Source organism: Pseudomonas sp. GL_093, assembly GCF_057837605.1.
This window is the reverse complement of record NZ_CM174448.1, coordinates 2,127,121-2,184,791: the sequence shown is the minus strand read 5'-3', so window position 1 is coordinate 2,184,791 and position 57,671 is coordinate 2,127,121. Positions and strand designations below refer to the sequence as shown.

Genomic DNA, 57,671 nt, shown 5'->3' with positions numbered 1-57,671 from the left:
GTGATACCTGTTTCACAGTTCAGGCATTTGGCGATGATCCGCGCGATGGTGGTCTTGCCGACCCCGCGGGTACCGGTAAACAGATAGGCGTGGTGCAGCCGCTGGCTGTCCAAGGCATTGATCAGAGCCTTGAGCACATGGGTCTGGCCGACCATTTCGCGGAACGAGCGCGGACGCCATTTACGTGCAAGAACCTGATAACTCATCGAAAACCGTCGCAACGAAGGAACAGAAGCGGCTAATGCTATCGGAGCAAGGCCAAAATTGCATCCGGTGCGCTCGTCTAATCTGGCTAAGATGATCTTTGGGGGGCTTTTATCGGCTCGGGTTTTATCAGCACCGGAGCGTTTATGCGGCTGGCCTTGGGGGCACTGCTGTTGATCAGCCTGAATGTCGCTGGCGCCGAGCCGCCATTGCGCTTCGTGGTGCCCGACAGTTGGGCGATGCCGATGGTGCAACTGGACCGCGGCCACCCCACCCAAGGCATCCTGCACGACGTGATGGTCAGCCTCGCGACTCAGGTCGGCGTGCCGGCCGAATTTCACGTGCTGCCTCGCACGCGAGTGCAAAACGCCATGGAGCACGGCGAAGTCGATATCCGCTGCTATGCGGCGCAGTCCTGGCAGCCGAATCAGTCCGGGGATTACATCTGGAGCATTCCACTCTGGTTTCAGCGCGACCTGCTGATCAGCCGGTCAGATCCGCTGACCTCAGTGACGCCTGCGGACTTGTCGCGACAATCCATCGGCACGGTACTCGGCTACACCTACCCCACGTTGCAACCCCTGTTCGATGCCGACCGCCTGCACCGCGAAGACGCGCGCAACCAGGAACAGGTGCTGGAAAAACTCCTGGCCGGGCGCTATCACTACGCCGTGAGCAATCAATGGACGCTGGACTGGTTCAATCAGCGCCTGCTGCCTGGCCAGCAACTGCAAGGCGTGGCGGTTTTGCAGGAACAGAGTGTCGGCTGCTATATCCGCAATGATCCCAAGGTGCCTGTGCAGCGCATTTTGCGCACCTTGGTACGTATGAAAATGTCTGGGGAAATCGACGACATCATTCGGCTCTATATAGGTTCCGAGCCAAGCACACCCTAAGCGATTCCTCTGATCGACACGAGATCATTGTGGGAGCGAGCCTGCTCGCGATAGCGGTATGTCAGTCCCCATCAATGTTGAATGTCAGACCGCTATCGCGAGCAGGCTCGCTCCCACATGGGTTCGGTGTTGATCACAAAACTTCAGCCTGCTTGATCCAGCACCTGCCATTGAGGCGGCGCGACAAAACCCTCGACCCAGCCCACCACCTCTGCGGGCGGCATCGGCCGGGCAATGAAATGGCCTTGAGCAACTTCACAGCCCAGGCGCAGCAGCAATTCTCCGTGCTCGATACTTTCCAGCCCTTCGGCGATCACCTGCCGACCAAACGCCCGAGCCAGGCCAATGACCGCCATGGTCAGGGCCAGATCATCACGGTCATTAAGGATGTCGCGCACGAACGACTTGTCGATCTTGATGGTTTGGGTTTGCAAACGCTTGAGGTAGCTCAGGGACGAATAACCGGTGCCGAAGTCCCCCAGCGAAAACTGCACCCCCAGCGCCTGACAGGCCTGTAAACAAGCGCTGACATGCTGAATGTTCTCGATCGCCACCGACTCGACGATTTCCAGATCGAGCATCTGCGGGGCTACCTGGGCATGCCGGGTGAGCACGTGTTTGAGCCGGTCGACAAAATCCGCGCGCTGGAAATGTCGTGCCGCAATATTAATGCTGACTGGCCAGCCCTGCCCCGCTTGCTGCCAATCGTGCAACTGCGACAGGACCTGATCCATCACCCACTCACCAATGTCGATGATCAGGTCCGTTTCTTCCACCAGCGGCAAAAACTCCCGGGCCGGCACCATGCCGTGTTGCGGATGCTCCCAACGTAACAACGCCTCGAAGCCGACAACCTCGCCACGACGCATGTTCACCTTGGGCTGGAAATGCACGCGCAACTCACCGGCAGCCAGCGCCTGGCGCACTCGCTCGACCGTCTGGTGAGTGGCCTTGACCTCCTGATCCCGGGACACGTCGAACAAATGAAAGCGATTGCGACCGCGTTGTTTCGCCACGTACATCGCCTGATCGGCATGACGCAACAAGGTTTCGGCATCTTGATTGTCGTGGGGGAACAGGGTGACGCCGATACTGGCAAACACATTGACGCCCTTGCCATGCAGCGAGTACGGCGCCGAAATGGCGCCGAGCACCCGGTTCAACGCCGCACGCAGTTCCGGCAGATCTCGCACGTATCGCAACACCAGCACAAATTCGTCACCGGCCAGCCGCGCCACCACATCTTCGCCGCGCACAATGGTGCGCAAACGCTTGGCCACCTCGACCAACAGCAGATCGCCACTGGCATGCCCGTAGCCATCGTTGACCGCCTTGAAGCCGTCGAGGTCGAGCATGCATACCGCCAGCGGGATGTTTTCGTGACGGGAGAACTCCAGCGCCTGATCCAGCAAATCCGAGAGGAACGCGCGATTCGGCAGCCCGGTCAGCACGTCATGCCCCACCCGCCATTGCAGTGAATGCAGCAATTGGTGTTTTTCGCTGATGTCGAAACGAATCGAAAGATAACGGTTAACCCGCCCGGTAGCGTCATCGAGCACCGGCACCATGGTGCTGTCGACCCAATACAGGCTGCCGTCCTTGGCGCGATTACAAATCTCGCCCTTCCAGACCTTGCCCAAGGCGATGGTGCGCCACATGGCCGCGAAGAAATCGGCGGAGTGCAGACCCGAGTTGAGGAGACGATGATTCTGTCCGAGCAGTTCTTCGCGGCTATAGCCGGACACGGCACAGAACTGATCGTTGACGTGGGTGATCCGGCCGCGCAGATCGGTCTCGGAAAAAATCGCGGCGGCATCCACGGCCCTGCGGTATTTCTCATCCATGAGTCAGGCTCGCTGTGGCTAGCGGTGGTACCGCTCGACCAGTGCGGGATGCCCGGTAGAGATGTTTTTACAGGTAATGCGCGGCAACACGATATCACTCCATGAACAGTGTTTGATGGCCTCCTGATAGCAGAGATCAACTAACCTTAAAGGCCCAAAATACCCATTTTGTGCGGCAATTCTACGAAACGCATCACATTTTGCAAAGCAAGGTGATGGATCATGCAGTTGTCTAATGCAAAAATCTATCGTTAAGTTCTTGATTCTAAATGGGAATTAAGCGATGCAAATTTCAAGTTTGGGTGCGGCCATTCGGCGCTACCGCAAGGTCGCTGGGCTTACTCAGGCTGAACTCGGTGAAAAAACCGGTTTTGACCCCAAAACCATCAGCCGCTTCGAAACCGGCACCTACACCCCCAGCGTGGAAGCCTTGTTCCTGTTTGCCGATGTGTTGGGTGTGAAGCTGAAAGCCTTTTTCGCAGATTTAGGCGATGAAGATGAACAGCGGGCGTATCTGTTCGGTGTCATACATAAAGCCACCCCGAAGGATCTGGGAAAGCTGATTGCAGCGGTTGACCAGGCCTTGTCCAAGCCTTAGTGCCGGAAATGAAAAAGGCAGATTTGTCGAATCGACACATCTGCCTTTTGCTCATTCAGGCGCCTGAAAAACGCCCCTCCTGGTATTGAAGATCGTGCATAGATAGTGGCCATTCGATATTCTTCGCATGAAATTAATTCAAAATGTAAGGGAATACGATGAAACACCTCCGCCCGATCCTCATGGCAGCGCTGCTGTGCGCACTTCACGCGCCTGCGCAAGCGGCCAGCAACCCTCCACCGAAGTCCGCCGAAGTTGCCCAGGCGCAGCAAACGCCCGAACAATTTCTCGCCACACTGAAGCAGCAGCACGGCACCATCACCCTGCCCTCCGGCATTGCAACGCTGAAGCTCAACGAAGAGTTTTATTACCTGGACCCGAATGACACTGAACGCTTGCTGACCGAGGGCTGGGGCAACCCGCCCGGCCACAAGACCCTGGGCATGATCATCCCAAAAGCCGTGAACCCACTAACCGCCAGCGGCTGGGGCGTGATTGTCAGCTACAAGGATGACGGGCATATCTCCGACGAAGACGCGGCAAAAATCGACTATGCCGACCTGCTCAAACAAATGCAGGAAGAGGATGAGGAAGACAATAAGGAGCGGCAGAAGCAGGGCTATGCCGGCCTGCACCTGCTGGGCTGGGCCGAGCAACCGCACTACGACGAAACCAGCCACAAAATGTACTGGGCCCGGGAACTGAAAGCCGACGACGCCGAGGGCAGCACGCTGAACTACAGCATTCGGGTGCTGGGCCGCAAAGGTGTCCTGGAATTGAACGCTGTCGCCTCAATGGCAGACATGCCGATCATCAAGCAAGAATTACCCAAAGTCATCGCCTTCACCAACTTCACTGAGGGCAACCTGTACACCGACTACAACTCCGGCACCGACAAACTGGCGTCTTATGGCTTGGCGGCACTGGTGGGTGGCGGTCTGGCTGCCAAGGCCGGGTTATTTGCCAAGATCGGCGTTTTCCTGCTGGCAGCGAAGAAGTTCTTGATAGTGGGGCTGGTGGTGATCGCAGGCTTTGTCCGCAAGCTGTTCAGCCGCAAGGCTTAAGGTTCTGGTCCTTCCGTGCTGCCGGGTGACGCTGGCAGCACAGGATCCGCAGACGGCAGGCATGACAAATCCGCAACACAATGGCGCCGCAGACGAACAAAAATTGAGATTTTTAAAACGAGATGTATCGAAGGGTGTTGCGCGCTCAAGCCCTCGACTCTGAGGACATGGCGTTATGGAGGCAACCCCACCAGCCACACCCCGGCACACAATGTTCCCGCTGTGGCTGCTTCCTTCCGGATCTGACCAGGTTCACGGGTAATCGTTGCGGGGGGACCGATGGGATCACCATAACGACGTTCACCTGACGGCGAACGGCGCCATTGTACCTATCTGAGACGAAGTTACAACCGTTCGAGCGGATTAAAAAATATGTGCTGCTTCAAGGACATGCATATCTCTTGAAAAGATCGCGACCTGTAGCAGCTGGCGTAGCCTGCGTTCGGCTGCGCAGCAGTCGTCAGTACGGTGATCGTGTTTTGCCTGAAAAACCGCATTGTCTGATTTTACGGCTGCTGCGCAGCCGGACGCGGCCTCGCAGGCTCGACCGCTGCTACATTAGTGAGCGCCGTGGCGGGGGGGGGGGGTTAAAGATCTTGCAACACCTCATCCGCCCGGCCGCCCTCTTGCTGGATCACCAGGTGGATGAAGTGCAGCTTGGCGATCACTGCCGGCGGCAGGACGAACGGATAGAAATCCGGCTGCCCCATGCTGCGTGACAGTTCATTCAGCATCCCGGCCAGTTCGATCCACGCATTGACGAACGACAGGAACGCCGCACCGCCGGGATGCTGTGGATCGTAGAGGGTGCTTGGGGGGAACGGCTGATAGTCGAAGTCCATCTCCCTGGCACTCATCCCGAACCCCAACGCCGTATCCACCGCGTCCATCATGTGCAGGTAGTGAGCCCAGGTTTCGGCCCAATCCTCCCACGGATGCATGGTCGCGTAGGCGCTGACGTAATGTTGCTGCCAGTCGAGCGGCGCACCTTGCCGGTAATGCCGCTCGAGGGCGTCGGCATAGCTGGCGCGCTCGTCACCGAACAGGCCGCGGAACGGTTCCAGCCAATGGCTGTTAGCGATCAGCCGATCCCAGTAATAATGCCCGACTTCATGACGAAAATGCCCGAGCAGCGTGCGATAAGGTTCGTGCATCTGCACCCGAATCTGCTCGCGATGAGCGTCGTCGGCTTCTTTGATATCCAGGGTGATCAGACCGTTGGCGTGACCAGTGGTCGGCGGCTTGCCTTCGAGGTCGACACCGATGAAATCGAAGGCCAGGCCAGTCTCTTCGTCCACGGTTTTGGGAATCACCTGTAAACCCAGACTGACCAACTGCGCGACCAGACGCCGCTTGGCCGTTTCGACCTTGCGCCAGCGTTCGTGGTTTTCGGCAATCGACAGGTCGGGGATGGTGTGGTTCAGGCTACAGGCGATGCATAACGCATCGTGGTCATTGGCGGGCAACAGCCAATTGCACGCGGCCGGGGAATCGAGGTTGGCGCAGCGGCGCCAGACACCGGCTTCGAGATCGACGTCGAGCAACCAGGTATCAGCCTGCAAGCCTGGCTGCAGCGACGATAGGCGACTCTCCTCCGGTTGATACCCCAACGCCGCCGAACATGCCAGGCACTGGCTGTTGCGAAAAAACAGCGACTGCCCGCAGCGGCACTGCCAGACCTTGCTGTTACGCGAGCTTTCGCCGATGAAGGGCGCGGCGATGCGTGTACTGAGCTGTTCGAAGAAGCGGTACATGGCGATCTCTCCCTGGGGCTTGCCAAGACTAGATCATTCCCGCGCGAAGATCGTTCCCACGCTCTGCGTGGGAATGCCGCCCCGGACGCTCCGCGTCCGCTGTGACGCGGAGCGTCACGGGATGCGTTACCACGCGGAGCGTGGGAACGATCGACTAAACAGAAATACCGTGCTTACTCAGGAATTCGACAAACGCCTCTTCATCCAGAACCTTCAACCCCAGCTCATTGGCCTTCGCCAACTTGGAACCTGCACCCGGCCCAGCGACCACACAATGGGTCTTCGCCGATACCGAGCCCGCTACCTTGGCACCGAGGCTTTCAAGTTTGTCCTTGGCGATGTCGCGGCTCATCAACTCCAGCGAACCGGTCAGCACCCAGGTCTGCCCAGCCAGCGGCAAGCCTTCAACGACTTTCTTCTCGCTCTGCCAATGCATGCCGAAATCGCGCAGCTGTTTCTCGGCGGCTTCAGCAATTTGACGATGTTGCGCAACCGCAAAGAACTCCCGAACCGAAGTGGCCTGTTTCTCCGGCAGCGCCTGACGCATATCCAACCAGTCGGCGCTGAAAACCCCTTCAAGCGAACCAAACTTGTCCGCCAATTTCTGCGCCCCACCCGGCCCCACCGAGGGAATGTGCAGCTTGTCGAGGAAGCCACCCAACGTAGTGCTGGCAGCAAACTCGGCGCCAAGCTCACCCTGATCCTGAATTTGCATGCCGTGCTTGAGCAGGTCCTTGATCACCTGCTGGTTATGCGCATCTTCAAAGAAGCTGTGAATCTCGTGAGCCACTTCCAGGCCGACATCCGGCAAGTACGTGAGCACTTGCGGCAACGCCTGCTGAACCCGCTCCAGCGAGCCGAGAGAACGCGCCAGCACCTTGGCTGTCTCTTCGCCGACATCGGGAATTCCGAGGGCGTAGATGAAGCGTGCTAGGCTCGGCTTCTTGCTGTCTTCGATGGCGCTGAGCAAGTTCTTGCTCGACAGCTCGGCAAAGCCTTCGAGGTCAACGATCTGCTCGAACGTCAGGGCGTATAGATCGGCCGGCGAATTCACCAGGCCTTCATCCACTAACTGCTCGACGCTCTTCTCACCCAGGCCTTCGATGTCCATGGCGCGACGGGAGACGAAGTGAATGATTGCCTGCTTGAGTTGCGCACCGCAGGCCAGACGACCGACGCAGCGGTACACCGCGCCTTCGCTGACGGTCTCGCGACCTTTGCTGCGTTTGACCAGTTGCGTGCGCTCGACATGCGAGCCGCAGACCGGGCATTTCTCGGGAATCTGTACGGGGCGTGCGTTGTCCGGACGGCGCTCGATGACCACTTGCACCACCTGCGGAATCACATCGCCTGCGCGGCGGATGATCACCGTGTCGCCGATCATCAGGCCCAGACGCGCCACTTCGTCCATGTTGTGCAGCGTCGCGTTGGCCACGGTCACACCGGCGACCTTGACCGGCTTCAGGCGCGCTACGGGCGTCACCGCGCCGGTGCGGCCGACCTGGAATTCCACGTCGAGCAATTCAGTGAGTTCTTCCATCGCCGGGAATTTGTGCGCGATCGCCCAGCGCGGTTCGCGAGCACGGAAGCCCAGCTCACGCTGAGAGGCAATGCTGTTGACCTTGAACACCACGCCGTCGATTTCGTAGGGCAGCGAATTTCGGCGCTCACCGATGTCGCGGTAATAATCCAGGCATTCAACGATGCCATGAGCCAGTTTCAACTCATGACTGATCGGCATGCCCCAAGCCTTGAGCTGCTGCAGATTGCCAATGTGCGTATCAGCAATATCGGCCGAAATCTGGCCGATGCCGTAGCAGCAAAATTCCAACGGACGGTTGGCGGTGATCTTCGAATCCAGCTGCCGCAAACTACCCGCCGCCGCGTTGCGCGGGTTAGCGAAGGTCTTGCCGCCGACTTCAAGCTGCGTGGCGTTGAGGCGTTCGAAACCGGCCTTGGACATGAACACTTCGCCGCGCACTTCCAGGGTCGCTGGCCAGCCAGTGCCGTGCAACTTGAGCGGAATGTTGCGCACGGTACGCACGTTGACGCTGATGTCTTCGCCGGTGGTGCCGTCGCCGCGAGTCGCGCCGCGCACCAGCACGCCGTCCTGATACAGCAAGCTGACCGCCAGGCCATCGAGTTTGGGTTCGCAGCTGTATTCCACCGCCGCACCGCCGCCGAACAAGTCGCCAACCGGCAGGTCGAGACCTTCAGTTACCCGGCGATCGAACTCGCGCATGTCGGTTTCTTCGAAGGCGTTGCCGAGGCTGAGCATCGGCACTTCGTGACGCACCTGTGTGAACGCCGACAGCGCCGCGCTGCCGACGCGCTGGGTTGGCGAGTCGCTGGTGATCAGTTCGGGATGGGCTGCTTCGAGGGCCTTGAGCTCGTTGAACAACCGATCGTATTCGGCGTCCGGAATGCTCGGTTCGTCCAGCACGTGGTAACGATAGTTATGCTGATCCAGCTCAGCGCGCAGCTCTAGAATGCGGTTTTTGGCGGCGGTCATGGGTGTTCTCTCATAAAGCAAAAGAGCAGCCGAGGCTGCTCAATCTATTTTGCTGATCGTCCCGCGCGCGGCGCGGGAACAACCTTTTGAATCAACGCTTTTGGGTCAAGGCGCGACGTTCGAACTCAACGATGCGCTGACGGTAGTGCTCAATCGTCTGGGCAGTCAGCACGCTGCGCTGGTCGTCTTTCAGTTCGCCGTTCAGCTCCTGGGACAGTTTGCGCGCCGCGGCCACCATCACGTCGAAGGCTTGCTTCGGATGACGTGGGCCTGGCAGACCGAGGAAGAAGCTCACTGCCGGTGTGCTGAAGTGGTCGATGTCGTCCAGATCGAAAACGCCGGGCTTGACCGCATTGGCCATCGAGAACAGGACTTCGCCGTTGCCGGCCATGCTTTCGTGGCGGTGGAAGATGTCCATCTCACCAAAACGCAGACCGCTTTCCAGAATATTCTGCAACAACGCCGGGCCTTTGAAGCCGGCGGCGTCGCGGCAGATCACGCTGATCACCAGCACTTCTTCGGCTTGCGGTTGTTCCTTGTCGCTGGTCGAACTCGAAGCCTTGGTGTCATCCGGGAAATCGTCGTCACGGCTGCTGAAGCTCGGGCCGCCGTCCAGATCCAGACTGAGGTTCATGTCGCCCTGCGAAGGCTCACCATGGCCACGCTTGCCGCGCTTGGAGCCCGACTCACGCGGCTCACGAGCAGGCATGCTCACCGACGGCAGATCGTGCTCGTCCAGTTGCGGCTCTTTATGCGTATCCAGCACGCGTGGCGGGCCCAACAGCTCGGCGCTGGTGTCCTCGTCCGGCAAGTTGGACAAACTTCGGTCGAGACGGAATTTCAGTTTCCCCTTGCCGCCGCGCATGCGACGCCAGCCATCGAAAAGAATACCGGCAATGACAATAATGCCGATGACGATCAGCCACTCGCGCAGACCGATTTCCATGTAATCCCGTGCCTCTATAAAAAATGCTGAAAAATAAGGGGTTTACAACTCGCAAACCGCTTTAAAACGTGGCGCCAACTCTATGTTCTGACAGGCGTTTTGCCCACGTATACGAAAAATTGACATTAAACTAGCACGACCAAAGGCAACTTTACACCGTCTGTCACAACGGCTTGCGCGAATATGTCGATTGGCCAGCAAGTCAGGGCAGGTAAATAAGTCCTACAACTCAAAAATACCTCTCCGACAAGCGCCGACTCAGGCATCCACCATCGCCATCGCCTCCTCGACATCCACGGCCACCAGACGCGAACAACCCGGCTCGTGCATCGTCACCCCCATCAGTTGCTCGGCCATTTCCATGGCGATCTTGTTGTGGGTGATATAGATGAACTGCACCGTCTGCGACATCTCTTTGACCAGCCGTGCGTAGCGTCCAACGTTAGCGTCATCCAATGGCGCGTCAACTTCATCGAGCATGCAGAACGGCGCCGGATTCAACTTGAAGATGGCAAAAACCAGAGCCAATGCGGTCAGGGCTTTTTCGCCACCGGAGAGCAAATGGATGGTGCTGTTCTTCTTTCCTGGCGGCTGCGCCATGATCGTTACCCCTGTATCGAGTAGATCTTCGCCCGTCAGTTCCAAATAGGCGCGTCCTCCACCGAAAACTTTTGGGAAAAGGGCCTGTAAACCGCCATTGATCTGATCAAAGGTATCTTTGAAACGGTTTCGGGTTTCCTTGTCGATCTTGCGAATCACGTTTTCGAGCGTATCCAGCGCCTCGACCAGATCGTCGTTCTGCGCATCCAGATAACGTTTACGCTCGGATTGTTGCTGGTATTCGTCGATGGCCGCCAGGTTGATCGCACCGAGACGCTGAATCCGCGCAGCAATGCGCTCCAGCTCTTCTTCGGCGTCCTTTTCATTGGCTTCAGCCGTCAGCGTGGCGAGCACGCCATGCAGATCGTAGCCGTCTTCGAGCAACTGATCTTCGAGCGCTTTGCGGCGCACGGTCAGGGCTTGCCATTCCATGCGTTGGGTTTCCATCTGGCCGCGAATCAACTGGGATTGCTGCTCCGCCTGACTGCGACGTTTTTCCGCGTCACGCAGTTCACGGTCGGCGTCTTCCATAGCGATCTGCGCAGTCTTGAGTTCTTCGTCGACGGTCATGCGCTTGTCGAGCAACTCTTCAAGTTTGAGGCGCAACTCCTCCAGCGGCGCTTCGCCCTCCTCCAGATTGAGGCTGAGCTGTTCGCGCTTCTCGGTCAGACGCTCGGACTGCATTTCCAGACGTTCCAGCGCCTGACGCGTCGAGTCATGTTGCGCCTTGAGCGACCCCAGACGTACCGCCAGTTGATGCGCGTGGTCCTTGTGCTGCCGGGCTTCCTGCCGCACCCGATCGAGTCGCTCGCGCAAGCTGTCGCGCTGAGCCAGCAGCAACTCGCGCTGCTCGGTGTCCAGCGCCATGCTGTCGAGGGCTTCCTGCAATTGCAGACGCGCCTCGCCGATATTTTCGTGTTCCAGAGCGCGTTGCTCAGCCAGCTCGGTGAGCTCTTCGTCCAGTCGTGTACGGCGCAAGGTCAGTTGTTCGGCCTTGGCTTTGCCGGCGGACAACTGGGCTTTCAACTCACCTTGCTGACGGGCTTCGTCTTGCAGCAGACGGCGCAGATGTTCACGACCGTTTTCCTGCTGACGCTGTTGCGCCCTGAGATTCTGAAGTTGGGTTTCCAGGGTTTCGACCGTGGCTTCGCGCTCTTCGCGCTCAAGGCCCAAACGCTGGATTTCCTGACCACGAGCCAGCACACCGCTTTCCGCTTCGCTGGCCCGGCGCACGCGCAAAAAGTGTCGACCGACCCAGTAACCATCGCGACTGATCAGACTCTCACCAGCAGCCAATTGACCACGCAAAGCCAACGCCTGTTCGAGGCTGTCGACCGGTTTAACCTGCCCCAACCATGGCGCCAGATCGATCTGCGCTTCGACTTTATCGAGCAAGCTGCCGGGCACGCGCACGCCATCAGTGGCGGGGCTGAGTAAACGCAAATCGCCCTGGGCAAAACCGGCCAGATCGAAGTCACCAAAGTCATCCACCAGCACCGCTTGCAGGTCGGCGCCGAGCACGGTTTCCACCGCCAGCTCCCAACCGGCTTCGACTTTCAGGCCTTCGGCCAGACGCGGACGGTCCGCCAAATGTTGTTCGCGCAGCCATTCAGCGGTGCCGGTGCCCGGATCGAGTGCGGCTTGCTGCAAGGCTTCAAGGGAGGCCAGGCGACCGTTCAGACGCTGCAAATCGCCCTGAGCCTGTTGCTGATTTTGCAGCGCTAATTGCAACTCCTGACGCAGTTGCTCGAGGCGTTCGACCTGGGCTTCTTCACTGGCCTGCAAATCTTCCAGCGTCGCTTCACTCGCGGCCAATTGCTCGCTGAGTTCCATGATCGCCGCGTCTTCCGGGTCCGCCGAGAGCAAGGCGCGCTCTTCGCCGAGACGCTTCTGACGATCGGCCAGTCGCTCCATGCTGGTTTCCAGCTGCTGGATCCGCGACTGCTGAACTTCGGATTGGCGACGCGGCTCGGCGGCCGTCAGGTTGAAGGTGTCCCACTGTTCCTGCCAGGCATGCATGGTGGTTTCGGAGTCTTCCAGCGCAGCGGCAGCCTCTTCGGCGGCGGCGCTGGTGACTTCCTGTTCAGGGGTGAGCATGTCCAGCTCTTCGCCCAGTGTCAGCAGCAAGGTGCGGTCGTGGCCCAGGTGAGACTCGGTTTCCAGACGCGCGCGTTCGGCTTCTTTCAGGTCGTCCTGCAATTGGCGCAAACGCTGCTGACCGTGCTGGATGCTCTGCTCGACCCGGGCGATGTCGCCGCCGACCGAATAGAAGCGCCCCTGCACCAGATTGAAGCGTTCGGACAGGTCGTGATGCCCGTCCCGCAAGCGTTCGATAGCTGCATCGGCATTGCGCTGCTCGGCCACCAACGCTTCGAAGGTGACTTCCTGAGTGCCGATGATTGCTTCGCGCTGACCGACCTGTTCATTCAGCGCCTGCCAGCGCAGGGCCGACAGTTGGGCCTTGAGCTGACGCTCCTCGCCCTTGTATTCCTGATACTTCTTGGCGGCCTCGGCCTGGCGGTACAAGCGTTCAAGCTGACGCTCGAGTTCTTCGCGCAGGTCGGTCAGGCGAGCCAGGTTTTCGTGGGTGCGGCGGATGCGGTTTTCAGTCTCGCGCCGACGCTCCTTGTACTTGGAGATGCCCGCCGCTTCTTCAATGAAGTTGCGCAAGTCTTCCGGCTTGGACTCGATCAGCTTGGAGATCATCCCCTGCTCGATAATCGAGTAGCTGCGCGGGCCGAGGCCGGTGCCGAGGAAGATATCGGTGATATCGCGACGGCGGCACTTGGTGCCGTTGAGGTAGTAAGTGGTCTGGCTGTCGCGGGTCACTTTGCGGCGAATGGAAATTTCCGCGTAGGCCGCGTATTCGCCGAGCAGGGTGCCGTCGGAGTTATCGAACACCAGCTCGATGCTGGCCTGGCTCACCGGTTTACGGCTGGTCGAGCCGTTGAAGATGACGTCGGTCATCGACTCGCCGCGCAGGTTCTTGGCCGAACTCTCGCCCATCACCCAACGCACGGCGTCGATGATGTTCGACTTGCCGCAACCATTGGGCCCGACCACCGCCGCCATGTTACTGGGGAAGTTCACCGTGGTCGGGTCGACGAAGGATTTGAACCCCGCCAGTTTGATGCACTTTAGCCGCACGCTTAAGCGTCCGTCAGGGCGGAGACCACCAGATCACTGCTGCGCTGGGCATACGCCGTCAGCACAATGCGGATCTGCGGAAAATCACGGGCCAGCACGGCGGCGAGCAAGCGTTCGAACAACTCCAGGAACTCGCTCATCGACGCCTTGCGCTGTTCCAGGGCGAGGAAATACGCGCGGCTCATGGCCGGCTGCAGATTCTCGACGGTTTCCTGCAAGTACGGATTGTTGGCGAACGGATACGCGGCGCGCATCACACTGAAGCTGTCGTCGACAAAGGTGCGAATGTCCTGGCGCTCGTAGCTGGCGGTCAGGCGCTGCTGGATTTGCACGAACGGCGCCATGTCGGCCTGGACTTTCCAACCGCTGGCCACTGCATTGCCCAGCAGGATGTAAAGCTCGCTCATCAGCGTGCACAGGCTCTGGACCTTGTGAACCGTGAGCTCGGTCACGTGGGCGCCACGTCGCGGCAGGATCGCGATCAGGTGGCGGCGCTCGAGGATCAGCAAGGCTTCACGGACCGAACCGCGGCTGACATTGAGGGCCAGCGTGACCTTCTGTTCCTGGATGCGCTCCCCGGGCTTCATTTCGCCACGAATGATGCGTTCGGCGAGGTGGTGAGCAATTTGCTCGGCGAGGCTGTCCGGCGCCTTGAACGTCATGGTTGTCCTTCAAACTCTTCGATCTGCACAAGCGGCGCAGTGTAGCGCACATGAAGGGTCATGGCGGAGTGCCCACTCAGCGGTTTTTGGCACGAATCCAGCAAAAAGCAGGCTATCCCGTGAGGGTCAATAATAAAGGAACGAGTCGTTGATCGACAAAATGCTATTTCCTGACCTTTAAGTCAGAAAATCATTGACCACAAAGTCAGACCTGATAAATTCGGTTCAAGTCGGTTAACAACAATAATGAGTCTGCGAGGCCTTCCGTGATCCAGTTTTTACTTAACCAGGAACTCCGTAGCGAGCACGCCCTGGACCCAAACCTGACCGTGCTCAATTATCTGCGCGACCATGTGGGCAAACCCGGCACCAAAGAAGGCTGCGCCAGCGGTGACTGCGGCGCGTGCACCGTGGTGGTTGGCGAGCTGCAAACGGATGACGATGGCCGCGAACACATTCGCTATCGCAGCCTCAACTCGTGCCTGACGTTCGTTTCGTCTCTGCACGGCAAACAATTGATCAGCGTTGAAGACCTCAAGCACCAAGGCGAGCTGCACAGCGTGCAAAAAGCCATGGTCGAGTGCCACGGTTCGCAATGCGGCTTCTGCACCCCGGGCTTCGTGATGTCGCTGTTCGCGCTGCAAAAGAACAGCGATCAACCGGATGCTCATAAAGCTCACGAAGCGCTGGCCGGCAACCTTTGCCGCTGCACCGGCTATCGACCGATTCTGGCTGCCGCCGAACAATCCTGCTGCGACAAGCAAACGGACCAGTTCGACGCCCGTGAAGCCGACACCATCGCTCGCCTGAAAGCCATCGCACCTACCGACATCGGCGAACTCAACAGTGGCGACAAGCGCTGCCTGGTGCCGCTGACCGTCGCCGATCTGGCTGACCTCTATGACGCTTATCCACAGGCTCGCCTGCTGGCCGGCGGTACGGATCTGGCGCTGGAAGTCACGCAGTTCCACCGCACCCTGCCGGTGATGATCTACGTCGGCAACGTCGCCGAGATGAAGCGCATCGAACGTTTTGATGATCGCCTGGAAATCGGCGCCGCCACCGCCCTCTCCGATTGCTACGAGGCCTTGAAAGCCGAGTACCCGGACTTCGGCGAATTGCTGCAGCGGTTCGCTTCGTTGCAGATCCGCAACCAGGGCACCCTCGGCGGCAACATCGGCAATGCTTCGCCGATCGGTGACTCCCCGCCCCTGCTGATTGCACTCGGCGCGCAGATTGTCCTGTGCAAAGGCGACATCCGCCGCACGATGGCGCTGGAAGATTACTTCATCGACTACCGGGTCACCGCGCGTCAGGAAAGCGAGTTCATCGAAAAGATCATCGTGCCTCGCGCCAGCGCCGAACAACTGTTCCGCGCCTACAAAGTGTCGAAACGTCTGGACGATGACATTTCCGCCGTCTGCGCCGCGTTCAACCTGCGCATCGACAACGGCGTGATCGCCGATGCCCGCGTCGCCTTCGGCGGCATGGCTGCAATCCCGAAACGCGCAAAAAATTGTGAAGCCGTTCTGCTCGGCGCCACCTGGAACAACGACACCGTCGAACGCGCCTGTGCTGCGCTGGCCGAAGATTTCACGCCGCTCTCGGACTTCCGTGCCAGCAAGGAATACCGCCTGCTCAGCGCCCAGAACCTGTTGCGTAAATACTTCATCGAACTGCAAACACCGCACATCGAGACTCGGGTGACCGCTTATGTCTAATCATCACGCCGTAGAGAAGACCCAGGCCGAATTGGCTGAACTGTTCGCCAAGGACCTGACCACCGGTGTCGGCCGCAGCGTCAAGCACGACAGCGCCGCCAAGCACGTGTCCGGTGAAGCGCAGTACATCGACGACCGTCTGGAGTTTCCAAACCAGTTGCACGTTTACGCACGGCTGTCGGACCGCGCCCACGCGAAAATCATCAGCATCGACACCCAGCCTTGTTACGCCTTCGAAGGCGTGCGCATCGCCATCACCCACAAAGACGTGCCGGGCCTGAAAGACATCGGCCCACTGATGCCGGGCGATCCGTTACTGGCCATCGATGACGTCCAGTTCGTCGGTCAAGTGGTGCTCGCCGTTGCGGCGAAGGACCTGGAAACCGCACGTAAAGCCGCCATGGCCGCGATCATCGAATACGAAGATCTGGAGCCGGTGCTGGACGTGGTTGAAGCGCTGCGCAAACGCCACTTTGTGCTCGATAGCCACACGCATCAGCGCGGTGATTCGGCCGGCGCTTTGGCCACCGCCGAACACCGCATTCAAGGCACATTGCACATCGGCGGCCAGGAACACTTCTATCTGGAAACCCAGATCTCTTCGGTGATGCCAACCGAAGACGGCGGGATGATCGTCTACTGCTCGACGCAGAACCCCACCGAAGTACAGAAGCTTGTAGCCGAAGTGCTGGACGTATCGATGAACAAGATCGTCGTCGACATGCGCCGCATGGGCGGTGGTTTCGGCGGCAAGGAAACCCAGGCCGCGAGCCCGGCGTGCCTGTGCGCAGTGATCGCGCACCTCACCGGCCAGCCGACAAAAATGCGCCTGCCGCGCGTCGAAGACATGCTGATGACCGGCAAGCGTCACCCGTTCTACGTCGAGTACGACGTCGGCTTCGACAGCACCGGTCGGCTGCACGGCATTGCCTTGGAACTGGCCGGTAACTGCGGTTGCTCGCCGGACTTGTCGGCGTCGATTGTCGACCGTGCGATGTTCCACGCTGACAACTCGTACTACCTGGGTGACGCGACCATCAACGGTCATCGCTGCAAGACCAATACCGCGTCGAACACCGCTTACCGTGGTTTCGGCGGCCCGCAAGGCATGGTCGCTATCGAAGAAGTGATGGACGCCATCGCCCGCCATCTGGCCCTCGATCCGCTGGCGGTGCGCAAGGCCAACTACTACGGCAAGACCGAGCGCAACGTCACCCATTACTACCAGACCGTCGAGCACAACATGCTCGAGGAAATGACCGCCGAGCTCGAAGAAAGCAGCCAGTACGCCGAGCGCCGCGAAGCGATTCGTCGCTACAACGCCAACAGCCCGATCCTGAAAAAAGGCCTGGCGCTGACCCCGGTGAAATTCGGTATTTCCTTCACTGCCAGCTTCCTCAACCAGGCCGGTGCGCTGATCCACATTTACACCGACGGCAGCATCCACCTGAACCATGGCGGCACCGAAATGGGCCAGGGCCTGAACACCAAAGTCGCGCAGGTCGTGGCCGAAGTGTTCCAGGTGGAAATGGACCGCGTGCAGATCACCGCAACCAACACCGACAAGGTCCCGAACACCTCGCCAACCGCGGCTTCCAGTGGTGCCGACCTGAACGGTAAAGCCGCGCAGAATGCGGCGGAAATCATCAAGAAACGTTTGGTTGAATTTGCCGCGCGGCAGTACAAGGTCAGCGAAGAAGACGTGGAATTCCACAACGGTCACGTGCGGGTTCGCGATCACATCCTGACCTTCGAAGCGCTGATCCAGCAGGCGTATTTCGCTCAGGTTTCGCTGTCGAGCACCGGGTTCTACAAAACCCCGAAAATCTTCTACGACCGTAGCCAGGCGCGTGGTCGGCCGTTCTACTACTACGCCTTCGGCGCAGCGTGCTGCGAGGTGATCATCGACACCCTCACCGGCGAGTACAAAATGCTGCGCACCGACATCCTCCACGACGTCGGCGACTCACTGAACCCGGCGATCGACATCGGTCAGGTCGAGGGTGGTTTCATCCAGGGCATGGGCTGGCTGACCATGGAAGAACTGGTGTGGAACAACAAGGGCAAACTGATGACCAATGGCCCGGCCAGCTACAAGATCCCGGCGGTGGCAGACATGCCGTTGGACCTGCGGGTGAAACTGGTGGAAAACCGCAAGAACCCGGAAGACACGGTGTTCCATTCCAAGGCCGTGGGCGAGCCGCCGTTCATGCTGGGTATCGCGTCGTGGTGTGCGATCAAGGACGCTGTGGCGAGCCTTGGCGACTACAAGCATCAACCGAAAATCGACGCACCGGCGACCCCGGAGCGGGTGTTGTGGGGCTGTGAGCAGATGCGGCAGTTGAAGGTGGCGAAGGCTGTGGAAGCCGAGGCTGAGTTGGCTTCGCTCTAGACCGCGGCGCGGCCATTCGCGAGCAGGCTCGCTCCCACAGGGGAATGCATTCCAAATGTGGGAGCGAGCCTGCTCGCGAAGAGGCCCGAACAGACAACAGAGATGTTGAGGTGAAACATGTACAACTGGATCGACGCCCTCGCCGACCTGCAATCCCAGGGTGAACCCTGCGTGTTGGTGACCATCATCGAAGAGCTCGGCTCGACACCGCGCAATGCCGGTTCGAAAATGGTCATCAGCGCCAGCCAGACCTTCGACACCATCGGTGGCGGGCATCTGGAATACAAGGCCATGCAGATCGGCCGCGAGATGCTGGCCAGTGGCAAGCAGGACACGCACCTTGAGCGCTTCAGCCTCGGCGCCAGCCTGGGTCAGTGCTGCGGCGGCGTGACCGTGTTGCTGTTCGAACCGATGGGCCAGGTCCAGGCGCAGATCGCCGTGTTCGGTGCCGGCCACGTCGGCCGGGCGCTGGTGCCGCTGCTCGCCAGCCTGCCCTGCCGGGTGCGCTGGATCGACTCGCGGGATGCGGAGTTCCCTGAACAGATCCCCCACGGCGTCCGTAAAATCGTCGCCGAAGAACCGGTGGACGAAATCGATGACCTGCCCGCCGGCAGCTACTGCATCGTCATGACGCACAACCACCAGCTCGACCTCGAACTCACCGCCGCGATCCTCAAGCGCAACGACTTCGCCTACTTCGGCCTGATCGGTTCGAAGACCAAACGAGTGAAGTTCGAACACCGCTTGCGCGACCGTGGTTTCGACAGCGCCGTGCTGCAACGCATGCGCTGCCCGATGGGCATCGGCGAAGTCAAAGGCAAGTTGCCTGTGGAAATCGCCATCTCCATCGCCGGCGAAATCATCGCCACCTATAACGCCAATTTCGGCCAGCACACCGCCAGCGCCGGATCATCGATCGCCAAACTGCTGCCTGCTTCACGCCGCAGCCAAGCCACGAATTGAGAAATTTTATGCCACTGACTCGCAAAGCCTACCGCGCCGCCATTCTGCACAGCATCGCTGATCCTGCCGAAGTCGGTATTGAAGCCTCGTATGAGTATTTCGAAGATGGCCTGCTAGTGGTTGATAACGGCCAGATCAGCGCCCTTGGTCACGCCAGCGACTTGCTGCCGACCCTGCCGGCTGACATCGAGATCACCCATTATCAGGATGCGCTGATCACCCCGGGCTTCATCGACACCCACATTCACCTGCCGCAAACCGGCATGGTCGGCGCCTACGGCGAGCAACTGCTGGACTGGCTCAACACCTACACCTTCCCGTGCGAAAGCCAGTTCGCCGACAAGGCTCACGCGGATGAAGTCGCGGGCATTTTCATCAAGGAACTGCTGCGCAACGGCACCACCACCGCGCTGGTGTTTGGCAGCGTGCACCCGCAGTCGGTGAACTCGTTCTTCGAGGCCGCCGAACAGCTGGACCTGCGGATGATCGCCGGCAAGGTGATGATGGACCGCAACGCGCCGGACTACCTGACCGACACCGCCGAATCCAGCTATGTCGAAAGCAAGGCGCTGATCGAGCGCTGGCACGGCAAGGGCCGTTTGCACTACGCGGTCACCCCGCGCTTCGCCCCGACCAGCACCCCGGAACAGCTGACCCTCGCGGGTCAGTTGCTCAGCGAATTCCCTGACCTGTACATGCAGACCCACATCAGCGAAAACCTCAAGGAAGTCGAGTGGGTCAAGGCGCTGTTCCCGGAACGCAAGGGCTACCTGGACGTCTACGACCATTACAAGCTGCTCGGCGAGCGCTCGGTATTCGCCCACGGCGTGCACCTGTGCGATGACGAGTGTGCGCGGCTGGCGGAAACCGGCTCGGCGATTGCCTTCTGCCCGACGTCGAACTTCTTCCTCGGCAGCGGGTTGTTCAACCTGCCGATGGCCGAGAAGCACAAGTTGAATGTCGGCCTCGGTACGGACGTCGGTGGCGGCACCAGTTTCTCGCTGCTGCAAACATTGAACGAAGCGTACAAGGTCATGCAGATGCAAGGCGCACGGTTGAGCCCGTTCAAGTCGCTGTACCTGGCCACCCTCGGTGGTGCGCGTGCGCTGCGTCTGGAAGACAAGATTGGCACCCTGCAACCGGGCACTGATGCGGACTTCCTGGTGCTGGACTACAACGCCACGCCGCTGCTCAGCTATCGCTTGAAGCAGGCCAATAACATTGCCGAGACGTTGTTTGTGTTAATGACGCTGGGGGATGACCGGACCGTGTTGCAGACGTATGCGGCGGGGAATCAGGTGCATCAGCGCTAGGTTTTTCCGGGCATAAAAAAATCCCCCGCAGCTTTACAGCCCGGGGGATTTTTATTGCCTGTCAGATTGCTATCGCGAGCAGGCTCGCTCCCACAGTAGATCTCTAGTGGACACAGGATTTTCATTCAACACAAATCCAATGTGGGAGTGAGCCTGCTCGCGATGGGCGCGACTCGGTCTATCAGAGCTTCGCGACTGGCCGCCCTGGCTTCTTGGTCTGCAACAAATGCGAGAACACCGCATGCAAATCATCCGACGCGCTTTCTTCGTCGAGGTTGAGTTTGCTGTCGATGTGATCCATGTGATGCATCATCAGGTCCACCGCCAGCTCAGCGTTGCGCGCTTCGATGGCGTCGATCAGCTGGGTGTGCTCGTCGTAGGAACAGTGGGAGCGATTACCGCTTTCATACTGGGCAATGATCAACGACGTCTGGGACACCAGGCTGCGCTGGAAGCTGATCAGCGGCGCGTTTTTCGCTGCTTCAGCCAACTTCAAGTGGAACTCGCCCGACAGACGAATACCGGCGCCGCGATCGCCACGGGAGAAGCTGTCACGCTCGTCGTTGACCATCTGGCGCAACTCGGCAATCTGCTCGGCAGTGGCGTGCTGCACCGCCAATTCAGTGATCGCTCGCTCCACCAGACGCCGGGCCATGAACACCTGGCGCGCCTCTTCGACACTTGGGCTGGCGACGACAGCGCCACGATTCGGACGCAGCAGCACGACGCCTTCATGGGCCAGACGCGAGAGCGCGCGGCGAATGATGGTGCGACTGACCCCGAAAATTTCCCCCAGCGCTTCTTCGCTCAACTTGGTGCCGGGCGCCAGACGCTGTTCGAGGATGGCCTCGAAGATATGCGCGTAGACAATATCGTCCTGGGTACCGCTGCGGCCGGCTTTGCCTGCTCGCGGTTGTTTCTTTAGGGGTTGCAACTGTTCGTTCATGGGCACTCGAGTCGGAAGAACTGCGGCGAATTGACCGTGACTGTAATACGGCACAGTGGGTCGCTGGCAAGTATCGCGTAAAAAACACCGCGATTGTACACAATGGAGGGTGGCAACACGACTGTACGGCTGTTTGTCACTTCCGCTGTATTGCAACGACTGGTTACTTTTGAGTTTAGGCTTGAACCCGGGTTTTACCTTTCAAAAGTATAAGGAACACCGCTGTCATGAACGACGCCACGCACACGCAACTCCGCCCTTTGGCCGATACGTCGCCTTCTGCGATCGTTGCCGGCTTCATCGCGATGATGACCGGTTACACCAGCTCGCTGGTCCTGATGTTCCAGGCCGGGCAAGCGGCGGGTCTGACCAGCGGGCAGATTTCCTCGTGGATCTGGGCGATCTCGATTGGCATGGCGGTGTGCTCGATCGGCCTGTCTTTGCGTTATCGCACACCGATCACCATTGCCTGGTCGACCCCCGGCGCGGCGTTGCTGATTACCAGCCTGGGCGGCGTGACCTACGGCGAAGCCATCGGCGCCTACATTACCTGCGCGATCCTGGTGACCATTTGTGGTTTGACCGGCAGCTTCGAACGGCTGGTGAAAAAGATTCCGGCGTCATTGGCCGCCGCCCTGCTGGCGGGGATTCTGTTCAAGATCGGCAGCGAAATCTTCGTCGCCGCGCAGCATCGCACCGCATTGGTACTGGGGATGTTCTTCACTTATCTGGTGGTCAAACGCCTGTCGCCGCGTTATGCGGTACTCGCCGCGCTGTTGATCGGCACGGCACTGTCGGGATTCATGGGCCTGCTGGATTTCAGTGGCTTCCACCTGGAAGTGGCAACGCCGGTCTGGACCACGCCGCACTTCTCCCTGGCCGCGACCATCAGCATCGGCATTCCGCTGTTTGTCGTGGCAATGACCTCGCAGAACATGCCCGGCATCGCCGTGCTGCGCGCCGACGGTTACACCGTGCCGGCCTCGCCGCTGATCACCACCACTGGCATCGCTTCGTTGCTGTTGGCGCCGTTCGGTTCCCACGGGATCAACCTGGCGGCTATCAGCGCGGCGATTTGCACCGGGCCGCATGCCCATGAAGATCGCAACAAGCGCTACACGGCGGCCGTCTGGTGCGGGATTTTCTACGGGATTGCCGGGGTGTTCGGCGCGACACTGGCGGCGCTGTTTGCCGCGCTGCCGAAAGAGTTGGTGCTGTCGATTGCGGCACTGGCGCTGTTCGGCTCGATCATCAATGGCTTGAGCATCGCCATGAACGAAGTGAAGGAACGTGAAGCGGCGCTGATTACCTTTATGGTGACCGCGTCGGGGCTGACGCTGTTTTCCATCGGTTCGGCGTTCTGGGGGATTGTGGCGGGGGTGTTGACGCTGGTGATTCTGAACTGGCGTAAAAGCTAAAAGCTCGCAGCCTCGTTTCACTCGACAGCTGCTACATGGATCGCATTGCCCTGTAGCAGCTGTCGAGTGAAACGAGGCTGCGAGCTCTTGATCTTCCGGACATAAAAAAACGGCGACCCTTGGGTCGCCGTTTTTTTACAACATCAAGCTACCGGATTGATCGGCTTTTCCGGGTACCAGACGTCGATCAGCGGGCTGACGGTTGCTTCGGTCAGTTCGCTGCGGCCTTTGAGCCAGGCTTCAACAGCGGCACGCTGCTCTTCGGACACCGAGCCACGCTTCTGCAGGCAAACCAGACCGAAGTCGTCGCCGCCAACATAACCCAGACCGTTGGCTTCCATGGCTTCTTTCAGGAACGCGTCGAGGAAAGCATCAATGGCTTCATCAGCCAAATCTTCTTTGAAATCCAGGTTCAGTTCGAAACCCAGCTCTTGAAATTCATCGACGCACAGTTTTTTGCGCAGACGCTGGGAACGGTTAGTCGCCATTGGAACAATCCTCATAAGTAATAACGGGCGGCACTTTAGCAGTTTAAGGCGCCGATTGCCCGTCTCTCTGGGTTGCAGGCCCTACCGTCGGTAAAAAAATAGCGGATTAGAGGACCAGGGTAAGGCACAAGCCGCTACACCTTGGGGCATAATGCCGACACTTTCATGACCGCTGAGGGAATTTATCTTCATGCCCTCGTCTTTTTTCCCCTCGGCTGTAGGGTTTTATTTCACATGATCAAATCTTTGCGTCCATTGCTACTGGCCGGTTTTATGCTCCCGCTGGCCTTCTCTGTTTCCGCCGCTCCGATCAACACCTCGCTGTCGCCCAACGTTGAAAAAGCCCTCAAGGCCAGCAAGATGCAGGACAACGCCCTGTCACTGGTGATGATCCCGCTCACCGGCCCTGGCACCCCGACGATTTTCAACGCTGACGTCTCCGTCAATCCGGCCTCGACCATGAAACTGGTCACCACCTATGCGGCGCTGGAAATGCTCGGCCCGAACCACCAGTGGAAAACCGAGTTTTACACCGACGGCACGCTCAGCGGCGGCATCCTCAACGGTAACCTCTACCTCAAGGGTGGCGGTGATCCGAAGCTGAACATGGAAAAACTCTGGTTACTGATGCGTGACCTGCGCGCCAACGGTGTGACGCAAATCACTGGCGATCTGGTGCTGGATCGCAGCTTCTTCGTACAACCGCAATTGCCGCAGTTCAACGACGACGGCAATGACGACAACAAACCGTTCCTGGTAAAACCCGATTCGCTGATGGTCAACCTCAAGGCCCTGCGCTTTGTGGCGCGTAACGACAACGGCCGGGTGCTGGTGTCGGTGGAACCGCCGATTGCCACCATTCGCATCGAAAACCAGGTCAAAGCCGTCAATTCCAAGCAATGCACCGGTGGCGTGCGTTACAACCCGGTGACCCAGGCCGATGGCAGCGTTACCGTGACGGTCGGCGGCCAGCTGGGCGAGGGTTGCAGCTCCCAGACTTACCTGTCGCTGCTCGACCACGCGACCTACACCGCGGGTGCAGTGCGAGCGATCTGGAAGGAACTGGGCGGCAGCATTCAGGGCGTGGACCGTCTGGCGCCAACGCCTAAAGATGCCAAGGTACTGGCTCGGGCCTTTTCGCCGGACCTGGCGGAAATCATCCGCGACATCAACAAATACAGTAACAACACCATGGCCCAGCAGCTGTTCCTGAGCCTGGGTGCGCAGTTCCGCACCGAGGCCGACGGTGACGATGCCAAGGCTGCCCAGCGTGTCGTGCGTCAGTGGCTGGCGAAGAAAGGCATCACCGCGCCGCACCTGGTGATGGAGAACGGTTCCGGCCTGTCCCGTGCCGAACGTGTGAGTGCGCGTGAAATGGCCGGCATGCTGCAAGCGGCCTGGAAAAGCCCGTATTCGGCCGAGTTCATCAGTTCGATGCCGATTGCCGGCACCGACGGCACCATGCGCAAACGCCTGAAGACCACTGCGATGCGCGGTGAAGCGCACATCAAAACCGGCACCTTGAATACGGTGCGGGCGATTGCCGGTTTCAGCCGCGACATCAACGGCAATACCTGGGCGGTAGTGGCGATCCTCAACGACAAGGCACCGTTTGGCGCTTCGTCGGTGTTGGATCAGGTACTGCTGGACCTGTATCGCCAGCCAAAACTGCCGGAAACGGCTTCGGTGCTCTAACCCGACCTTCCAAACACTGGAGATCAAATGTGGGAGCGAGCTTGCTCGCGATAGCGGTGTGACAGTCGACATCAATATCGAATGTCAGGGCCTCATCGCGAGCAAGCTCGCTCCCACAGGGGCCGCATGGAGGGTTAGTTCATCTCTCCTTCTACCCGATCCCGCCCGGCCAGTTTCGCCGCATACACCCCCGAATCCGCCCGCAGCAGCAGCGCATCCGCGCCCTCCCCGACTCGCCAACTGGCAATCCCGAAACTGGCGGTCACGGTCCCGACGCCTTCGATCGGCGAACTGCGCAACCCTTGCCACAGCTGCAAGGCCAAGACATGGGCATGCTCGCCGTTGATATCCGGGCAGAGCACCATGAACTCCTCGCCACCCAGGCGACAGAACACGTCGGTGCGCCGCAGCCGATGGCCGATGCGTTCGCACACGATCTGCAACACCCGATCGCCGACCGCGTGACCATGCTGGTCATTGATGCGTTTGAAGTGGTCGATATCGAGCATGATCACCGACAGTTCGCCGCCACCGCGTTCGACCCGGACCATTTCGGTGGTCAGGCGTTCCTGGAAATAGCGGCGGTTGTGGATCCCGGTCAGAGAGTCGGTGATCGATAGCGCCCGCAGTTCTTCTTCCACCCGTTTCAAGTCGGAGATGTCCGAGACATAGCCGTGCCAGAGCACGCCGCCACCGGGCAATTCCTCCGGCGTCGCTTCGCCACGAACCCAACGCAGGCCGCGCAGGGGCAGCTGCACGCGGTATTCCTCGCGCCAAGGGCTGAGGGTGTCCGCCGACGCCCGGATCGAAGCGCGGACCCGAGTGGTGTCCTGCGGATGAATCCGCGTGAAAATCGCTTCGGCGTTGAACAACAGCACATCCGGTTCAAGTTCGTAGATCTCGCGAATACCGTCGCTGGCGTAGATCACGCTGAAGCGCCCATCGAACTCCATCTTGAATTGGTAGATCCCGCCGGGCACATGGGCGCTGAGTTTCTTCAACAACAGGTCCCGTGCCGCCAGGGCCTCGTGGACCCGCTTGCGTTCAGTGATGTCGATACAGATCGCCAGGTGCCCGACCCACAAGCCTTGCTCGTCGAGGACCGGGGTCGCCAGCATGTTCACCGTCAAATGGCTGCCGTCGCTGCGCAGCAGCGTCCATTCCCGCGCTTCGTGACCGCCCTCCTCGCCGCCCTCGACCAACATCGCCTGACAGGTCGGAATCGGTTTGCCATAACGCGTGCTCAACTCCGCCGAACGTGCCAGGAGCTCTCGGGGCAAGTGCAGGTTTTCCAGGGTCATGTGGCCCACCACCTCGGTGCTGGTGTAACCGAGCATTTGTTCGGCACCGGCATTAAAGGTGCTGATAACCCCGCGCAGGTCAGTGGCGATGATTGCCACTTGGGTCGCGGCATTCAGCACGCCGCGCAACTGGCCATGGGTGCCGCGCAACTCCTGCTCACGGGCGCGCAGTTCCTGGGTCCGTTGCTCGACCATTTTCAGCGCCCGTTGACGCTGACTGACCAGCACATACAGCAAGGCACTGAGCAACAGACTGAGCAAGCCGCCCAGCACCACCAGGGTGGTCACCGAAGAATGATTGGCTTGCAGGAAGGCATCGCTGGGCTGAATGTCGACTTGATAGTCATGGTCGGCAAGCCGCAACAGCCGGGTCGCGGACAACTCACTGGGCGCCGGCGTGTTGGGGGACTCATAAAGCACTTCGTGCTGATCGTCTGTGGATAAGTCGAGAATGCGCACCGAAAGATAGTCACGGCCAGCCTCCGGCAGCCCGTCCGCGAGCAACTGATGCATGCTGATCACAGCCATGACATAACCGTACGATTTCACCCCCGCCGTAGCCGGACTATTGCGCAGCAACACCGGTGCGACCAGCAGCACGCCGCGGGCATAGGCCGGTTCGATACTGACCAGATGCATCGGTTGCGATACCGCCATGCCGCCGAGCTGATCGGCCCGTTCAAGGGTGGAACGGCGCAAGGGTTGAGCCCACAGGTCGTAGCCCAGCGGCGAACCCAGTTTGCTTTGGGTCTGGCTATACAGCACCGCCACGTACTCATCCCGTTCGGCCGCCAGTTGCAGTTGGCCGTCGGCATTGAGTTCGCGCAGGGTGAACTCGGGTAAACCCTCTGCACGCACCTGGCGTTCAAATTCCGCCCGTTCGGCACCGGTTACCCGCTTGGCGAAGGAATAGGCCTGAGTCCGGTGCAGCAGCGGTTGGGTGTAACCGTCGAACTCCGCGCGGGAGACCGAATCGGAATTGGCAAAGAACCGGCGCAGGCCATCGAGGCGCTGCTCCTGATCTTCAAAGCGTTCTTCGATACGGCTGTAACGTTCACTGGCCAGCAGTTGGAAACGTTGCCGCAATTGATGCTGGAACAGATTCAGCGTCGACCACGCCAGCAATCCCGTGAGAATCCCGCCGACAACCAATACCAGCAATGCGACCAGCCAGGCCGAGACATCTTCACTGATAAAACCCAGGATCTTCGGGCGCACGGCGTGCAACGACATAGACGCAACTCAAAACGCCAGGTGCGGGAAAGCCCATTGGCCATGCGTTGAGTTATAGCTATTAGCCATCAATTTGACCAGCACAGAAAGAAGCCAAGAGCCTTTAAAAATCAAGGCTCTGTGGATCCAATCCGTTCAAGTGTCAGCGAGCCGTGATTTTCCAGGCACGGTGGATTTTGCCATTACGGGCGAAATCCGGATCGATGGTCTGGGCGGTGATTTCCTCGACCGCATAACGCTCGGCAAGGTTTTCCTCGAGCTGGAACTTGCGGAAGTTGTTGGAGAAGTACAACACGCCGCCCGGGGCCAGACGCGCCATGGCCAGGTCGATCAATTGCACCTGGTCACGCTGCACGTCGAAGATCCCTTCCATGCGCTTGGAGTTGGAGAACGTCGGCGGATCGATGAAGATCAGGTCGTATTCGTCACGGCAGGCGTCGAGCCAGGCCATCACGTCGCCCTGCTCCAGACGGTTCTTCTCGGAGAAACCGTTCAGCGACAGGTTGCGACGCGCCCAGTCCAGATAGGTTTTCGACAGGTCGACGCTGGTGGTGCTGCGCGCGCCGCCCTTGGCTGCGTGAACACTGGCGGTTGCGGTGTAGCTATACAGGTTGAGGAAGCGCTTGCCGGCCGCCTCTTTCTGGATCCGCATGCGCATTGGTCGGTGATCGAGGAACAGCCCGGTGTCGAGGTAATCCGTGAGGTTCACCAGCAGCTTCACGCCACCTTCGTTGACCTCGACGAACTTGCCCTGTGCCGCTTGGCGTTCGTACTGCTTGGTGCCGCTCTGACGCTCGCGACGCTTGACCACCACGCGGCTCTTGTCGATGTTCAGGGCCTGCGGAATGGCGGCCAGGGCATCGAACATGCGCGCCGAGGCTTTTTCCGGATCGATGGATTTCGGCGCGGCGTATTCCTGGACGTGGACCCAATCCTGATACAGGTCGATGGCCATGGAATATTCCGGCATGTCGGCATCGTAGACGCGGTAGCAGTCGATGCCTTCACGCTTGACCCACTTGCCGAGGGCCTTGAGGTTCTTTTGCAGACGGTTGGCAAACATCTGCCCGCCTTCGCTCAAGCGCGGCTGCTCGATCACTACCGGTGCCGGTTTGATCGGGTTGCCGTTCTTGTTGTACTTCTCGTACTTGCCGGGTGCTACGTCGTTGTCTGCGACTTCGACTTCGGCTTGAACTTGTTCACGCTCGACCTGACGCTGTTCCGGGGTGCGACGTTCGCCGGTGACGAACTGGTCTGGAGTGACTTTGATCAGCAGCAACTTGCACGGCAACGCGCCGTTCCAGAACGAATACTGTTTGTGGCTGCGGATGCCCATGCGCTTGCCCAGGTCCGGGGCGCCAGTGAATACCGCGGCTTCCCAGTTCAAGCAAGCCTGACGCAGACGTTCGCCGAGGTTCTGGTAGAGATAGAGCAAGCTCGCCTCGTCACCCAGACGTTCGCCGTACGGTGGGTTGCAGATCACCAGGCCTTTCTGGTTCTGGTCCGGACGTGGCTCGAACGTCCCGACTTCGCCCTGGTAGATCTTGATCCACTCGCTCAGGCCGGCACGTTCAACGTTGTTGCGGCCCGGTTGAATCAGGCGCGGATCGGCTTCGTAACCGCGAATCCACAGCGGTGGCTTGGCCAGACCGGCCGCGCAACGCTCAGTGGCTTCTTCGTGAAGCTTTTTCCACAGCGCCGGGACGTGACCGAGCCAGGCCGTGAAACCCCACTGCTCGCGACGCAGGTTCGGCGCCATATCGGCGGCGATCATCGCGGCTTCGACGAGGAACGTACCGACACCGCACATCGGGTCAGCCAGCGCGCCGCCGTCGGCCGCAATGCGTGGCCAGCCGGAACGGATCAGGATTGCGGCCGCGAGGTTTTCCTTCAGCGGCGCCGCACCCTGCTGCAAGCGATAGCCGCGCTGGTGCAGGCTGTGGCCGGAGAGGTCGAGGGACAGAATCGCTTCGCCACGGTCCAGGCGCAGGTGAATGCGCAGGTCCGGGTTGAGCTTGTCGATGGACGGACGATCGCCCTGCGGCGTGCGCAGTTTGTCGACGATGGCGTCTTTGACCTTCAAGGCGCCGAAGTGGGTGTTGTCGATGCCCGAGCCGTGACCGCTGAACTCAACGGCCAGGGTGCCATCGTTGAGCATGTGGTCTTGCCACTCGATATCCAGCACGCCGTGATAAAGGTCTTCGGCGTCTTTCATCGGGAAACGCTTGAGCACCAGCAGCACCCGGTTCGCCAGACGCGACCACAGGCACAGGCGATAAGCGGTTTCCATGGTGGCCATGCCGCGCACGGCAGAGGTGTGCTCACGCGCTTCCTCAAGGCCAAGCCCGATGGCTTCCTCGATGAGCAGGCCTTCAAGGCCTTTGGGGCAAGTGAGGAAGAGTTCGAAACGATCGGACATGGTAATTCCAGAGCCTTTAGCTAAGTGAACCGGCAACGCATTGCCGGCCCGGTTTTCAATCAGGCGCTTTTCTAAAAGAGCGCCCGCGTGGCACGAAGGTGTGCCGTCCCACCCCTGCAAGCTCGGGTTAAAAGAGCTTAGATGCAAAGACAGATAAAAAAGTTGATGCAACAAAATGTCATAAGTCGACCCTTCGTCGAATAGTCCCCCTATTCAACAGGAGGCATTCTCATTAAAGGATTAACCCCATCATGCAGCGCGGGGCTGATCATACCGGGGTTTTGCCAATAAACACGGGACAACATCGTGTTACTTATCGCCATACCATCTTTATCGTTACGTCCTTATGACAAAACGATCATTCCCTCGATGTGACGCATTGGTTAGAACTCAATACAGGTTGACGCCGCAATGACGTCAACACCTTGGCTCGCGACGCCGGCAGCGAGCCCCCAACGGCAGGAGTTTTTCTGCCAGACCTCGATTGAGGTCGACGCGATAAATACAGTCAACAAGTGAGGGCAACACCCTATGAGAAGACTTAAGCGTGATCCGTTGGAAAGAGCATTTTTGCGCGGATATCAATATGGCGTTGGTGGCAAATCCCGTGAGCTTTGCCCATTTACTCTACCGTCGGTACGCCAAGCCTGGATTAACGGCTGGCGAGAAGGACGCGGCGACAACTGGGACGGTATGACCGGCACTGCGGGAATCCATAGACTCAACGAACTTCACGCCGTCGGCTAACACAGGGCACACACTCCGACACGACAACCTGATTACGTAACGACTTACCACGCACGCCCCATCCGGGCGGCGGGCTTCGGCCCAGGGGCTCCTTCGAGGAGCCCTTTTTTATGCCAACTACCCACACATTCCCCTGTAGCAGCTGCCGAGCCTGCGAGGCTGCGTTCGGCTGCGAAGCAGTCGTGAGACCAGACACCGCGGTCTTACCGACACACCATGCATGCAGGGTTTACGACGGCTTCGCCGCCGAACGCAGCCTCGCGGTGCTCGGCAGCTGCTACAAGTCAGCGTAAGGCGGCGATGGCGTCTACGGATTCACGAATCAGCGCCGGGCCTTTATAGATGAAGCCGGAATAGAGCTGCACCAGGCTGGCACCTGCAGCGATTTTCTCAGCCGCGTGCTTGCCTTCGGTGATACCGCCCACGGCGATGATCGGCAAGCGACCGGCCAACTCGGCCGCCAGCACCTTCACGGTGTGGGTGCTCTTGTCACGAACCGGTGCGCCGGACAAACCGCCCGCCTCGTCACCATGTTCCATGCCTTCTACGCCGACGCGGCTCAGGGTGGTGTTGGTGGCGATCACCGCGTCCATCCCGGTTTCGATCAGCGCTTGCGCGACCTGAGCGGTTTCTTCGTCGGTCATGTCCGGCGCAATCTTGATCGCCAGGGGTACATGTTTGCCGTGGCGCAGCGCCAGTTCTGCGCGGCGCGTGGCCAGGTCGGCCAACAACTGCTTCAGCGAATCGCCGAATTGCAGGCTGCGCAGGCCCGGGGTGTTCGGCGAGCTGACGTTGACCGTCACGTAGCTGGCGTGGGCATAGACCTTGTCCAGGCAGATCAGGTAGTCGTCGACCGCCCGCTCAACCGGGGTATCGAAGTTTTTGCCGATATTGATGCCCAGCACGCCCTTGAACTTGGCCGCCGCCACTCGAGCCAGCAGGTGATCGACGCCGAGGTTGTTGAACCCCATGCGGTTGATGATCGCCTCGGCATCCGGCAGACGGAAAATGCGTGGCTTCGGGTTGCCCGGCTGCGGACGCGGAGTGATGGTGCCGATTTCGACAAAACCAAAACCCAATTGCGCAAAACCGTCGATGGCCGCGCCGTTCTTGTCCAGACCGGCCGCCAGACCCACCGGGTTCGGGAACTCGAGGCCCATGACGGTCACCGGCATTTTCGCCGGTGCCTTGCACAGCAAGCCGTTGAGGCCCAAACGCCCGCCCGCGCCGATCAGGTCCAGGGACAGATCGTGGGAGGTTTCCGGGGAAAGTTTGAACAACAGCTGACGGGCCAGGGTGTACATGGGCGGGTTTGACTCTGGGCTACGAAAAGTGGCGGCGATTATAGCCGGGCATCGGGGTTGCAGGCGAGGCGCGCGACAAAATCAGCGAGCGATGGCATATGCCTTGCACCATCACTGACATCAGCACTCATGCCAACGGCGGGATGAGTCGAAAGACAAAGGCGTCGTCACTTGGCCTTGCCCTGGCAAGCAGCCCGGTACGGCGCTTTTTTATGGAAGGTGTTTACTGATGATTGAAGTTCCAGCCAACCCTCTGGCCTGGGTCAACGGCAGCGATGCCCCGGAAAAGACCGAAATCAACCTCGGTTTCATGGCCCTGAGTGACTGCGCCTCCGTGGTGGTCGCGGCCACGCAGGGCTTCGCCCAACCTTATGGCCTGACCCTGAACCTCAAGCGCCAGTCGTCCTGGGCCAACCTGCGGGACAAACTGGTCAGTGGCGAACTCGACGCCGCGCACAGCCTGTACGGTTTGATCTACGCCGTGCATTTGGGCATCGGCGGTGTCGCGTCGACCGACATGGCGGTGCTCATGGGCCTGAATCAGAATGGCCAGAGCATCAACCTCTCCCATGGCTTGCAGGCGCTGGGCGTGACCAGTCCTGAAGCACTTGACCGGCACGTGCACCAAAGTCGCCCAAAACTCACCTTCGCCCAGACATTTCCTACGGGCACCCACGCCATGTGGCTGTATTACTGGCTCGCGAGTCAGGGCATCCACCCGTTGCAGGACGTCGACAGCGTGGTCGTGCCGCCGCCACAAATGGTTGCGCACCTGCAAGCCGGGCGCATCGATGGCTTCTGCGTCGGCGAGCCATGGTCCGCCAGTGCGGTGCAGCAAAACTTGGGGTTCACGATGGCCACCACGCAGACCATCTGGCCCGATCACCCGGAAAAAGTCCTCGGCTGCACCCGCGCCTTTGTCGAGCAATACCCCAACACCGCACGGGCGCTGGTGATGGCGATTCTGGAGGCCAGCCGCTTCATCGAGGAAAGTACCGAAAATCGCCGTAGCACCGCGAAGCTGTTGAGCGCACCCGAATACCTCGACGCGCCACTCGACTGCATCGAACCGCGATTGCTCGGTGACTACGCCGATGGCCTGGGTAATCGCTGGCAAGACCCGCACGCGCTGCGTTTCCATGGTGGTGGCGAGGTCAACTTGCCGTATCTGTCCGATGGCATGTGGTTCATGACCCAATTCCGCCGTTGGGGTTTGTTGCGCGACGACCCGGACTACCTCGGCGTGGCCCGGCAGGTCCAGCAACTAGACTTGTATCGAGAGGCCGCCACCGCTGTCGGTGTGGCCGCGAGTGATCAGCCAATGCGCAGCAGCCAGTTGATCGACGGCAAGGTCTGGGATGGCCAGGACCCCGCCGGCTATGCCCGCAGTTTCAAACTGCACGCCATGAGCGACAGCTCGCCCCTTCTCGCCAGCCGCTGACAGGAGACTGCGAATATGTTGCGTATCCTGCTGATCAACGACACCGCGAAGAAAGTCGGTCGCCTGAAAGCGGCCCTGACCGAAGCCGGGTTCGAGGTGATTGACGAGTCGGGCCTGACCATCGACCTGCCCGCGCGCGTCGAAACAGTGCGTCCGGACGTGATTTTGATCGATACCGAGTCACCGAGCCGCGATGTGATGGAACAAGTGGTGCTGGTGAGCCGCGATCAACCGCGGCCGATCGTGATGTTTACTGACGAACATGACCCCGATGTGATGCGTCAGGCGATCAAGTCCGGCGTCAGTGCCTACATCGTCGAAGGCATCCACGCACAGCGCTTGCAGCCGATTCTCGACGTGGCCATGGCGCGTTTTGAAAGCGACCAGGCCTTGCGCGCCCAGCTCAACGCCCGCGACCAGCAACTGGCCGAGCGCAAGCGCATCGAGCTGGCCAAAGGGCTGCTGATGAAAATGAAGGACTGCAACGAGGAAGAGGCCTACACCCTGATGCGCCGCCAGGCCATGAGCCGGCAGCAGAAGCTGATTCAGGTGGCGGAGCAGATCATCGCCATGAGTGAATTGCTCGGTTGAACCTCTGTGTCGCCTGATAGGACGCCATCGCGAGCAAGCTCGCTCCCACAAGGGAATTGCGTCGAACACAAATCAAGTGTGGGAGCGAGCTTGCTCGCGATTGGCCGCACACGGTTTCACCTGTTGGCACAGATCTCGCTAGGTAATCGCTACAGGTAACCAACGGCGGTTGCCCCACCTACGACAAAGACGTCGCTCACCTCATTTGCCCTTTGGCGAATCCGGTGGCGGCGTTTTTTTGTTTTGGCCCCACAGACCGGGGCCGGTGGTGCGGCCGATGCGGCGCCCCACCTGCAAGCTCATGACTCCTTCTCGAGACTCCTAACAGCTGAGGTGCGCGATGAATTCAAGCTTCTGGAAATCTGGCCATACCCCGACATTGTTCGCGGCCTTCCTCTATTTCGACCTGAGTTTCATGGTCTGGTACCTGCTTGGCCCACTGGCGGTGCAGATCGCCGCCGACCTGCACCTGACCACCCAGCAGCGTGGGCTGGTGGTGGCCACGCCGATTCTGGCCGGGGCGGTATTGCGCTTTGTAATGGGCTTGCTGGCTGATCGCCTGTCACCGAAAACCGCCGGGCTGATTGGCCAGGTAATCGTCATCTGCGCACTGTTCGGCGCCTGGAAACTCGGCATTCACAGTTACGAACAAGCGCTGGTGCTGGGCCTATTCCTCGGTATGGCCGGCGCGTCCTTCGCCGTTGCCCTGCCGCTGGCCTCGCAATGGTATCCACCCCAGCACCAAGGCAAAGCCATGGGCATCGCCGGTGCCGGTAACTCGGGCACCGTGCTCGCCGCACTGATCGCCCCGGTGCTGGCGGCTGCGTTTGGCTGGAGCAACGTGTTCGGCTTCGCCCTGATCCCGCTGATCCTGACCATCATCGTCTTCGCCTGGCTGGCCAAAAACGCCCCTGAGCGGCCGAAAGCCAAGTCCGTGTCCGACTACTTCAAGGCCCTGGGCGACCGCGACAGCTGGTGGTTCATGTTTTTCTACAGCGTGACCTTCGGCGGCTTCATCGGCCTGGCCAGCGCCCTGCCCGGCTATTTCAACGACCAATATGGCCTCAGCCCGGTGACCGCTGGTTACTACACCGCAGCCTGCGTGTTCGGTGGCAGCTTGATGCGTCCGTTGGGCGGCGCTCTGGCTGACCGCTTCGGTGGCATTCGCACCCTCTTGGGGATGTACACAGTGGCGGCGGTCTGCATCGCTGCGGTGGGTTTCAATCTGCCGAGTTCCTACGCGGCTCTGGCACTTTTCGTCTGCACCATGCTCGGTTTGGGTGCCGGTAACGGCGCCGTTTTCCAATTGGTGCCGCAGCGTTTTCGTCGCGAGATCGGTGTGATGACCGGTTTGATCGGCATGGCCGGCGGTATTGGCGGTTTTGCACTAGCAGCGGGCATGGGCGCGATCAAGCAAAGCACCGGCAGCTATCAACTGGCCTTGTGGTTGTTCGCCAGCCTTGGCGTTCTGGCCTGGTTCGGTCTGCACGGCGTGAAACGTCGCTGGAGAACCACGTGGGGTTCGGCAGCCGTGACCGCTGCTCGGGTCTGAAGCCTCAATGAGCCTGCAACTGAGTTTTGCCGAAGCGAGCGCCATCGGCCCTCGCGAGGAGAATCAGGACGCCCTGCGCCTGGTGACTCCGGCCCCGGCGCTGGCGGCGAGCAAGGGTTACCTGTTCGCCATCGCCGATGGCGTCAGTCAGTGCGCCGACGGTGGTCTCGCCGCCCGCTCGACGTTGCAGGCTCTGGCGCTGGATTACTACGCCACGCCGGAAACCTGGGGCGTCGCGCAGGCATTGGATCGCCTGCTGCTGGCACAAAATCGCTGGTTGCAGGCCAATGGCGGTGGGCAACCATTGCTCACCACTGTCAGTGCTTTGGTCATGCGCGGTAGGCGTTTTACCTTGGCCCATGTCGGCGATTGCCGGGTTTATCGCTGGCACGCCGACACTTTGCAGCGGGTCAGCGAGGATCACGTCTGGGACCAACCAGGCATGCAGCATGTGCTCAAGCGAGCACTGGGGCTCGATCAGCATTTGGTGCTGGATTTTCTCGATGGCGAACTGCGGCTGAACGAAAGTTTTGTATTACTCAGCGATGGTATTTGGGCCGTGCTGGGCGACACCGCGATTGCGGCAATTCTGCGCGATCAACCGGATCTCAACAGCGCTGCGCAGACCTTGGTCAGTGCGGCGCATCTGGCCGGCAGCCAGGACAACGCCAGCGCCTTGCTGGTGCGGGTCGATGCCCTCGGTGAAACGAGCATCGGCGATGCGTTGATTCATTTGCAGCAATGGCCACTGCCGCCAGCCTTGAAACCAGGCCAGACTTTCGAGGGTTGGCAGGTCGAAGGGATACTCGGTCAGAGCCAGCAGTCATTGCTCTATCGGGTACGCGATGGGCAACAACAACCCTGGCTGCTGAAAACCTTGCCCGGTGCGCTGCGCGACGATCACCTCGCAGGGCAGGCGTTGCTGTCGGAAGAATGGTTTCTCAAGCGCGTGGCCGGGCGACACTTCCCTGAAGTCCATGCCGCCAGTCAGCGTCAGCATTTGTACTACGTGATGCGGGAATATTCCGGATCTACCTTGGCGGAACTGCACGCAGATGTCGGACCGCTGCCTCTGCCCCAATGGCTGGATCTGGCCGAACGCCTGCTGCGGGCCGTTGGCATACTGCATCGACGACAGATTCTCCATCGCGACATCAAACCGGAGAACCTGCTGCTGGGGGACGACGGCGAATTACGCCTACTGGACTTCGGTCTCGCCTACTGCCCTGGCCTGTCCGAAGACCAGCCTTCTGCCCTGCCCGGAACGCCCAGCTATATCGCACCGGAAGCCTTTCGCGGGGACGCACCGACACCGCAACAAGATTTGTATGCCGTCGGCGTGACCCTGTATTTCCTGCTCACCGGGCATTATCCCTACGGCGAAATCGAAGCCTTCCAGCGCCCACGGTTCGGGGTTTCTGTCAGCGCCAGTCGCTATCGACCCGACCTGCCGGAATGGATTGCGCAAAGTCTGGAGCGCGCCGTGGCGGCGGATCCGGGTCAGCGCTTTGAAACGGCGGAAGAATGGTTGCTGCTGTTGGAACAGGGCGAGCGACGCAGTTTGAGCGTGCGGCCCAGACCGCTGCTGGAGCGCGAACCGCTGAAGGTCTGGCGGACCTTGGCGCTGGTGTCGTTGTTGGTGAATCTGGTACTGCTGTTTTTAGTATTTCACGGCTAACACCGATCCCTTGTAGCAGCTGGCGAAGCCTGCGTTCGGCTGCGAAGCAGCCGTGAAATCAGGCAACTCGGTTTTTCAGATACACCACGAGTACCGCATTTACGACTGCTTCGCAGCCGAACGCAGGCTTCGCCAGCTGCTACAGAGACCGCGCCAATTGCGGGCAACGTGCATTGATTCGGTGCAAAAACATCCGAATCAAATGGCGAGACTGCGACTAAACCCAGCAAATAAGGGGCGATGAAGAACTTGGCACAACCACTGCATTACATCTTTCAACTTACATAAAGCCCAGCCTTCAACGACGAAGGATGCGCTTCCCGAGAGAACGGGACCAGGACAAAGGCGTCCTCGCTAGGCAACTAGCGGGACGCCTTTTTTTGTTTGCGCAAATTTTGTCGAGCAAGACCTGAAAGCCCTGATGAGGCGGGTCCGAGCTCCCCGGAGAACTTGATGAAAAAACTAAAACTGGTGATGATCGGCAACGGCATGGCCGGGGTTCGCACCCTGGAAGAACTGCTCAAGCTGAGCAATGAGCTGTACGACATCACGGTCTTCGGCGCCGAACCCCATACCAACTACAACCGCATCCTGCTGTCACCGGTGCTGGCCGGCGAACAAACCTTCGAAGAAATCGTACTGAACGATCTGGACTGGTACCTGGACAACAACATCAAGCTGCTGCTCAACCGCAAAGTGGTGGAGATCGACCGGGTCAAACGCCGGGTGATCGCCGAAGACGGCAGCGAGGCCGAATACGATCGTCTGCTGATCGCCACCGGCTCGACGCCGTTCATCCTGCCGATCCCCGGCAACACCTTGGACGGCGTGATCGGCTACCGCGACATCGCCGACACCCAGGCAATGATCGACACCGCAAAAACCCACAAGCACGCCGTGGTGATCGGTGGCGGCCTGCTCGGCCTGGAAGCCGCCAACGGCCTGATGCTGCGCGGCATGCACGTCACCGTGGTGCACATCGGTGAATGGCTGCTGGAACGGCAACTGGACAAAACCAGCGGTCAGTTGCTGCAAACCGCCCTGGAAGCCCGCGGCCTGTACTTTCGTCTTTGCGAGCAAACCCAGGCCCTGCACGGTGCCGGCAATGGCCGGGTCGGCTCGGTTGAGTTCAAGAATGGCGACATCATCCCCGCCGACCTGGTGGTGATGGCCGCCGGCATTCGCCCCAACACCGAACTCGCGGAAAAATCCGGCATCCCCTGCAACCGCGGGATTCTGGTCAACGACACCCTGCAAACCTACGACCCACGCATCTACGCCATCGGCGAATGCGCCAGTCACCGCGGCATCGCTTACGGCCTGGTGGCGCCACTGTTCGAACAGGCCAAGGTCTGCGCCAACCACCTCGCTCAATTGGGCTTCGCCACCTACAAAGGCTCGGTGACGTCGACCAAATTGAAAGTCACCGGCATCGACCTGTTCTCCGCCGGCGACTTCATGGGCGGCGAAGGCACCGAAACCATCACCCTCTCCGACCCTATCGGCGGGGTCTACAAAAAACTGGTGATCAAGGATGACGTGCTGGTCGGGGCCTGTCTGTACGGCGATACGGCAGACGGTGGCTGGTATTTCCGGCAGATCCGTGAGAACCACGCCATCGACGAGATCCGCGATCACCTGATGTTCGGCGAAAACGCTCTAGGCGATGTAGGACATCAAGGCCAGGACAAAGCCATGAGCATGGCCGACACCGCCGAAGTCTGCGGCTGCAATGGCGTGTGCAAAGGCGCCATCGTCAAGGCGATTCAGGAGCACGGGTTGTTCAGCGTCGACGACGTCAAGAAACACACCAAGGCTGCCAGCTCCTGCGGCTCTTGCGCTGGCCTGGTGGAACAGATCCTGATCAACACCGTGGGCGGCGCAGCAGACGTAAAACCGAAAAGCGAAAAAGCCATCTGCGGTTGCAGCGACCTGAACCACGGGCAAATCCGCCAGGCCATCCGCGAGCAGCATCTGCTGACCATCGCCGGCACCCTGAGCTATTTGAACTGGCGCACGCCAAACGGCTGCGCCACGTGCCGCCCGGCGCTCAACTACTACCTGATTTCCACCTGGCCTGGCGAAGCCAAGGACGATCCGCAATCGCGCCTGATCAACGAACGGGCCCACGCCAACATTCAGAAGGACGGCACCTACTCTGTAGTCCCTCGGATGTGGGGCGGTGTGACCAATCCTTCGGAACTGCGGCGCATTGCCGACGTGGCCGACAAATACAACGTGCCAATGGTCAAGGTGACCGGAGGCCAGCGTATCGATTTGCTGGGGATCAAGAAGCAGGACCTGCCAGGCGTCTGGAAGGATCTCGACATGCCGTCCGGCCACGCCTACGGCAAATCCATCCGCACCGTGAAGACATGCGTCGGCAGTGAGTTCTGCCGCTTCGGTACCCAGAACTCCACGCAACTGGGCATCGAGCTTGAGCACGACCTGTTCAACATGTGGTCGCCGCACAAAGTGAAACTGGCCGTCTCCGGTTGCCCACGTAACTGTTCGGAAGCGGGCATCAAGGACGTCGGAATTATCGGCGTCGATTCGGGCTGGGAGATGTACATCGGCGGCAACGGCGGGATCAAGACCGAAGTCGCGGAATTCTTCGTCAAGCTCAAGACCGCCGACGAAGTGCGCGAATACAACGGCGCGTTCCTGCAGCTCTATCGCGAAGAAGCGTTCTACCTCGAACGCACCGTGCATTACCTGCAACGGGTCGGCATGGAACACATCAAGAAAGCCGTGCTGGAAGACCCGGAGCGGCGCAAGGCGCTCAACGATCGCCTGCAATTCTCCTTGTCGTTCGAGCAGGACCCGTGGAAGGAACGCCTGGAACAACCGCAGCTGAAGAAAGAATTCGACGTCATCGCAGTGAAGAACCTGGAGGTGTCGGCATGAACTGGCTGGATATCTGCGCACTGGAAGAAATCAATGCCCTGGGCTCGCGGATCATCGCCGGCCCGAAGGGCGACATCGCGATTTTTCGTACCAGCGACGATGAGGTTTTCGCACTCGATGACCGCTGCCCGCACAAGGGCGGGCCACTGTCCCAAGGTTTGATCTATGGCAAACGGGTCGCCTGCCCGCTGCATAACTGGCAGATCGACCTGGAAACCGGCGAAGCCCAGGCCCCGGACATCGGTTGCGCTCACCACCATTCAGCACGGGTCGAGAATGGCCGGGTGTTGCTGGCCCTGCGGGAAGCAAGCTGATGAACCAGATCACCGCTTCCACCTGCTGCTATTGCGGGGTCGGCTGCGGCGTGCTGATCGAGCATGACGGCGAGCGCATTCTCGGCGTCAGCGGCGATCCGGCCCATCCGGCCAACTTCGGCAAACTGTGCAGTAAAGGCTCTACCTTGCACCTGACCGGCGACCTCGCGGCCCGAGCGTTGTATCCCGAACTGCGCCTGGGCAAAGGCCTGGCCCGCAGCCGCACCGACTGGGACACCGCCCTCGATCACGCCGCCAGCGTTTTTGCCGAGACCCTCGCCGAACACGGCCCGGACAGCGTGGCGTTCTACATTTCCGGGCAATTGCTGACCGAGGATTACTACGCCTTCAACAAACTGGCGCGAGCGCTGGTGGGCACCAACAACATCGACAGCAATTCGCGCCTGTGCATGTCTTCGGCAGTGGTCGGCTACAAGCGCAGCCTGGGCGCCGACGCACCGCCGTGCAGCTACGAAGACCTGGAATTGAGCGACTGCGTGATGATCGTCGGCAGCAACATGGCCTACGCCCACCCGATACTTTTCCGTCGCCTGGAGGAAGCGAAATCCCGCCGACCGCAGATGAAAGTCATCGTCATCGACCCGCGTCGTACCGACACCTGCGATCTGGCTGACCTGCATTTGGCCATTCTGCCGGGCACCGATGTCGCCTTGTTCCATGGGATTTTGCACCTGCTGCTGTGGGAAGACTGGGTCGACCGCGACTTCATCAAGGCCCACACCGAAGGCTTGGCCGAACTGAAGAACCTGGTGCGCGATTACACGCCGCAGATGGTTTCGCAGCTCTGCGGGATCAGCGTCGAGCAACTGCAGCAATGCGCCGAATGGGTTGGCACTTCACCGAGCTTCCTGTCGCTGTGGTGCATGGGCTTGAACCAGTCCACCGCCGGCAGCGCGAAAAACAGCGCACTGATCAACCTGCACCTGGCCACCGGGCAAATCGGCCGCCCCGGCGCAGGACCTTTCTCGCTGACCGGTCAGCCAAATGCCATGGGTGGCCGCGAAACCGGCAGCTTGTCGAACCTGCTGCCAGGCCATCGTGAGGCCGCCAATGCCGAACATCGCGCGGAAGTGGCGGCGTATTGGGGCGTGGATCAACTGCCTGCAAACACCGGGCTCACCGCTATCGAGTTGTTTGAGCAGGTGCGCAGCGGAAAAATCAAGGCACTGTGGATCGCCTGCACCAACCCTGCGCAATCAATGCCGGATCAAACCGCCGTGCGCGCGGCACTGCAAGCCTGCCCGTTCGTGGTGCTGCAGGAAGCGTTCCGCACCACAGAAACCGCCGCGTTTGCTGACCTGTTGCTGCCCGCCGCCAGTTGGGGCGAAAAGGACGGTACGGTGACCAACTCAGAACGGCGCATTTCCCACGTTCGTAGAGCCATCGTCGCACCAGGCGAAGCCCGCTCTGACTGGGCGATCACCGTAGATTTCGCACAGCGCCTGGAAAAACATCTGCGTCCCGATCAAACCAGCCTGTTTGCCTTTGAAAACCCGGCGCAGGTCTTCGACGAGTACAAGCAATTGACCCGCGGGCGTGATCTGGACTTGTCCGGCATCAGTCATGCACTGATCGACCGCCTCGGCCCGCAGCAATGGCCCTTCCCCACTGGCGCCAGCGAAGGCACCGCCCGGCTGTACCTGGACGGAATATTCCCGACGGCCAGCGGACGTGCGCAATTCGTGGCCGAACCGTACCGCGCCGCCAAGGAACAACGCGACGCGCGCTTCCCGCTGACCCTGATCACCGGCCGCCTGCGGGATCAATGGCACGGCATGAGCCGCACCGGCACCGCCGCGCAACTATTCGGCCACGTCAGCGAAGCCGTGTTGAGTTTGCACCCGGATGAACTGCGTCGGCATCGGCTGCAATCGGGCGACCTGGTCAGCCTGAAAAGTCGCCGTGGCGCGGTGATTGTCGCCGTCGGCGGTGACGACAGCGTACGACCCGGCCAGGCCTTTCTGCCAATGCATTGGGGTGACCGCTTCCTCAAGGGTGGCGTAAATACCCTCACTCTTCCCGCCTTCGACCCGTTGTCGAAACAGCCAGAACTCAAACACAGCGGCGTGCGCCTCGAACCTGTAAGTCTCCCATGGCAGCTATTCGCCCTGATTGAGGGCGATGTTCAACAGCATTTTGAGACGCTACGACCGCTCTGTGAGGCGTTTTCCTACGTTAGCCTCAGCCTGGCTGGTCGCGAACGCTCCGCGCTGCTGATACGCGCTGCCAGCACCGTCGCGCCAGATCCGCAATTGCTGCGTGATATCGATCAATGCCTGGGACTTAACGATGGCCCGGTTTTGGCCTACGACGACCCACGGCGCTCCATCGGTAAACGCGTGCGGATCGAGAACGGCCGGATCACTGCCATTCGCCTGGCCGGTGAAACCCTTGCCCAACACTGGCTGCAAAGCCTGTGGCTGGAAGGTCGTGCTGACGAACAGCTGAGGCGCTGGCTGCTGGCACCGCTGAGCGCCCCACCGGGCAACGCCAATACGCCGAACGTCGGGAACAAAACCCTGTGCAACTGCAAAAACGTCAGCCAAAGCGCAGTCTGCGCCGGCATTAGCCGCGGCCTGGATCTGCAGGGATTGAAACAAGAATTGGGCTGCGGCACGCAATGCGGCTCCTGCGTCCCGGAAATCAAGCGTTTGCTGGCCGCCACTGCGCAGCCGGTCGCCGTCACCTCGTGAGGAAAACACTATGAGCGCAAAAGTCTGGCTGGTGGGTGCGGGTCCTGGCGATCCGGAATTGTTGACCCTCAAAGCCGTGCGGGCGTTGAGCGAAGCGGATGTGGTGCTGATCGATGACTTGGTCAACGACGCGGTGCTGGAGCATTGCCCGCAGGCGCGGATCATTCCCGTGGGCAAGCGCGGCGGCTGTCGCTCCACACCTCAGGCATTCATTCATCGCCTGATGCTGCGTTATGCCCGCCAAGGAAAATGCGTGGTGCGCCTCAAGGGCGGTGATCCGTGCATTTTTGGCCGGGGCGGTGAAGAGGCGCAGTGGCTGCGTGAACATGGGGTCGAAGTGGAACTGGTCAACGGCATCACTGCCGGGCTTGCCGGCGCAACACAATGCGATATTCCGTTGACCCTGCGGGGCGTTGCTCGCGGCGTGACACTAGTCACCGCCCACACTCAGGATGGCAGCAGTCTGAACTGGCAAGCCCTGGCCCAAGGTGGCACGACGCTGGTGGTGTATATGGGTGTCGCAAAACTGAGCGAGATACGTGAGCAGTTGCTCGCCGGAGGAATGGCGGCGGATACACCGGTGGCAATGATCGAAAACGCTTCCCTGCCACACCAACGGGAATGTCGGAGCGATCTGACAGCGATGGAAGAAGATGCCTACGCCTTTGAGTTAAAGAGTCCGGCCATCCTGGTCATCGGCGCGGTCGCGGCCCGTGCAGAAGTATCCCTGTCGGTATCTGATTTTCCCGCGAATGCGGTCAATCAGTCAGCCTGACTCTCCCCCGCTTCAACCCTGCCTTCATCAAATCGCAGACAAAGAAAAGCCCGGCCTAAGCCGGGCTTTTCAGAGCTGCGCGCTAATTACTTAGCGTTAGCTTCAACCTTCGCTTCTACGCGACGGTTTACAGCGCGGCCAGCGTCAGTGGCGTTGTCAGCAACTGGGCGGGACTCGCCGTAGCCAACAGACTGAACGCGGGACGACTGAACACCGTACTGGTTGGTCAGAACTTGCTTAACGGCGTTTGCACGACGCTCGGACAGTTTCTGGTTGTAAGCGTCAGGACCGACGGAGTCAGTGTGACCTTCAACAACAGTAGTGGTCGATGGGTACTGCTTCATGAAGTCAGCGAGGTTTTTGATGTCGCCGTAGCTGTTAGGCTTGACTACCGACTTGTTGAAGTCGAATTTCACGTCCAGCTCAACACGAACAACTTCAGCAACTGCTGGGCAGCCGTCAGCGTCAACAGTTACGTTGGCTGGGGTGTCCGGGCACTTGTCAACGTTGTCGCACACGCCATCGTTGTCGCTGTCGGAGCAGACTTCAGCCGGTGCTTGAACTGGAGCAGCAGCAGGCTTGGAGCCGCCACCGAAGTTCACACCGATACCGACGCTTGGAGCCCACTCGGTGTCGCCCTGGTCGATGTTGTATTGAGCTTCAACGCCAGCACGGGCGTAGAAGTTCTCGGTGAAGTACAGCTTGGCACCGCCGCCAACGTTGGCGAAAGTGGAACGGTTACGACCGCCACCGCCGTTCTGGCCAATGCTCTGGTCCGAGAAACCGGCAGAAACGTATGGACGAACCATGTCGCCTGGGTTGTTGAAGTGGTACAGAGCGTCCAGAGCGGTATCAGCGCCCTTAACGTTACGACCGTCATCGGAACGCACGTTGTGCACTTCGTCGTAAGCCAGACGCAGTTCAACGTCGTCGGTGATGAAGTAGCCTACGGAAGCGCCAAACAGGTTGCCGTTGTTTTTGAAGTCACGATCGCTGTCGTACTGTTCTTTCTTGGCGAAGCCTTCGATTTCAACTGCGCCTTGGCCTTGTGCCAGCGCGCCGAACGAAGTAGCGGCAATAAGAGAACCAATGGCAAAGCCCAAGGTGTTTTTCAGTTTCATCCGTTAAATCCCCATCTGGTGATTGTGAAGCAGTCCCGCAAACCGGGGGACAACTCGGCGGCAAGTCTATCAGAACTTGCCTACACGTAAGAGATATTTGCGCCGAACTAAGTTTCAGCAATGCCTGCAAATTTCTCACGCAATTTATCTAGAGCACGTTTGTAACGCATTTTTGTCGCACTCAAACCCATGTGCATGATATCCGCGATCTCTTGAAATTCCAGCTCTGCGACAAATCGTAGCACCAGAATTTCACGGTCAATCGGGTTCACATACACTAACCAGCGATCAAGTCCACCCTTGTCCTCAGGTTTCGGCGCCTTTTCTTCAGACGCTTCCTCGAGGGGGTCCAGACTCAAAGCATCCATCAAGCGACGCTTTCGCCGTTCTTTCCGATACTGCGTGATGCACTCGTTGTACGTGATGCTATATAGCCATGTCTTGAACTTCGATTTGCCCTCGAAGTTCTTCAGGCCATACAGCACCTTCAACATCACTTCCTGACAGACATCGTCTGCGTCACGATCGTTCCCAAGATACCGTGCACAGACGTTAAACAATGTTCGCTGGTAACGCCGCATCAGTTCTTCATAGGCGCGCGTTACGTGAAACAGCTCGGTATGCGAGCGCGCGACCAACTCCTCATCAGAGAGCTCGCGGGGGTCGTAGCGCGTGGACAGCGATTGAGCTTTATTCAAAACAAGTCGGGCCGACAGTCAGGTCAATGTCCGCCGCAGCCCTTACAGGGCATTTTGCGGCGGCATACATTAGCAGGGTTTGCCGGGTTAGCGGCTACTCACATGCTGCTCCAGGAGGATCCGATTGGAGAGAGAGACTAGCTCACCCTCATCGGTCAGCAATGTGGTCTTAACCGTGCCGATCTCTTCGATCTGGCCTTCGACCTCGCCAACACGTACTTGTTGCCCAACCTGATACAACTCACGCACATAGATCCCCGCAAGAATCTGACCGGCAATTTCCCGGCTTCCCAACCCCATGGCCAGCGCAACCGCCAGACCAACGGTAATCAATACAATCACAATCACGTGGTTGAGCAGGTCAGTCTTGACCTCCAACTGGCTGATTGCGACCGAAATACTGATGATAATCACCAGGCCCTGGGCAATTCGCCCCAGGCCCGCAGCGTAATCCAGTCCTACGCCCTCTGCCGCACCCCGCACCAGCCCATTGGCCAATTGTGCGAGCAATACACCCACCAGCAACACCAGCGCGGCGCCGAATACTTTCGGCAAATACAGCGCAAGCATATCGAGCGTAGCCGAAACTCGCTCAAGTCCAAGGGATTCTGCGGCAGAAACCAGAAAAATCAGCAGAACGAACCAATAGACAATCTTGCCAATCAAGGTAGAGATCGGCACTTGAAGGCCGGCCCGGGACAGCAATTTTGTCAGACCGGTGCCGCCCATCAGGCGATCGAGCCCCAGCTTGGCGAGCAACTTGGACAACAAAGTGTCCAAAAGTTTCGCAACGACGAAACCCAACAGCAACACAACCAGTGCGCCGAACAGGTTCGGGATGAAATTTGCAACCTTGGTCCATAACGCAGTCATTGCAGTGACGAGGCTCTGAGTCCAGAGATCAAGTTCCATATTCAATCAGCCTTATCAGCAGTGCGAACGGTAGGTTTACGGTGACGGGAAACCGGAGCGACATGGGCCGATCCGTTATTCAAGGCAATCATCAGCGCGGGCAACCAGCGGCCCAGCAGGCTGAACAGATCACCGGCGCCGACCTGGCGGTTGGCGGTTTTCAGTACACGCCCAAGGCACGCATCGTCGTCCCGGGTGGACGGTGATGCCTTGAGCATGTCACGCAAAGACTGTTCAAACGGATCGTGCATACGCACCTCTCGTGATGTCTGTGAAAGACGCGATCAAATTTGCTCGGGTCACATGACTCACCCTCAGACCCAGCGCAAACGTCGGAATAACCACCACTGCCCCAGCGCGACCGAGACCATAATCAGACACGCGATCAGGAAGCCATAGGGGCTTGCAGAGAACGGAATCCCGCCGACATTGATACCTAAAAGACCCGTCAGAAAACTCATCGGCAAAAAGATCCCGGTGATGATTCCGAAACGGTACATCGTGCGGTTCATGCGCACGCTCAAACGTCTATCTTCGGCCTCGAGGACCAACCCCACCCGCTCCCGGGTCAATTCCAGCTCCTCGAGATACCGAGTCAGGCTGTTGTTCAATTCGTTCCAGTAATCACCGTCGTCTTCGACGAACCAAGGCAGTTTTATCCGTGTCAGCTGCCCGAATATTTCCCGTTGCGGCGCAAGAAAACGTTTCAGCGCAGCGGCCCTGCGACGGATCTGCAAAATGGCTCCGTGCTCGGGTGTATACCGTTCGTCGGCATCCAGCTTTTCTTCTTCCTCATCGACCACTTCCGAGAGGCAACTGACCAGATCCTGCACCTTGTTGGTGAGGTATTGCGCCATATAAAGGATGAGTTCTGACGCCGTTTTCGGTCCTTTGCCTTCGGCGAGTTGCACCAGCAAATCATCGGTGGCGCGCAACGGACGCAAACGCAGAGAAATAACCCGCTGGGCCGACGCAAAAATCCGCACCGAGACCATGTCTTCCGGCTCGGCGCCCGGGTTCAGGTTGACCCCACGCAAAAATAGCAGCAGTTCGCTGTCCGAAAGCTGTAAAAGACGCGGTCGGGTGTTTTCTTCAAGTAAAAGATCACAGCTGAATTCGCTCAGACCGCTGAATTTTCGCAACCAGGTCTGGGTTTGCGGGTGACTGCGATCCCAGTGCAGCCACAGGCTTTCATGGGCCTGCAGCTGCAAGGCATCGAGTTCAGTCCGGGCTATCGAACGCGCACCGCCTTTACCGTCCAGCACCAGGGCATGCACCAGCCCCCACTGCGCGTTTTCTTCCTCGAACATCCTCACCCCTTTGTTGGTGTAGCGCTTTATTCAGGCATTTTCAGCGGGCTTGGCGAGATGATCACGCCGTTATTGTCCGCGTAGATGTAATGGCCTGGATGGAACGTCACGCCAGCAAAGGTCACGGCTACGTTGAGATCGCCAACACCGCGTCTGTCGGTTTTCATCGGGTGGCTGGCCAGGGCCTGAACCCCCAGGTCGGTTTGCGCGATGACGTCGACGTCACGAATGCAACCGTAGATTACCAGCCCTTCCCAACCGTTTTTCGCGGCCTTCTCGGCGATCATGTCGCCCAGCAGCGCACGACGCAGGGAACCGCCACCGTCGACCACCAGCACCTTGCCATTACCCTTGAGTTCGGCTTGTTCCTTGACTCGCGAGTTGTCTTCGAAGCATTTGATGGTCACGATTTCGCCGCCGAAAGAATCACGGCCACCGAAATTGTTGAACATCGGTTCCAGCACCTGCACCAGCTCCGGATAGGCGTCGCACAGGTCAGGCGTGAGGTAATGATTCATCGAGAAACTCCTGTAAAGAGGAAGACAATCGAGGGTGTCGAAACGTGACCAGAACAGCTCAATGCGTCATATCTTAGCCGCTAGCCGAACAGAGCGAAATGCCCTTGTTAGAGCATCAGGCTCAGACCGCCGCGGCCAGATCCGGTTTTTCACCCAGCAATGGCGTTTGCTGATCTGCCAACCAACGCGCCACCAGCGGCCAGACTTCAGTCTGGGCGGCTTTGCTGACGAGCATCTCCACATGACCGAAATTATCGCCAAAGCCCTGCTCGCGACCCAGGCTGATGAATTGCTTATGCTCGGAACCCACCTGATCGAACAGCTTGCGACAAGCCCAGGTCGGGTCCTGATGGTCACCTGCGGCACTCACGGCCAATACCGGTAACTGAACGTCGGCCAACCCGGCCCACCAATCCTTGTCGGCATCGCCAAAGCGCCCGAACAGGCCATGCCAGCGCATGCTTTCCAGGGCCAGGCCAATGGGCTCGTCCTCCGGGCCGCGCTTGAGCCGTGAACCGGACAACTGGGCAAAGCGTTTGAGAATGAAGCGCCCGCTCCACTCCACCGGCGGAATCTTCAACGGCCAGTAGGTGCGACTGATTTGCGTGCCGAAAAACGCCGCGGAAGCTACTACCGGTTCGCCGATGTACTCACCACCCAGCGCCGCCGCCAGGGTAATCCCGCCCAGCGAGTGGCCGATCCAGTGCGGGATCTGGCCGCTCTGCTCGCGCACGAACGCGCCAATGGCCGGCAAATCGTAACGGGCGTAGTCGGCAACGCGGTTCTTGCGGTAGTTCTGGTTACGCTGGGACAGGCCGTGGCCGCGCATTTCGGGAATCCATACATCGAATCCCAGACGCGTCAGATAGGCGCCCAGTCCAAGCCCCTTCGGGGAAAACCAGAACCGGCGATTGGAAAAGCTGCCGTGAAGCAAAATAACCGGAACGCCACGCGCGTCTGAGCCATCCGCCATGCCCAGGCGCGTCACAGCCAGTTCGACGGTGCCGTCAGGGCTGTTGCCGGGTTTCAGACGATAGACGTCTTCGCTCAGATCGCCGCGCCGCTCGGCGCTGATCAGAGCGACAGGAAATAGGTTGCTGCTGCTTTGCATAATGCTCTTGCACAAAAAAGGGCGGCTTCCAGAGGAGCCCGCCCTACTTGATTCTTAAAGCCTCGGCCACTTGACCGAGGCTTCATTCACATCAAGCCGAAGCTTGACCTTCAGCCAGGAAGAACCAGGTTTCCAGTACGGAATCGGGGTTCAACGAAACGCTTTCGATGCCCTGCTCCATCAGCCATTTGGCCAGATCAGGGTGGTCCGAAGGACCCTGACCGCAAATGCCGATGTACTTGCCAGCCTTGTTGCAGGCCTGAATCGCGTTGGCCAGCAGCTTCTTGACCGCCGGATTACGCTCGTCAAACAGGTGCGCGATGATCCCGGAGTCACGGTCCAGGCCCAGGGTCAGCTGGGTCAGGTCGTTGGAACCGATCGAGAAGCCGTCGAAGAACTCTAGGAATTCTTCGGCGAGGATCGCGTTGGACGGCAGTTCGCACATCATGATGATGCGCAGACCGTTTTCGCCGCGCTTCAGACCGTTCTCCGCCAACAGGTCGATGACCTGGCTGGCTTCGCCCAGTGTACGGACGAACGGCACCATGATTTCGACGTTGGTCAGGCCCATCTCGTTGCGCACGCGCTTGAGGGCGCGGCACTCGAGTTCGAAGCAGTCACGGAACGATTCGCTGATGTAACGCGAAGCGCCACGGAAGCCCAGCATCGGGTTTTCTTCTTCCGGCTCGTAGAGTTTGCCGCCGATCAGGTTCGCGTATTCGTTGGACTTGAAGTCCGACAGACGCACGATGACCTTTTTCGGGGTGAACGCAGCGGCCAGGGTGCTGATGCCTTCAACCAGCTTCTCAACGTAGAAGCCAACCGGATCGTCGTAGCCGGCAATGCGCTTGTCGACGCTGTCTTTTATTTCTTGTGGCAGCCCGGCGTAATTCAGCAGCGCTTTCGGGTGAACACCGATCATGCGGTTGATGATGAACTCCAGACGGGCCAGGCCTACACCGGCGTTCGGCAGTTGCGCGAAATCGAAGGCGCGGTCCGGGTTGCCGACGTTCATCATGATCTTGAACGGCAGATCAGGCATGGCATCAACGGAGTTTTTCTTGATGTCGAAGCCCAGTTCGCCTTCGAAGATGTAACCGGTGTCGCCTTCAGCGCAGGAAACGGTCACGCCCTGGCCGTCTTTCAACAGCTGGGTGGCGTTGCCGCAACCGACCACGGCCGGGATGCCCAGCTCGCGAGCGATGATCGCCGCGTGGCAGGTACGGCCGCCACGGTTGGTGACGATGGCGCTGGCGCGCTTCATGACCGGTTCCCAGTCCGGGTCGGTCATGTCGGAGACCAGAACGTCGCCTGGCTGGACCTTGTCCATCTCGGACACGTCCTTGATGATGCGGACCTTGCCGGCGCCGATGCGCTGGCCGATGGCGCGACCTTCAACCAGCACCGTGCCGGTTTCTTTCAACAGGTAGCGTTCCATGACGTTGGCCGAGGTACGGCTCTTCACGGTTTCAGGACGGGCCTGAACGATGTAGAGCTTGCCGTCGTCGCCGTCTTTTGCCCATTCGATGTCCATCGGGCACTTGTAGTGCTTTTCGATGATCATCGCTTGCTTGGCCAGTTCGCTGACTTCGGCGTCGCTCAGGCAGAAGCGTGCGCGATCAGCCTTGTCGACGTCGATGGTCTTGACCGATTTACCGGCCGTGGCGACTTCGCCGTAGATCATCTTGATGGCTTTGCTGCCCAGGTTGCGACGCAGGATGGCCGGACGTCCGGCTGCCAGCGTGCCTTTGTGGACGTAGAACTCATCCGGGTTCACCGCGCCTTGTACGACGGTTTCACCCAGGCCGTAGGCGCCGGTGATGAACACCACGTCACGGAAGCCCGATTCGGTATCGAGGGTGAACATCACGCCGGCGGTGCCGGTTTCGGAGCGGACCATGCGCTGCACGCCAGCCGACAGGGCAACCAGCTTGTGGTCGAAGCCCTGGTGGACGCGGTAGGAAATCGCGCGGTCGTTAAACAGCGAAGCGAACACCTCTTTGGCGGCGCGAATAACGTTTTCGACACCACGGATGTTCAGGAAGGTTTCCTGCTGACCGGCGAAGGAAGCGTCCGGCAGGTCTTCGGCGGTAGCGGAAGAGCGCACGGCCACGGCCATGTCAGGGTTGCCGGCCGACAGCGTGGCGAACGCGGTGCGGATCTCGGCGTTGAGCTTCTCGGGGAATTCGGCTTCCATGATCCATTGACGGATCTGGGCGCCGGTCTTGGCCAGGGCATTGACATCGTCGACGTCCAGGGCGTCGAGGGCGGCGTGGATCTGATCGTTCAGGCCGCTCAGCTCGAGAAAATCACGATAAGCCTGAGCTGTCGTGGCGAAGCCACCGGGCACCGATACACCGGCACCTGCAAGGTTACTGATCATCTCGCCCAGGGATGCGTTCTTGCCCCCTACGTGCTCTACATCATGGACGCCGAGCTTATCGAGGGAAACTACGTACTCTACCAAGGTGATCTCTCCACTAACTGTGTTGGAAAAGCTCAGAAGCCGGCTGCTCTATGGAGCGTTTGCCAGCTGTATGGCCTGGACCTGGAAAATAAGTGAGAATGCGGGCCACTGGCGGCCAGCAAATCGCGCCTATCATATCCAAGATTCGTCACTAGCTTAAGGCCCAAGGTGCAAATGAAACGATCTGCTTTCTTTATCTCCGATGGTACCGGCATCACAGCCGAAACCCTGGGTCAAAGCCTCTTGGCGCAGTTCGAAAACATTACCTTCAGCAAATTCACGAAGCCGTACATCGACAACGCGGATAAAGCGCGGGTCATGGTACAACAAATCAACAAAGCCGCTGAAAACGATGGTTTTCGGCCGATCATCTTCGACACCATTGTCAATCAGGACATCCGTGAGATCCTCGCAACGTCCAATGGTTTCATGATCGACATTTTCTCGACCTTTCTGGCGCCTCTTGAACAGGAATTGACCGAGCATTCTTCCTACACCGTCGGCAAATCCCACTCGATTGGCAGCAACTCCAATTACATGGAGCGGATCGAGGCAGTGAACTTCGCCCTCGACAACGACGACGGTGCGCGCACGCATTATTACGACAAGGCAGACCTGATCCTAGTGGGCGTGTCGCGTTGTGGTAAGACGCCGACGTGCCTGTACATGGCCATGCAATTCGGCATCCGCGCGGCCAACTATCCGCTGACCGAAGACGACATGGAACGCCTGCAACTGCCAGCCACCCTGCGTGCCCACCAGCACAAACTGTTCGGCCTGACCATCGACCCGGACCGCCTCACCGCGATTCGCAACGAGCGCAAGCCCAACAGCCGCTATTCGAGCTACGCCCAGTGTGAATTCGAAGTGCGCGAGGTGGAGAATCTGTTCCGCCGCGAGAACATTCCGCACATCAATTCCACGCATTTTTCGGTGGAAGAGATTTCGGCGAAGATTTTGGTGGAGAAAGGGGTCGAGCGGCGGTTCAAGTAGTTCTTTAGCGCCTGCCCGGCCGCCTTCGCGAGCAAGCCCGCTCCCACAGTGGATCTCTGTCATACACAAACTTTGTGTTCACTGAAGATCAACTGTGGGAGCGGGCTTGCTCGCGAAGAACGATTACACGGACTCTGTTAATGCCCCCACCAGCGCATCAAATCCTTGCAGCAACAACCGATCATCCCCCGCCGAATTACACACACTCGCCCTGATGAACTGCGGCACTGCCCCATGCCCGACCGCAAACATCTCGGCGGTAGCCACTAGATAATTATTTTCCTTAAGCTCCTCAGCAATCTGCGAGGCCCGCCACGGTTCGGGCACTTCGATCCAGAAGTGCGGGCTATGGGGATGGGTTTTGTACGCCAAGCCCTCCAGCACACCACTCACCAACGCCTTGCGCCGACCGATCTCGGCAATCTGCTGGCCCAGCAACTGCTCGGCAATGCCGTTTTCTATCCACAGGCTCGCCACCTCCAGCGACAACGGGCTGGCCATCCAGCACGTCCCGCGCACTGCTGCGCTCAAGCGTCCGATCAACGGTTGCGGCGCGTGCAGGTAACCGACTCGCAAACCCGCCGAAACCGCCTTGCTCAGGCTGCCGATCAGCACTGAACGCTCCGGGGCGAAATGGCTCAAGGGTAACGGTCGCTGTTGAGCCAACACCGCGTGGGCTTCGTCTTCAAAGATCAACAGATTGTGCTGCCGACAGACCTCTGCGATCGCCTCCCTCCGTGCGACGGACATCACGGCAGCCGTAGGATTCTGGATCGTCGGCGTGCAATACAGCGCCGACACACGATGGTTGCGGCAAACATCCTCCAGGGCATCGGGCATCAGTCCTTCATCATCCATCCCGACACCGATGAGTTTTATCCCTAGCTGGCGTGCGACGCTGATCAGCCCCGGGTAGGTCAGGTGCTCCGTCACCAACGTATCGCCCGCCTTGAGCAACCCCATCAAGGCACACAACAGACCGTGCTGGCCGCCGTTCACGCAAACGATCTGCTCGGCGTTCGGGACAAACTCTTTATGCCTGAGCCAGTGCGCGCCCGCCGCACGGTAGCGTAGCAATCCAGCCTCGGCGCTGTAGCCCCCGAGGTGGTGCAAGGCCTCAGGATCAAGGGACAACGCTTGCAGGCTCTGACTCAAAAAAAGCGCTTCCTGCCCCGGAATCGGTTGATTGCGGCTCATGTCAAAAAACGCCCGCGGTTCATCACTGACATTGCGAAAGCCACCGTCCCGCGGTCGTTCCATCCCGCGCTGACGCACATACGTGCCGTCTCCTACGCGCGCGACCACCAATCCCACACGTTCGAGTTCACCGTAAGCGCGACTGATGGTGCCGATGGTCACGCCGAGGCTATCCGCCAGCAACCGATGAGGCGGCAATTTGCAGCCGGGCTCGATCAGCCCTTCAGCGATGCCTTTTTCGATCCCGTCGGCGAGGCGTTTGTATTTCACCCCCAGACCGTTCGCCAGGCCGTCGCGCAGGATTGACACCATGGCAATACTTGTTTTGACAGTCATTACAGCCCCGAATAGCGTGCTTGAAACAGGTTCAATCAGGGATAGACCTTTTGCAGATGAAGGTCAATTCCGACGATAAAAGGAGTCCGATCATGTCCATTGCTATCAGCGCACCTTCACGTACTGCCAAACCCTGGCTGGCAGCCCTGATCACCAGCGTGTTGTTTCTGATCGTGTGTCTGAGTTGGGGCACCACGTGGCTCGGGATCAAGATTGCCGTTGAAAGCGTGCCGCCGCTGACTGCTGCCGGCCTGCGGTTCCTGATCGCTTTTCCGTTATTTCTCGGCTTCGCCCTGATCCGTCGTGAGCCGCTGCTGTTTCCCAGGGAAAGCCGCTGGTTCTTTGTCTTTGTCACGTTGACGTATTTCAGCCTGCCGTATTACTTGCTCAACTACGGCGAGATGCACGTTTCGTCCGGCCTGACGGCACTGCTGTTCAGCTGCATGCCAGTGTTCATCCTGCTGTTTTCCGCGCTGTTTCTGCGGGAGAAAATCTACCCCTCGCAAGTGCTCGGAATCGCCATCGGTTTCGGCAGCCTGTTCATGATCATCCGCAGCCAAGGGCTGCATCTGGACCATGCCGAATTGTTCGGGGTGTTGGCGATTCTCTGCGCCGCGGTGATGCATGCGCTGTGCTACGTGGTGACGAAAAAACACGGCACGGCGATCAGCGTCATCACCTACAACACGCTGCCAATCGGCATCGCCGGGCTGATGCTGTTTGTCGCCGGATTGAATGTCGAAGCACCGGTGTTCGATGCCATCACCGCGCGGTCGTGGAGCGCCCTGCTCTATCTGGGGCTGGTGGCGTCGGTGGGCGGGTTTATCGTTTACTTCCTGCTGCTCAAGCGGCTGAGCCCGATCATTTTGTCGTTTGTGTTCATCATTTTTCCGGTGTTCGCGGTGATCATCGGTGCCTGGTACGAGGGGCAAACCTTGTCCCAGGAACTGATGATGTACTCGGCGATTTTGCTGACGGGGTTTGCGATCACCAAATTGCCTGTGGAAAAGTGGCTCATCGGCAAAAAAGCAAACCCCTAGGCGACGGTCAGATCACAAACAAATCCACGAACCGATTCACCGGTGTCGCCTCAAGCGCTGCCTGATCCTTGCACAACGCAAAGATCTCGGCGCTGCGCTGGGCGGTGAAGCGGGTCGCCAGGTTGGCCTTGAACTTGTCTTCCAGCAGCGGAATGCCGTCGGTGCGGCGACGGCGATGGCCGATCGGGTATTCCACCAACACGTTCTCGGTGCTGGAGCCATCCTTGAAGAACACCTGTATCGCATTGGCGATGGAGCGTTTGTCGGCCTCCAGGTATTCGCGGGTGTAACGCGGGTCTTCGACGATGACCATTTTTTCGCGCAGCACGTCGATGATCGGATGCGCCGCGTGGAAATCGTCCTCGTACTGCTCGGCCACCAGATTGCCGAACGCCAGCGGCACGGCAGTCATGTACTGAATGCAATGGTCGCGGTCCGCAGCGTTGGCCAGCGGGCCGACCTTGGAGATGATGCGGATCGCCGATTCGTGGGTGGTGATGACGATTTTGTCGATTTCGTGCAGGCGATTTCTGACTTGTGGATGCAACGTCACTGCCGCTTCGCAAGCCGTTTGCGCATGGAATTCGGCGGGGAAGCTGATTTTGAACAGCACGTTTTCCATCACGTAGCTGCCGTACGGCCGGGAGAAGCTGAACGCGCGTTTGTCTTCGGGTTTGAGCGCCAGGTCGATGTTGGTGTGGCTGAACAGCACGTCGTAGAAGCCCCATTGTTTGGCGGTCAGTACGCCGGGGATGCCCATTTCGCCACGCATCGCGATGTCCGCAAGCCGCACGCCACGGCTGGTGGCATCGCCTGCCGCCCAGGATTTACGCGATCCGGCATTCGGCGCATGACGGTAAGTGCGCAGCGCCTGACCGTCGGCGAACGCATGGGACAACGCGGACAACAACTGCTCGCGATTGGCGCCCATCAGCTTGGCGGTCACAGCGGTCGAGGCGACTTTCACCAGGATGACGTGATCCAGGCCTACGCGATTGAAGGAGTTTTCCAGCGCGATCACGCCCTGGATTTCGTGAGCCATGATCATCGCTTCGAGCACAGCGCGAACGGTCAGCGGCGCATCGCCATTGGCGAGGCGTTTTTGCGACAAGTGGTCCGCCACCGCGAGAATGCCGCCGAGGTTATCGGACGGATGGCCCCATTCGGCCGCGAGCCAAGTGTCGTTGTAGTCGAGCCAGCGGACGATGCAACCGATGTCCCACGCCGCTTTGACCGGGTCGAGGCGATAGCTGGTGCCGGGGACGCGCGCGCCGAACGGGACGACGGTGCCTTCCACCATGGGGCCGAGGTGTTTGGTGCATTCGGGGAAGCGCAGGGCCAGCAGGCCACAGCCCAACGTGTCCATCAGGCAGTTGCGGGCAGTGTCGAGGGCTTCGACGGATTGGGTCTTGAAGTTGAGGACGTAGTCGGCAATGTCCTGCAGGACCGCGTCGTAGTCGGGGCGGTTGTTCTGGTCGACGTTGGTGCTCATGTTCGATTCACTCTTGAAGTGGTTCGTTGATGGGACCTCGGTTCAGGGATCAATCTCGGTTAGTTACAACCTTCTTGTTTTGGCAATGCAATCAACTGTAGGAGCTGCCGAAGGCTGCGATCTTTTGATTTTTCTTTTTAATGGCAAGATCAAAAGATCGCAGCCTTCGGCAGCTCCTACAGAGGTATGTGTCAGTTAGAAGGAATCACCCGGCACGCGGACGTAGCCTTCCATCAACACCCGCGCACTGCGACTCATGATGGCTTTTTTCACGGTCCATTCACCGTTCACCTGGCTGGCTTCAGCACCCACACGCAAGGTGCCGGACGGATGCCCG

At 59.4% G+C, this 57,671-nt stretch carries 43 protein-coding genes and 1 other RNA gene (2 of these 44 only partly in view); 20 read left to right on the top strand and 24 right to left on the bottom strand.

Annotation, left to right across the window (positions count from 1 at the left end; translation table 11 throughout):
• Positions 1 to 206, bottom strand: partial view of a DNA polymerase III subunit gamma/tau gene (gene dnaX, locus AC3IUE_RS09840; RefSeq protein WP_489267030.1) — the start only. Its footprint begins 1,867 nt before the window's first position; 206 of the gene's 2,073 nt are visible here — the first part of the coding sequence; it begins with the start codon at positions 204 to 206; its stop codon lies beyond the left edge, outside the window.
• A gap of 144 nt (positions 207 to 350) precedes the next feature.
• Here dnaX and AC3IUE_RS09835 point away from each other — a divergent pair, with 144 nt between their 5' ends.
• A complete protein-coding gene (locus AC3IUE_RS09835) occupies positions 351 to 1,100 on the top strand; it encodes a substrate-binding periplasmic protein (RefSeq protein WP_489267028.1) in 750 nt (249 codons plus the stop codon).
• Positions 1,101 to 1,243: 143 nt separating this feature from the next.
• On the opposite strand, the gene AC3IUE_RS09830 is transcribed toward AC3IUE_RS09835, so the two are convergent.
• Positions 1,244 to 2,944, bottom strand: coding sequence for a putative bifunctional diguanylate cyclase/phosphodiesterase (locus tag AC3IUE_RS09830; RefSeq protein ID WP_489267026.1), 1,701 nt, complete (start codon positions 2,942 to 2,944; stop codon positions 1,244 to 1,246).
• Between the two features lie 283 nt (positions 2,945 to 3,227).
• On the opposite strand from AC3IUE_RS09830, the gene AC3IUE_RS09825 reads away from it, so the two are divergent.
• Complete coding sequence (locus AC3IUE_RS09825) at positions 3,228 to 3,542, top strand: helix-turn-helix domain-containing protein (RefSeq protein ID WP_008146799.1); 315 nt, start codon at positions 3,228 to 3,230, stop codon at positions 3,540 to 3,542.
• Between the two features lie 158 nt (positions 3,543 to 3,700).
• Positions 3,701 to 4,606, top strand: coding sequence for a DUF2167 domain-containing protein (locus AC3IUE_RS09820; RefSeq protein WP_489267024.1), 906 nt, complete (start codon positions 3,701 to 3,703; stop codon positions 4,604 to 4,606).
• Between the two features lie 185 nt (positions 4,607 to 4,791).
• On the opposite strand, the gene ffs is transcribed toward AC3IUE_RS09820, so the two are convergent.
• The 6 genes from ffs to AC3IUE_RS09790 all read right to left on the bottom strand — a co-directional run bounded on the left by ffs (position 4,792) and on the right by AC3IUE_RS09790 (position 14,227).
• Positions 4,792 to 4,888, bottom strand: an RNA gene (gene ffs, locus AC3IUE_RS09815) — signal recognition particle sRNA small type.
• Positions 4,889 to 5,193: 305 nt separating this feature from the next.
• The gene (locus tag AC3IUE_RS09810; RefSeq protein WP_489267022.1) at positions 5,194 to 6,360 is read right to left on the bottom strand and encodes a zinc-binding metallopeptidase family protein; all 1,167 of its coding nucleotides are present in this window, start codon (positions 6,358 to 6,360) and stop codon (positions 5,194 to 5,196) included.
• 154 nt (positions 6,361 to 6,514) lie between these two features.
• Complete coding sequence (ligA, locus tag AC3IUE_RS09805; protein ID WP_489267020.1) at positions 6,515 to 8,872, bottom strand: NAD-dependent DNA ligase LigA; 2,358 nt, start codon at positions 8,870 to 8,872, stop codon at positions 6,515 to 6,517.
• Positions 8,873 to 8,963: 91 nt separating this feature from the next.
• The gene (zipA, locus tag AC3IUE_RS09800; RefSeq protein ID WP_056744244.1) at positions 8,964 to 9,818 is read right to left on the bottom strand and encodes a cell division protein ZipA; all 855 of its coding nucleotides are present in this window, start codon (positions 9,816 to 9,818) and stop codon (positions 8,964 to 8,966) included.
• Positions 9,819 to 10,076: 258 nt separating this feature from the next.
• Positions 10,077 to 13,565, bottom strand: coding sequence for a chromosome segregation protein SMC (gene smc, locus AC3IUE_RS09795; protein ID WP_489267018.1), 3,489 nt, complete (start codon positions 13,563 to 13,565; stop codon positions 10,077 to 10,079).
• Positions 13,566 to 13,567: 2 nt separating this feature from the next.
• Positions 13,568 to 14,227 (bottom strand): GntR family transcriptional regulator, encoded by a 660-nt coding sequence (locus tag AC3IUE_RS09790; protein WP_046053172.1) that lies wholly within the window; start codon positions 14,225 to 14,227, stop codon positions 13,568 to 13,570.
• Positions 14,228 to 14,493: 266 nt separating this feature from the next.
• On the opposite strand from AC3IUE_RS09790, the gene xdhA reads away from it, so the two are divergent.
• The 4 genes from xdhA (at position 14,494) to guaD (ending at position 20,616) form a co-directional block, all read left to right on the top strand.
• Entirely contained in the window at positions 14,494 to 15,948 is a 1,455-nt protein-coding gene (gene xdhA / locus AC3IUE_RS09785) for a xanthine dehydrogenase small subunit (protein WP_489267015.1), read from the top strand.
• Complete coding sequence (gene xdhB, locus AC3IUE_RS09780) at positions 15,941 to 18,340, top strand: xanthine dehydrogenase molybdopterin binding subunit (protein ID WP_489267013.1); 2,400 nt, start codon at positions 15,941 to 15,943, stop codon at positions 18,338 to 18,340. The genes xdhA and xdhB overlap by 8 nt, the downstream gene beginning before the upstream one ends.
• Positions 18,341 to 18,457: 117 nt before the next feature.
• Positions 18,458 to 19,303 carry a xanthine dehydrogenase accessory protein XdhC gene (xdhC, locus tag AC3IUE_RS09775; RefSeq protein ID WP_283183738.1) on the top strand — a complete coding sequence of 282 codons (846 nt, stop codon included), beginning with the start codon at positions 18,458 to 18,460 and terminating at the stop codon, positions 19,301 to 19,303.
• A gap of 8 nt (positions 19,304 to 19,311) precedes the next feature.
• Positions 19,312 to 20,616, top strand: coding sequence for a guanine deaminase (gene guaD, locus AC3IUE_RS09770; RefSeq protein WP_415770336.1), 1,305 nt, complete (start codon positions 19,312 to 19,314; stop codon positions 20,614 to 20,616).
• 181 nt (positions 20,617 to 20,797) lie between these two features.
• On the opposite strand, the gene AC3IUE_RS09765 is transcribed toward guaD, so the two are convergent.
• Entirely contained in the window at positions 20,798 to 21,562 is a 765-nt protein-coding gene (locus tag AC3IUE_RS09765) for a GntR family transcriptional regulator (protein ID WP_046047886.1), read from the bottom strand.
• Positions 21,563 to 21,789: 227 nt separating this feature from the next.
• Between AC3IUE_RS09765 and AC3IUE_RS09760 the strand changes: the two genes are divergently transcribed.
• Positions 21,790 to 22,980, top strand: coding sequence for a benzoate/H(+) symporter BenE family transporter (locus AC3IUE_RS09760; RefSeq protein WP_489267010.1), 1,191 nt, complete (start codon positions 21,790 to 21,792; stop codon positions 22,978 to 22,980).
• Positions 22,981 to 23,123: 143 nt separating this feature from the next.
• Here the strand turns inward: AC3IUE_RS09760 and AC3IUE_RS09755 are convergent, their stop codons facing one another.
• Positions 23,124 to 23,468, bottom strand: a complete 345-nt coding sequence (locus AC3IUE_RS09755; protein WP_007896965.1) for a YggL family protein — start codon at positions 23,466 to 23,468, stop codon at positions 23,124 to 23,126.
• Positions 23,469 to 23,702: 234 nt separating this feature from the next.
• On the opposite strand from AC3IUE_RS09755, the gene dacB reads away from it, so the two are divergent.
• Complete coding sequence (dacB, locus tag AC3IUE_RS09750) at positions 23,703 to 25,163, top strand: D-alanyl-D-alanine carboxypeptidase/D-alanyl-D-alanine endopeptidase (RefSeq protein WP_489267007.1); 1,461 nt, start codon at positions 23,703 to 23,705, stop codon at positions 25,161 to 25,163.
• 134 nt (positions 25,164 to 25,297) lie between these two features.
• Here the strand turns inward: dacB and AC3IUE_RS09745 are convergent, their stop codons facing one another.
• Together AC3IUE_RS09745 and rlmKL are read right to left on the bottom strand one after the other, a co-directional pair.
• Positions 25,298 to 27,697 (bottom strand): sensor domain-containing diguanylate cyclase, encoded by a 2,400-nt coding sequence (locus AC3IUE_RS09745; RefSeq protein ID WP_489267005.1) that lies wholly within the window; start codon positions 27,695 to 27,697, stop codon positions 25,298 to 25,300.
• 142 nt (positions 27,698 to 27,839) lie between these two features.
• Positions 27,840 to 30,116, bottom strand: coding sequence for a bifunctional 23S rRNA (guanine(2069)-N(7))-methyltransferase RlmK/23S rRNA (guanine(2445)-N(2))-methyltransferase RlmL (gene rlmKL, locus AC3IUE_RS09740; protein WP_489267003.1), 2,277 nt, complete (start codon positions 30,114 to 30,116; stop codon positions 27,840 to 27,842).
• A 531-nt stretch (positions 30,117 to 30,647) separates the two neighbouring features.
• Here rlmKL and rmf point away from each other — a divergent pair.
• Positions 30,648 to 30,863 carry a ribosome modulation factor gene (rmf, locus tag AC3IUE_RS09735; protein ID WP_003223300.1) on the top strand — a complete coding sequence of 72 codons (216 nt, stop codon included), beginning with the start codon at positions 30,648 to 30,650 and terminating at the stop codon, positions 30,861 to 30,863.
• Between the two features lie 284 nt (positions 30,864 to 31,147).
• On the opposite strand, the gene AC3IUE_RS09730 is transcribed toward rmf, so the two are convergent.
• A complete protein-coding gene (locus AC3IUE_RS09730) occupies positions 31,148 to 32,167 on the bottom strand; it encodes a quinone-dependent dihydroorotate dehydrogenase (RefSeq protein WP_461997564.1) in 1,020 nt (339 codons plus the stop codon).
• A gap of 229 nt (positions 32,168 to 32,396) precedes the next feature.
• Here AC3IUE_RS09730 and AC3IUE_RS09725 point away from each other — a divergent pair, with 229 nt between their 5' ends.
• The 8 genes from AC3IUE_RS09725 to cobA all read left to right on the top strand — a co-directional run bounded on the left by AC3IUE_RS09725 (position 32,397) and on the right by cobA (position 44,139).
• Positions 32,397 to 33,608, top strand: a complete 1,212-nt coding sequence (locus AC3IUE_RS09725) for a CmpA/NrtA family ABC transporter substrate-binding protein (protein WP_489267000.1) — start codon at positions 32,397 to 32,399, stop codon at positions 33,606 to 33,608.
• Between the two features lie 15 nt (positions 33,609 to 33,623).
• On the top strand, positions 33,624 to 34,199 hold the full coding sequence (locus tag AC3IUE_RS09720; RefSeq protein WP_008146285.1) for an ANTAR domain-containing response regulator: 576 nt from the start codon (positions 33,624 to 33,626) through the stop codon (positions 34,197 to 34,199).
• A gap of 340 nt (positions 34,200 to 34,539) precedes the next feature.
• Positions 34,540 to 35,751 (top strand): nitrate/nitrite transporter, encoded by a 1,212-nt coding sequence (locus AC3IUE_RS09715; RefSeq protein WP_046047894.1) that lies wholly within the window; start codon positions 34,540 to 34,542, stop codon positions 35,749 to 35,751.
• 7 nt (positions 35,752 to 35,758) lie between these two features.
• Positions 35,759 to 37,429 carry a bifunctional protein-serine/threonine kinase/phosphatase gene (locus AC3IUE_RS09710; RefSeq protein ID WP_489266997.1) on the top strand — a complete coding sequence of 557 codons (1,671 nt, stop codon included), beginning with the start codon at positions 35,759 to 35,761 and terminating at the stop codon, positions 37,427 to 37,429.
• 453 nt (positions 37,430 to 37,882) lie between these two features.
• Positions 37,883 to 40,336, top strand: a complete 2,454-nt coding sequence (nirB, locus tag AC3IUE_RS09705) for a nitrite reductase large subunit NirB (protein WP_489266995.1) — start codon at positions 37,883 to 37,885, stop codon at positions 40,334 to 40,336.
• Positions 40,333 to 40,650 carry a nitrite reductase small subunit NirD gene (nirD, locus tag AC3IUE_RS09700; RefSeq protein WP_008146292.1) on the top strand — a complete coding sequence of 106 codons (318 nt, stop codon included), beginning with the start codon at positions 40,333 to 40,335 and terminating at the stop codon, positions 40,648 to 40,650. The genes nirB and nirD overlap by 4 nt, the downstream gene beginning before the upstream one ends.
• Positions 40,650 to 43,364 carry a nitrate reductase gene (locus tag AC3IUE_RS09695; RefSeq protein WP_489266993.1) on the top strand — a complete coding sequence of 905 codons (2,715 nt, stop codon included), beginning with the start codon at positions 40,650 to 40,652 and terminating at the stop codon, positions 43,362 to 43,364. Before nirD ends, AC3IUE_RS09695 begins: the two co-directional genes overlap by 1 nt.
• A gap of 10 nt (positions 43,365 to 43,374) precedes the next feature.
• The gene (gene cobA, locus AC3IUE_RS09690) at positions 43,375 to 44,139 is read left to right on the top strand and encodes a uroporphyrinogen-III C-methyltransferase (protein ID WP_489266991.1); all 765 of its coding nucleotides are present in this window, start codon (positions 43,375 to 43,377) and stop codon (positions 44,137 to 44,139) included.
• A gap of 86 nt (positions 44,140 to 44,225) precedes the next feature.
• Here the strand turns inward: cobA and AC3IUE_RS09685 are convergent, their stop codons facing one another.
• From AC3IUE_RS09685 to ppsA, 8 genes are all read right to left on the bottom strand, one after another.
• On the bottom strand, positions 44,226 to 45,260 hold the full coding sequence (locus AC3IUE_RS09685; protein ID WP_056744219.1) for an OmpA family protein: 1,035 nt from the start codon (positions 45,258 to 45,260) through the stop codon (positions 44,226 to 44,228).
• A 107-nt stretch (positions 45,261 to 45,367) separates the two neighbouring features.
• Entirely contained in the window at positions 45,368 to 45,958 is a 591-nt protein-coding gene (gene sigX, locus AC3IUE_RS09680; RefSeq protein ID WP_008146300.1) for an RNA polymerase sigma factor SigX, read from the bottom strand.
• An 87-nt stretch (positions 45,959 to 46,045) separates the two neighbouring features.
• The gene (locus AC3IUE_RS09675; protein ID WP_008027407.1) at positions 46,046 to 46,870 is read right to left on the bottom strand and encodes a mechanosensitive ion channel family protein; all 825 of its coding nucleotides are present in this window, start codon (positions 46,868 to 46,870) and stop codon (positions 46,046 to 46,048) included.
• A gap of 2 nt (positions 46,871 to 46,872) precedes the next feature.
• Positions 46,873 to 47,121: a hypothetical protein gene (locus AC3IUE_RS09670; protein ID WP_008146303.1), complete on the bottom strand. Its 249-nt coding sequence runs from the start codon at positions 47,119 to 47,121 to the stop codon at positions 46,873 to 46,875.
• Between the two features lie 63 nt (positions 47,122 to 47,184).
• On the bottom strand, positions 47,185 to 48,180 hold the full coding sequence (locus AC3IUE_RS09665) for a zinc transporter ZntB (protein WP_489266988.1): 996 nt from the start codon (positions 48,178 to 48,180) through the stop codon (positions 47,185 to 47,187).
• A gap of 26 nt (positions 48,181 to 48,206) precedes the next feature.
• Positions 48,207 to 48,698: a ribonuclease E activity regulator RraA gene (rraA, locus tag AC3IUE_RS09660; RefSeq protein WP_056744215.1), complete on the bottom strand. Its 492-nt coding sequence runs from the start codon at positions 48,696 to 48,698 to the stop codon at positions 48,207 to 48,209.
• A gap of 121 nt (positions 48,699 to 48,819) precedes the next feature.
• Positions 48,820 to 49,809: an alpha/beta fold hydrolase gene (locus AC3IUE_RS09655; RefSeq protein ID WP_489266986.1), complete on the bottom strand. Its 990-nt coding sequence runs from the start codon at positions 49,807 to 49,809 to the stop codon at positions 48,820 to 48,822.
• 91 nt (positions 49,810 to 49,900) lie between these two features.
• Positions 49,901 to 52,276 (bottom strand): phosphoenolpyruvate synthase, encoded by a 2,376-nt coding sequence (gene ppsA / locus AC3IUE_RS09650; RefSeq protein ID WP_489266984.1) that lies wholly within the window; start codon positions 52,274 to 52,276, stop codon positions 49,901 to 49,903.
• A 174-nt stretch (positions 52,277 to 52,450) separates the two neighbouring features.
• Here ppsA and ppsR point away from each other — a divergent pair, with 174 nt between their 5' ends.
• The gene (gene ppsR / locus AC3IUE_RS09645) at positions 52,451 to 53,269 is read left to right on the top strand and encodes a posphoenolpyruvate synthetase regulatory kinase/phosphorylase PpsR (protein WP_123369280.1); all 819 of its coding nucleotides are present in this window, start codon (positions 52,451 to 52,453) and stop codon (positions 53,267 to 53,269) included.
• Between the two features lie 123 nt (positions 53,270 to 53,392).
• Here ppsR and AC3IUE_RS09640 read toward each other — a convergent pair whose 3' ends face one another.
• Entirely contained in the window at positions 53,393 to 54,802 is a 1,410-nt protein-coding gene (locus tag AC3IUE_RS09640) for an aminotransferase-like domain-containing protein (RefSeq protein ID WP_489266982.1), read from the bottom strand.
• Positions 54,803 to 54,939: 137 nt separating this feature from the next.
• On the opposite strand from AC3IUE_RS09640, the gene AC3IUE_RS09635 reads away from it, so the two are divergent.
• The gene (locus tag AC3IUE_RS09635; RefSeq protein WP_489268779.1) at positions 54,940 to 55,842 is read left to right on the top strand and encodes a DMT family transporter; all 903 of its coding nucleotides are present in this window, start codon (positions 54,940 to 54,942) and stop codon (positions 55,840 to 55,842) included.
• A gap of 7 nt (positions 55,843 to 55,849) precedes the next feature.
• Here AC3IUE_RS09635 and prpD read toward each other — a convergent pair whose 3' ends face one another.
• Together prpD and prpF are read right to left on the bottom strand one after the other, a co-directional pair.
• Entirely contained in the window at positions 55,850 to 57,334 is a 1,485-nt protein-coding gene (gene prpD, locus AC3IUE_RS09630) for a 2-methylcitrate dehydratase (RefSeq protein WP_489266980.1), read from the bottom strand.
• Between the two features lie 195 nt (positions 57,335 to 57,529).
• Positions 57,530 to 57,671 carry the end of a 2-methylaconitate cis-trans isomerase PrpF gene (prpF, locus tag AC3IUE_RS09625; protein ID WP_489266978.1) on the bottom strand. 1,061 nt of this gene lie beyond the right edge of the window, so 142 of the gene's 1,203 nt are visible here — the last part of the coding sequence; the start codon falls outside the window, past its right edge; the stop codon is at positions 57,530 to 57,532.

Coding starts and splice junctions, on each gene's coding strand:
- AC3IUE_RS09835 (WP_489267028.1), top strand. CDS start 351: ATGCGGCTGGCCTTGGGGGCACTGCTGTTGATCAGCCTGAATGTCGCT.
- AC3IUE_RS09830 (WP_489267026.1), bottom strand. CDS start 2,944: ATGGATGAGAAATACCGCAGGGCCGTGGATGCCGCCGCGATTTTTTCC.
- AC3IUE_RS09825 (WP_008146799.1), top strand. CDS start 3,228: ATGCAAATTTCAAGTTTGGGTGCGGCCATTCGGCGCTACCGCAAGGTC.
- AC3IUE_RS09820 (WP_489267024.1), top strand. CDS start 3,701: ATGAAACACCTCCGCCCGATCCTCATGGCAGCGCTGCTGTGCGCACTT.
- AC3IUE_RS09810 (WP_489267022.1), bottom strand. CDS start 6,360: ATGTACCGCTTCTTCGAACAGCTCAGTACACGCATCGCCGCGCCCTTC.
- ligA (WP_489267020.1), bottom strand. CDS start 8,872: ATGACCGCCGCCAAAAACCGCATTCTAGAGCTGCGCGCTGAGCTGGAT.
- zipA (WP_056744244.1), bottom strand. CDS start 9,818: ATGGAAATCGGTCTGCGCGAGTGGCTGATCGTCATCGGCATTATTGTC.
- AC3IUE_RS09790 (WP_046053172.1), bottom strand. CDS start 14,227: ATGACGTTCAAGGCGCCGGACAGCCTCGCCGAGCAAATTGCTCACCAC.
- xdhB (WP_489267013.1), top strand. CDS start 15,941: ATGTCTAATCATCACGCCGTAGAGAAGACCCAGGCCGAATTGGCTGAA.
- xdhC (WP_283183738.1), top strand. CDS start 18,458: ATGTACAACTGGATCGACGCCCTCGCCGACCTGCAATCCCAGGGTGAA.
- guaD (WP_415770336.1), top strand. CDS start 19,312: ATGCCACTGACTCGCAAAGCCTACCGCGCCGCCATTCTGCACAGCATC.
- AC3IUE_RS09765 (WP_046047886.1), bottom strand. CDS start 21,562: ATGAACGAACAGTTGCAACCCCTAAAGAAACAACCGCGAGCAGGCAAA.
- AC3IUE_RS09760 (WP_489267010.1), top strand. CDS start 21,790: ATGAACGACGCCACGCACACGCAACTCCGCCCTTTGGCCGATACGTCG.
- AC3IUE_RS09755 (WP_007896965.1), bottom strand. CDS start 23,468: ATGGCGACTAACCGTTCCCAGCGTCTGCGCAAAAAACTGTGCGTCGAT.
- dacB (WP_489267007.1), top strand. CDS start 23,703: ATGATCAAATCTTTGCGTCCATTGCTACTGGCCGGTTTTATGCTCCCG.
- AC3IUE_RS09745 (WP_489267005.1), bottom strand. CDS start 27,697: ATGTCGTTGCACGCCGTGCGCCCGAAGATCCTGGGTTTTATCAGTGAA.
- rlmKL (WP_489267003.1), bottom strand. CDS start 30,116: ATGTCCGATCGTTTCGAACTCTTCCTCACTTGCCCCAAAGGCCTTGAA.
- rmf (WP_003223300.1), top strand. CDS start 30,648: ATGAGAAGACTTAAGCGTGATCCGTTGGAAAGAGCATTTTTGCGCGGA.
- AC3IUE_RS09730 (WP_461997564.1), bottom strand. CDS start 32,167: ATGTACACCCTGGCCCGTCAGCTGTTGTTCAAACTTTCCCCGGAAACC.
- AC3IUE_RS09725 (WP_489267000.1), top strand. CDS start 32,397: ATGATTGAAGTTCCAGCCAACCCTCTGGCCTGGGTCAACGGCAGCGAT.
- AC3IUE_RS09720 (WP_008146285.1), top strand. CDS start 33,624: ATGTTGCGTATCCTGCTGATCAACGACACCGCGAAGAAAGTCGGTCGC.
- AC3IUE_RS09715 (WP_046047894.1), top strand. CDS start 34,540: ATGAATTCAAGCTTCTGGAAATCTGGCCATACCCCGACATTGTTCGCG.
- AC3IUE_RS09710 (WP_489266997.1), top strand. CDS start 35,759: ATGAGCCTGCAACTGAGTTTTGCCGAAGCGAGCGCCATCGGCCCTCGC.
- nirB (WP_489266995.1), top strand. CDS start 37,883: ATGAAAAAACTAAAACTGGTGATGATCGGCAACGGCATGGCCGGGGTT.
- nirD (WP_008146292.1), top strand. CDS start 40,333: ATGAACTGGCTGGATATCTGCGCACTGGAAGAAATCAATGCCCTGGGC.
- AC3IUE_RS09695 (WP_489266993.1), top strand. CDS start 40,650: ATGAACCAGATCACCGCTTCCACCTGCTGCTATTGCGGGGTCGGCTGC.
- cobA (WP_489266991.1), top strand. CDS start 43,375: ATGAGCGCAAAAGTCTGGCTGGTGGGTGCGGGTCCTGGCGATCCGGAA.
- AC3IUE_RS09685 (WP_056744219.1), bottom strand. CDS start 45,260: ATGAAACTGAAAAACACCTTGGGCTTTGCCATTGGTTCTCTTATTGCC.
- AC3IUE_RS09675 (WP_008027407.1), bottom strand. CDS start 46,870: ATGGAACTTGATCTCTGGACTCAGAGCCTCGTCACTGCAATGACTGCG.
- AC3IUE_RS09670 (WP_008146303.1), bottom strand. CDS start 47,121: ATGCACGATCCGTTTGAACAGTCTTTGCGTGACATGCTCAAGGCATCA.
- AC3IUE_RS09665 (WP_489266988.1), bottom strand. CDS start 48,180: ATGTTCGAGGAAGAAAACGCGCAGTGGGGGCTGGTGCATGCCCTGGTG.
- rraA (WP_056744215.1), bottom strand. CDS start 48,698: ATGAATCATTACCTCACGCCTGACCTGTGCGACGCCTATCCGGAGCTG.
- AC3IUE_RS09655 (WP_489266986.1), bottom strand. CDS start 49,809: ATGCAAAGCAGCAGCAACCTATTTCCTGTCGCTCTGATCAGCGCCGAG.
- ppsR (WP_123369280.1), top strand. CDS start 52,451: ATGAAACGATCTGCTTTCTTTATCTCCGATGGTACCGGCATCACAGCC.
- AC3IUE_RS09640 (WP_489266982.1), bottom strand. CDS start 54,802: ATGACTGTCAAAACAAGTATTGCCATGGTGTCAATCCTGCGCGACGGC.
- prpD (WP_489266980.1), bottom strand. CDS start 57,334: ATGAGCACCAACGTCGACCAGAACAACCGCCCCGACTACGACGCGGTC.